56 protein-coding genes (1 of these 56 running past the window's edge) are annotated in these 57,017 nt (G+C 66.4%); 44 read left to right on the top strand and 12 right to left on the bottom strand.

Annotated features, from left to right (window positions below; genetic code table 11):
- The 23 genes from AO501_RS15260 to AO501_RS15150 form a co-directional block, all read left to right on the top strand.
- Positions 1–736 carry the 3' portion of a hypothetical protein gene (locus AO501_RS15260; RefSeq protein WP_055578518.1) on the top strand. 173 nt of this gene lie to the left of the window's left edge, so 736 of the gene's 909 nt are visible here — the last part of the coding sequence; its start codon lies beyond the left edge, outside the window; its stop codon occupies positions 734–736.
- Positions 733–1,467, top strand: a complete 735-nt coding sequence (locus AO501_RS15255) for a hypothetical protein (RefSeq protein ID WP_055578517.1) — start codon at positions 733–735, stop codon at positions 1,465–1,467. The genes AO501_RS15260 and AO501_RS15255 overlap by 4 nt, the downstream gene beginning before the upstream one ends.
- A 169-nt stretch (positions 1,468–1,636) precedes the next feature.
- Positions 1,637–1,999, top strand: coding sequence for a hypothetical protein (locus AO501_RS38060; protein ID WP_055578516.1), 363 nt, complete (start codon positions 1,637–1,639; stop codon positions 1,997–1,999).
- A 650-nt stretch (positions 2,000–2,649) separates the two neighbouring features.
- Positions 2,650–3,321 carry a TetR/AcrR family transcriptional regulator gene (locus tag AO501_RS15245; protein WP_055578515.1) on the top strand — a complete coding sequence of 224 codons (672 nt, stop codon included), beginning with the start codon at positions 2,650–2,652 and terminating at the stop codon, positions 3,319–3,321.
- Between the two features lie 469 nt (positions 3,322–3,790).
- Entirely contained in the window at positions 3,791–4,585 is a 795-nt protein-coding gene (locus AO501_RS15240; RefSeq protein ID WP_055578530.1) for an MlaE family ABC transporter permease, read from the top strand.
- Between the two features lies 1 nt (position 4,586).
- Entirely contained in the window at positions 4,587–5,447 is an 861-nt protein-coding gene (locus AO501_RS15235; RefSeq protein WP_055578514.1) for an ABC transporter permease, read from the top strand.
- A 5-nt stretch (positions 5,448–5,452) separates the two neighbouring features.
- Positions 5,453–6,760, top strand: coding sequence for an MCE family protein (locus tag AO501_RS15230; protein ID WP_055578513.1), 1,308 nt, complete (start codon positions 5,453–5,455; stop codon positions 6,758–6,760).
- Positions 6,757–7,797: a virulence factor Mce family protein gene (locus tag AO501_RS15225; RefSeq protein ID WP_055578512.1), complete on the top strand. Its 1,041-nt coding sequence runs from the start codon at positions 6,757–6,759 to the stop codon at positions 7,795–7,797. The genes AO501_RS15230 and AO501_RS15225 overlap by 4 nt, the downstream gene beginning before the upstream one ends.
- Positions 7,794–9,215: a virulence factor Mce family protein gene (locus AO501_RS15220; RefSeq protein ID WP_082658641.1), complete on the top strand. Its 1,422-nt coding sequence runs from the start codon at positions 7,794–7,796 to the stop codon at positions 9,213–9,215. Before AO501_RS15225 ends, AO501_RS15220 begins: the two co-directional genes overlap by 4 nt.
- Positions 9,212–10,783 carry a virulence factor Mce family protein gene (locus AO501_RS15215; RefSeq protein ID WP_055578511.1) on the top strand — a complete coding sequence of 524 codons (1,572 nt, stop codon included), beginning with the start codon at positions 9,212–9,214 and terminating at the stop codon, positions 10,781–10,783. The genes AO501_RS15220 and AO501_RS15215 overlap by 4 nt, the downstream gene beginning before the upstream one ends.
- A complete protein-coding gene (locus AO501_RS15210) occupies positions 10,780–11,925 on the top strand; it encodes a virulence factor Mce family protein (RefSeq protein WP_055578510.1) in 1,146 nt (381 codons plus the stop codon). The genes AO501_RS15215 and AO501_RS15210 overlap by 4 nt, the downstream gene beginning before the upstream one ends.
- Entirely contained in the window at positions 11,919–13,466 is a 1,548-nt protein-coding gene (locus tag AO501_RS15205) for an MCE family protein (RefSeq protein WP_055578509.1), read from the top strand. Before AO501_RS15210 ends, AO501_RS15205 begins: the two co-directional genes overlap by 7 nt.
- A 76-nt stretch (positions 13,467–13,542) precedes the next feature.
- Positions 13,543–14,010, top strand: a complete 468-nt coding sequence (locus tag AO501_RS15200) for a type II toxin-antitoxin system prevent-host-death family antitoxin (RefSeq protein WP_055578508.1) — start codon at positions 13,543–13,545, stop codon at positions 14,008–14,010.
- Between the two features lie 152 nt (positions 14,011–14,162).
- The gene (locus AO501_RS15195) at positions 14,163–14,501 is read left to right on the top strand and encodes an MmpS family transport accessory protein (protein ID WP_055578507.1); all 339 of its coding nucleotides are present in this window, start codon (positions 14,163–14,165) and stop codon (positions 14,499–14,501) included.
- Between the two features lie 78 nt (positions 14,502–14,579).
- Positions 14,580–15,038 carry a MarR family winged helix-turn-helix transcriptional regulator gene (locus AO501_RS15190; protein WP_231752500.1) on the top strand — a complete coding sequence of 153 codons (459 nt, stop codon included), beginning with the start codon at positions 14,580–14,582 and terminating at the stop codon, positions 15,036–15,038.
- 95 nt (positions 15,039–15,133) lie between these two features.
- On the top strand, positions 15,134–16,285 hold the full coding sequence (locus AO501_RS15185; protein WP_055578506.1) for a sulfotransferase family protein: 1,152 nt from the start codon (positions 15,134–15,136) through the stop codon (positions 16,283–16,285).
- Positions 16,275–17,615, top strand: coding sequence for a hypothetical protein (locus tag AO501_RS15180; RefSeq protein WP_055578505.1), 1,341 nt, complete (start codon positions 16,275–16,277; stop codon positions 17,613–17,615). The genes AO501_RS15185 and AO501_RS15180 overlap by 11 nt, the downstream gene beginning before the upstream one ends.
- 47 nt (positions 17,616–17,662) lie before the next feature.
- Entirely contained in the window at positions 17,663–18,445 is a 783-nt protein-coding gene (locus AO501_RS15175) for a hypothetical protein (protein ID WP_055578504.1), read from the top strand.
- 81 nt (positions 18,446–18,526) lie between these two features.
- Positions 18,527–20,110 (top strand): esterase-like activity of phytase family protein, encoded by a 1,584-nt coding sequence (locus tag AO501_RS15170; RefSeq protein ID WP_055578528.1) that lies wholly within the window; start codon positions 18,527–18,529, stop codon positions 20,108–20,110.
- A gap of 36 nt (positions 20,111–20,146) precedes the next feature.
- Positions 20,147–20,902 (top strand): dienelactone hydrolase family protein, encoded by a 756-nt coding sequence (locus AO501_RS15165; RefSeq protein ID WP_055578527.1) that lies wholly within the window; start codon positions 20,147–20,149, stop codon positions 20,900–20,902.
- Positions 20,903–20,906: 4 nt separating this feature from the next.
- Entirely contained in the window at positions 20,907–21,182 is a 276-nt protein-coding gene (locus AO501_RS15160; RefSeq protein ID WP_055578503.1) for a DUF6295 family protein, read from the top strand.
- Entirely contained in the window at positions 21,179–21,949 is a 771-nt protein-coding gene (locus tag AO501_RS15155; RefSeq protein WP_055578502.1) for a DUF427 domain-containing protein, read from the top strand. The genes AO501_RS15160 and AO501_RS15155 overlap by 4 nt, the downstream gene beginning before the upstream one ends.
- 14 nt (positions 21,950–21,963) lie before the next feature.
- Positions 21,964–22,740, top strand: a complete 777-nt coding sequence (locus tag AO501_RS15150) for a hypothetical protein (protein WP_055578501.1) — start codon at positions 21,964–21,966, stop codon at positions 22,738–22,740.
- Here AO501_RS15150 and AO501_RS15145 read toward each other — a convergent pair.
- Entirely contained in the window at positions 22,735–24,663 is a 1,929-nt protein-coding gene (locus AO501_RS15145) for a heavy metal translocating P-type ATPase (RefSeq protein ID WP_055578500.1), read from the bottom strand. The two genes, AO501_RS15150 and AO501_RS15145, sit on opposite strands and share 6 nt — an antisense overlap.
- Before the next feature lie 90 nt (positions 24,664–24,753).
- Between AO501_RS15145 and AO501_RS15140 the strand changes: the two genes are divergently transcribed.
- The 8 genes from AO501_RS15140 (at position 24,754) to AO501_RS15105 (ending at position 32,379) form a co-directional block, all read left to right on the top strand.
- The gene (locus AO501_RS15140) at positions 24,754–25,104 is read left to right on the top strand and encodes an ArsR/SmtB family transcription factor (protein ID WP_055578499.1); all 351 of its coding nucleotides are present in this window, start codon (positions 24,754–24,756) and stop codon (positions 25,102–25,104) included.
- 280 nt (positions 25,105–25,384) lie between these two features.
- Positions 25,385–26,662 carry a YncE family protein gene (locus AO501_RS15135; RefSeq protein ID WP_156452576.1) on the top strand — a complete coding sequence of 426 codons (1,278 nt, stop codon included), beginning with the start codon at positions 25,385–25,387 and terminating at the stop codon, positions 26,660–26,662.
- 107 nt (positions 26,663–26,769) lie between these two features.
- The gene (locus tag AO501_RS15130; protein WP_055578498.1) at positions 26,770–28,401 is read left to right on the top strand and encodes a fatty acid--CoA ligase; all 1,632 of its coding nucleotides are present in this window, start codon (positions 26,770–26,772) and stop codon (positions 28,399–28,401) included.
- 88 nt (positions 28,402–28,489) lie between these two features.
- Complete coding sequence (locus AO501_RS15125) at positions 28,490–29,563, top strand: dihydrodipicolinate reductase (protein ID WP_055578497.1); 1,074 nt, start codon at positions 28,490–28,492, stop codon at positions 29,561–29,563.
- On the top strand, positions 29,563–30,039 hold the full coding sequence (locus tag AO501_RS15120) for an SRPBCC family protein (RefSeq protein WP_055578496.1): 477 nt from the start codon (positions 29,563–29,565) through the stop codon (positions 30,037–30,039). Before AO501_RS15125 ends, AO501_RS15120 begins: the two co-directional genes overlap by 1 nt.
- 2 nt (positions 30,040–30,041) lie before the next feature.
- Positions 30,042–30,923: a class II glutamine amidotransferase gene (locus tag AO501_RS15115; protein WP_055578495.1), complete on the top strand. Its 882-nt coding sequence runs from the start codon at positions 30,042–30,044 to the stop codon at positions 30,921–30,923.
- Positions 30,920–31,789 carry a patatin-like phospholipase family protein gene (locus AO501_RS15110; protein ID WP_055578494.1) on the top strand — a complete coding sequence of 290 codons (870 nt, stop codon included), beginning with the start codon at positions 30,920–30,922 and terminating at the stop codon, positions 31,787–31,789. The genes AO501_RS15115 and AO501_RS15110 overlap by 4 nt, the downstream gene beginning before the upstream one ends.
- Positions 31,790–31,989: 200 nt before the next feature.
- Positions 31,990–32,379, top strand: coding sequence for a hypothetical protein (locus AO501_RS15105; RefSeq protein WP_055578493.1), 390 nt, complete (start codon positions 31,990–31,992; stop codon positions 32,377–32,379).
- A gap of 77 nt (positions 32,380–32,456) precedes the next feature.
- Here AO501_RS15105 and AO501_RS15100 read toward each other — a convergent pair whose 3' ends face one another.
- The gene (locus AO501_RS15100; RefSeq protein WP_055578492.1) at positions 32,457–33,512 is read right to left on the bottom strand and encodes a patatin family protein; all 1,056 of its coding nucleotides are present in this window, start codon (positions 33,510–33,512) and stop codon (positions 32,457–32,459) included.
- A 91-nt stretch (positions 33,513–33,603) separates the two neighbouring features.
- A complete protein-coding gene (locus AO501_RS15095; RefSeq protein WP_371935000.1) occupies positions 33,604–34,038 on the bottom strand; it encodes a lipoprotein LpqV in 435 nt (144 codons plus the stop codon).
- A 109-nt stretch (positions 34,039–34,147) separates the two neighbouring features.
- Here AO501_RS15095 and AO501_RS15090 point away from each other — a divergent pair, with 109 nt between their 5' ends.
- Positions 34,148–34,711 carry a cysteine dioxygenase gene (locus AO501_RS15090; protein ID WP_055578491.1) on the top strand — a complete coding sequence of 188 codons (564 nt, stop codon included), beginning with the start codon at positions 34,148–34,150 and terminating at the stop codon, positions 34,709–34,711.
- Positions 34,711–35,112 carry a rhodanese-like domain-containing protein gene (locus AO501_RS15085; RefSeq protein ID WP_055578490.1) on the top strand — a complete coding sequence of 134 codons (402 nt, stop codon included), beginning with the start codon at positions 34,711–34,713 and terminating at the stop codon, positions 35,110–35,112. Before AO501_RS15090 ends, AO501_RS15085 begins: the two co-directional genes overlap by 1 nt.
- Positions 35,113–35,128: 16 nt before the next feature.
- On the opposite strand, the gene AO501_RS15080 is transcribed toward AO501_RS15085, so the two are convergent.
- Genes AO501_RS15080 through AO501_RS15070 form a run of 3 tightly spaced genes read right to left on the bottom strand, consistent with a single transcriptional unit; the run spans position 35,129 to position 38,714 of the window.
- Positions 35,129–36,871 (bottom strand): alpha/beta hydrolase, encoded by a 1,743-nt coding sequence (locus tag AO501_RS15080; RefSeq protein ID WP_055578489.1) that lies wholly within the window; start codon positions 36,869–36,871, stop codon positions 35,129–35,131.
- Positions 36,868–37,641, bottom strand: a complete 774-nt coding sequence (locus tag AO501_RS15075; RefSeq protein ID WP_055578488.1) for an enoyl-CoA hydratase — start codon at positions 37,639–37,641, stop codon at positions 36,868–36,870. Before AO501_RS15075 ends, AO501_RS15080 begins: the two co-directional genes overlap by 4 nt.
- An 11-nt stretch (positions 37,642–37,652) precedes the next feature.
- On the bottom strand, positions 37,653–38,714 hold the full coding sequence (locus tag AO501_RS15070) for an enoyl-CoA hydratase/isomerase family protein (protein ID WP_055578487.1): 1,062 nt from the start codon (positions 38,712–38,714) through the stop codon (positions 37,653–37,655).
- Between the two features lie 261 nt (positions 38,715–38,975).
- Between AO501_RS15070 and AO501_RS15065 the strand changes: the two genes are divergently transcribed.
- Positions 38,976–39,815, top strand: a complete 840-nt coding sequence (locus AO501_RS15065; protein WP_055578486.1) for a Bax inhibitor-1/YccA family membrane protein — start codon at positions 38,976–38,978, stop codon at positions 39,813–39,815.
- Between the two features lie 288 nt (positions 39,816–40,103).
- Here AO501_RS15065 and AO501_RS15060 read toward each other — a convergent pair whose 3' ends face one another.
- The 3 genes from AO501_RS15060 to AO501_RS15050 all read right to left on the bottom strand — a co-directional run bounded on the left by AO501_RS15060 (position 40,104) and on the right by AO501_RS15050 (position 43,348).
- A complete protein-coding gene (locus AO501_RS15060) occupies positions 40,104–40,958 on the bottom strand; it encodes an endonuclease domain-containing protein (RefSeq protein ID WP_055578485.1) in 855 nt (284 codons plus the stop codon).
- A 196-nt stretch (positions 40,959–41,154) separates the two neighbouring features.
- Complete coding sequence (locus AO501_RS15055; protein ID WP_055578484.1) at positions 41,155–42,372, bottom strand: acetyl-CoA C-acetyltransferase; 1,218 nt, start codon at positions 42,370–42,372, stop codon at positions 41,155–41,157.
- A 43-nt stretch (positions 42,373–42,415) separates the two neighbouring features.
- A complete protein-coding gene (locus AO501_RS15050; RefSeq protein WP_156452579.1) occupies positions 42,416–43,348 on the bottom strand; it encodes an SGNH/GDSL hydrolase family protein in 933 nt (310 codons plus the stop codon).
- Positions 43,349–43,571: 223 nt separating this feature from the next.
- Here AO501_RS15050 and AO501_RS15045 point away from each other — a divergent pair, with 223 nt between their 5' ends.
- The 4 genes from AO501_RS15045 (at position 43,572) to AO501_RS15030 (ending at position 48,146) form a co-directional block, all read left to right on the top strand.
- Positions 43,572–44,639, top strand: coding sequence for an alpha/beta hydrolase (locus AO501_RS15045; protein WP_055578483.1), 1,068 nt, complete (start codon positions 43,572–43,574; stop codon positions 44,637–44,639).
- 51 nt (positions 44,640–44,690) lie between these two features.
- Positions 44,691–46,085 carry a cystathionine beta-synthase gene (locus AO501_RS15040; RefSeq protein WP_055578482.1) on the top strand — a complete coding sequence of 465 codons (1,395 nt, stop codon included), beginning with the start codon at positions 44,691–44,693 and terminating at the stop codon, positions 46,083–46,085.
- 80 nt (positions 46,086–46,165) lie between these two features.
- Positions 46,166–46,894, top strand: a complete 729-nt coding sequence (locus AO501_RS15035; RefSeq protein ID WP_055578481.1) for an RDD family protein — start codon at positions 46,166–46,168, stop codon at positions 46,892–46,894.
- 97 nt (positions 46,895–46,991) lie between these two features.
- On the top strand, positions 46,992–48,146 hold the full coding sequence (locus tag AO501_RS15030; RefSeq protein ID WP_055578480.1) for a cystathionine gamma-synthase: 1,155 nt from the start codon (positions 46,992–46,994) through the stop codon (positions 48,144–48,146).
- A 74-nt stretch (positions 48,147–48,220) separates the two neighbouring features.
- Here AO501_RS15030 and greA read toward each other — a convergent pair whose 3' ends face one another.
- Together greA and AO501_RS15020 are read right to left on the bottom strand one after the other, a co-directional pair.
- Positions 48,221–48,715 carry a transcription elongation factor GreA gene (greA, locus tag AO501_RS15025; protein ID WP_055578479.1) on the bottom strand — a complete coding sequence of 165 codons (495 nt, stop codon included), beginning with the start codon at positions 48,713–48,715 and terminating at the stop codon, positions 48,221–48,223.
- Between the two features lie 214 nt (positions 48,716–48,929).
- Positions 48,930–49,364, bottom strand: coding sequence for a DUF4307 domain-containing protein (locus AO501_RS15020; protein WP_371935038.1), 435 nt, complete (start codon positions 49,362–49,364; stop codon positions 48,930–48,932).
- Positions 49,365–49,482: 118 nt separating this feature from the next.
- Here AO501_RS15020 and mca point away from each other — a divergent pair, with 118 nt between their 5' ends.
- The 4 genes from mca to AO501_RS15000 are packed head-to-tail and all read left to right on the top strand — an operon-like array spanning position 49,483 to position 53,029.
- Positions 49,483–50,352 (top strand): mycothiol conjugate amidase Mca, encoded by an 870-nt coding sequence (gene mca / locus AO501_RS15015; RefSeq protein WP_055578477.1) that lies wholly within the window; start codon positions 49,483–49,485, stop codon positions 50,350–50,352.
- On the top strand, positions 50,349–50,633 hold the full coding sequence (locus tag AO501_RS15010) for a hypothetical protein (RefSeq protein WP_055578476.1): 285 nt from the start codon (positions 50,349–50,351) through the stop codon (positions 50,631–50,633). The genes mca and AO501_RS15010 overlap by 4 nt, the downstream gene beginning before the upstream one ends.
- Complete coding sequence (locus tag AO501_RS15005; RefSeq protein ID WP_055578475.1) at positions 50,620–52,632, top strand: thioredoxin domain-containing protein; 2,013 nt, start codon at positions 50,620–50,622, stop codon at positions 52,630–52,632. The genes AO501_RS15010 and AO501_RS15005 overlap by 14 nt, the downstream gene beginning before the upstream one ends.
- 13 nt (positions 52,633–52,645) lie before the next feature.
- Positions 52,646–53,029 (top strand): nuclear transport factor 2 family protein, encoded by a 384-nt coding sequence (locus tag AO501_RS15000; RefSeq protein WP_055578474.1) that lies wholly within the window; start codon positions 52,646–52,648, stop codon positions 53,027–53,029.
- Between the two features lie 4 nt (positions 53,030–53,033).
- On the opposite strand, the gene trhA is transcribed toward AO501_RS15000, so the two are convergent.
- Positions 53,034–53,774 carry a PAQR family membrane homeostasis protein TrhA gene (gene trhA / locus AO501_RS14995; protein WP_055578473.1) on the bottom strand — a complete coding sequence of 247 codons (741 nt, stop codon included), beginning with the start codon at positions 53,772–53,774 and terminating at the stop codon, positions 53,034–53,036.
- 145 nt (positions 53,775–53,919) lie between these two features.
- Here trhA and AO501_RS14990 point away from each other — a divergent pair, with 145 nt between their 5' ends.
- Together AO501_RS14990 and AO501_RS14985 are read left to right on the top strand one after the other, a co-directional pair.
- Positions 53,920–54,708 (top strand): (2Z,6E)-farnesyl diphosphate synthase, encoded by a 789-nt coding sequence (locus AO501_RS14990; RefSeq protein WP_055578472.1) that lies wholly within the window; start codon positions 53,920–53,922, stop codon positions 54,706–54,708.
- 510 nt (positions 54,709–55,218) lie between these two features.
- On the top strand, positions 55,219–57,017 hold a 1,799-nt coding region (locus AO501_RS14985), incomplete at its 3' end, for a PE family protein (protein WP_156452575.1).

Genomic DNA, 57,017 nt, shown 5'->3' with positions numbered 1-57,017 from the left:
TGCCGCCCGCCCCGCACTGCACGACGACAGGACCCGCGCGGGAACAACGGCTTTGGCCGGCGAGAACCTCAATGTGTTTCTGCTCGTGGACCGGTCGGTGGATTCGGACGTGATGCCTGGCATGCGCGACGACATTGCGGCTTTCATCAAGCGGTACCCGGCGGCGCGATACGCGCTCATCGACTTCGCGGCACGGGCCACCCTGGATTGGCCGCTCTCCGAGGATGTCTGGAGTCTGCGGCCTACCATCGCCGCTTTGGATTCCTACCGCGGCGGCCCGAGTGCGGGACTCGACGTCGATGCCGTGGCAGCGAGCAACGTGCTGCGATATCAACTGATTCAGGCGACCCAGCAGTATCCGGGGACCCGAAATATCGTGCTGTACTTCGGCTCCGGCGCCCCCGGGACGCGCGCTCCGCAGGGCGACTTCAACAGCGGATCCGTCGACGGCGGAGCGGTGCTGGGCTACGGCCGCGCCGACGGGATCGACGAGGCCGAACTGCGCAAGGTGGCGGGGCAACTCGTCGTGCCGTATCAGCACCGGGAACCCGGTCAGCCGCTCCAGCCGGACCTGCCCGACCGGCCGAGCGCCGCCGGCACCCGCGCGGAGGCCGCTGACCTGCTTGAGTTGTACTGGCTGCCCGCGCTTCTCGCCGCGGTGCTGCTGCTGAGTGAGATCTACCTCTCGGTGCGCGAGTTCCGGCGCACCCGCCTCACCCGGCGGGACGCGGCATGACGCGGCGACCGGAACGGCTGCGACTGCGACGGCGGCTGCTGATCTACTCGGCTCCGCTGGTGCTGCTCGTGGTGTTGATCGTGGCGAAGCTGATATCGGTTGTGGTGGCCGGAGATTCAGCGGCGTCGGCGTTCGGGCGCGGCGACGGGGGTGCCGTGCGGGACGACGCGGCGCTGCTCGGCGTGGCCAACGTGATCGAACCGGCGAAGGCGCCCTTCGCCGCGGGCGCCGCCGCTGTCCTCGACGGACGGCTCGACGAGGCGGACACGGACTTCGTCGCCGCGCTCGCCCGCACCGGCACCGCTGACTCCTGCCCGGTGCGGGTTAACCTCGAGCTGGTCCGCGAAACCCAGGGCGACCGCGCCGCGGCGGCCGGAGACCGGTCACGCGCCGACGAACGTTATGCGAGCGCGTTGACCGTCGTGGGTGACGCACCGCCGGTCTGCTTTGCCGACAACAGCGACGCGGACACGCAGCGCCAGGCCCTGCGTCGTGACGCCGCAAAGCGGTTGACGGACAAGAGGAATGCTCTGAACTCCCCGCCGCCAGCCGCCGCTCAGCCCCCGCCGCCACCGCCGCCGCCGCTCCCGGTGGCGGTGCCGATCCCGGTGGCCGTGGCGCCCGACGGACGGGAGATTCCGCCACGCCGACTCGACCCGACCCAGGGCGATCCGCTGGACAAGTTGCAGCAGGTGCTGCAGGACGCGGCCGGCGCAGCGCCGCCGGGTTAGGCCGCGTTGGGCCTGCGGCGGTGGCGAATTTGTGCGAGTAGCCGCCGCCCTGGGAGCAGGATCGGCGCCTTGTGCAGTCAGTGACTGCGCGGCTGCAGAAGTGGGTAATCACGTTGCCAGCGCGGGCGTGCCGCGTCGTGAATCCGTCCACTATCAGGAAGGGCATCGAATGGGTCATCAAGAGGGCGGCCGTTGGGATGTCGGTATCGAACACAACGCGGTTTACCTGGAGCGCATCTCTGAGGACGACGATCGGCTGTTCGAAGATGCACTGGAACCTGAAGAGGCGCGTCAACTCGCCGGGCTGTTGAAGAAGTACGCAGACAAGCTGGACGAGGCCAGGGAGTCCGGGGACATCGGCGAAGACGACGAGGACGAAAAGGACGGCGAGGACGAGAAGGACGGCGAGGACGAAAAGGACGACGGCGAAGAAGACGATGACAACGAAGACGGTGACGATGATGACGACGAGGACGATGACGACGAGGACGACGACGAGGACGAGGACGACGAGGACGAGGACGATAAATAGGTCGCGTCAGACGTCGTGATCATCCTGTGCCGATGTAGCAACCAACGACCCCTTGACAGGGGCCTTAATGCCCTGGTAGCGGCCGGTATTGCGGGGTAATGTCCGACACACCGCCAGGTCGGGATTTGTGGCAGTGCCCCGGCGTGACGGAGACAACCTCGCTAAGGGAGCACAGAGATGTTGAACAGCGTACCGATGCACAATAACGGGGTCTCTCAGCGGCGCACGCAGGATGCGGAGCTACTCAAGAAGTCTGGCGCGCACAAGCTCGTGGTCGCAGATCGCGACGGCAACTGCTTGGCGTTCCTGTTGGCTTGGGACAGCTTCGACTACGACCCTGAGACCGACACCTATGTGTGCATCGCCGACAGCGATGGCCGCGAACTCATGACGATGTACACCGCCGGGAGATCAAGGCGGCTCCCGGTGCGAACATGTACGTTGTCACCGCTCCGGACACGACCAGCCGCAGCAGGCCGTTGCAGGCTTTGTAAATCCCGAGTTCCGACCCGGAACTCGTCGCGGCCGGCGTGTGGGTGTGCGCCGGCTGGTGCTTGCGCCGAGGATGACGCGGATGTCGTGGGGGGATGTTCAGGCGGCGATGGTTATGATAGACCGTTCGTACGGTTAGTCTACGCCGAAGGTGTCAAATGCCCAGATCACCTGGCAGACGTAGCGAGATTCTCGACGCGTTTGTCCGCTACGTCGCCGAACGTGGTTATGAGAGAACAAATATCGGTGATATTGCCGATGAGTTGGGAATGTCCAAGGGCACCATCGTTCACCACTTCGGCACCAAGGCGCAGATGCTCCGGGAGCTGACCGAAGCCCATCTGGCAAACCAGCTCGACGTGTTGCGGATGGTGTGGGATCGGGTGGCTGCCCCGCACGAGCGCATCGCCGCCATCATTTTCACGTCCGCACTGCTGCAGGTGATGGCGCGCGACGCGACGGTGGCGAGCCAGCGGGAAGTGGTGCAGTTGGCGGACGATCCGGCAATGCAGCAGGTGCGCAAATTGCGCCACCAATTGCAGGCACTCACCATCGATGAGATCCGCAACGGGGTGGAGTGCGGCGTATTCCGAAGTGTCGACGTCGATCTCGCGGCACTACAGCTCTGGGGATCGCTCGAGTGGATGTGGGTGTGGTTCGACCCCAACGACTCCCGGACCCCCGAACGAGTGGGCGCCGCATTCGTGGACGTATTCCTCGGCGGACTGCTGTTGGACCGGCTGGGGCTGAACAAATGGGCCAGTCCATCGTCGGACGTCATCTCGGTGGTGCGCGAGTGTCTCAGCGCGGTCACCGCCGGCTCGCACTGACCGGAAACAAACCGAATCCTGCTCGCCGCGTGGAGAATTGGTCGCGACCAGCCGTTCAAATGGATGCTGACTGTACGTATAGTCTGACGCGCCGTACCGAAGACCGCACCGCCGCGACGTCACTGCACCCGGTGAACATCGAAGTAGCGTAAATTCCCAGCTCAGAGCCGGTAAACGCCAGCGGTGGGAGGTCCGCGCCGAAGCAAGCAGCATCCGGCGCAGCATCGAGATTTTGCAATCTGTTGACTGCACGTACGGTCTAATGCCATAGTTGCGCCGTGGCGCAATCGCGGGCGGCATGGAGCCGAAGGGTGGGGACCGGGACTGCCGGTCAACCCGACCATGTACTGCGCCCGAACGGTGCAACCGCTGCTATGCACCGCCCTACCGGGAGTCGAGAAATGCTGTCCCGCAACCGAATTAGGTATCACGACGCCAACCCGCCGGTCGCCGCCTGGAGTCCATGCCGATGACCGCCTCACACACCATCGCCGGCCGGGTGGGCAACAAGATCCGGCCGGGCACCGAAGTGGCCGGCGGGTTCTTCCGGATGTGCGTGCTGACCGCCAAAGCCCTGAAACGGCCGTTCGAGTGGCGCGAGTTCATCTGGATCGGCTGGTTCCTGATGCGGGTGTCACTGCTACCCACCATCGCGGTGTCGATCCCCGAAACCGTGCTGCTCATCTTCACCCTCAATGTCCTGCTGGCCGAGTTCGGTGCGGCCGACGTCTCCGGGGCCGGCGCGGGGATCGGCGCGGTCACTCAACTGGGGCCGATCGTGACGGTGCTGGTGGTCGCGGGCGCCGGGGGCACGGCCATCTGCGCCGACCTCGGCGCGCGCACCATCCGTGAGGAGATCGACGCGCTCGAGGTGCTCGGCATCGACCCCATCCACCGACTGGTGCTCCCCCGCGTCGTCGCATCGACGATCGTCGCCGTGCTGCTCAACGGCTTGGTGATCGCCGTCGGACTGGGCGGCGGCTACCTGTTCAGCGTGTACCTGCAGAACGTCTCCAGCGGTGCTTATCTGTCCACCCTGACCGCCCTCACCGGCCTGCCCGAAGTGGTGATCGCGAACATCAAGGCCGCGACCTTCGGGCTGATCGCGGGGTTGGTCGGCTGCTACCGCGGCCTGATCGTCCGCGGCGGGTCCAAGGGCCTGGGCACGGCCGTCAACGAGACGGTCGTGTTGTGTTTCATCGCGCTGTTCGCGGTCAACGCGGCACTGACCACGATCGGCGTCCGATTCGGAACGGGGCGCTGATATGGCCACCGCCGCAACATATCTCAGGAGGCCCCGAGCAAACCTCGGTCGCTACGGGGAAGTGCCGGCCAAGGTGCTGCTGGAGCTCGGCCAGATGGTCTGGTTCGCGGTGACCGCCGTCGCCCAGATCCCGTTCGCCCTGCGCCGCTACCCCAAGGAGCTGGTGCGGATGGTCGCCCAGATGGGGATGGGCACCGGCGCGATGGCCGTGGCCGGCGGCACGGCCGCCATCGTCGGGTTCATCACCCTCTCCGCGGGTTCGTTGGTCGCCATCCAGGGCTACGCGTCGCTGGGGAATATCGGTGTCGAGGCCTTCACCGGTTTCCTGGCCGCGATGGTCAATGTCCGGTTCGTGGCGCCGGTGGCCGCGGGTCAGGCACTGGCAGCCACCGTTGGCGCCGGCGCCACCGCCGAACTGGGCGCCATGCGCATCAGCGAAGAGATCGACGCGCTGGAAGTGATGAGTGTCAGGTCGGTCGCTTACCTGGCGTCCACCCGGGTGGTGGCGGGCCTGATCGTGATCGTGCCGCTGTACGCGTTGGGCATCACCATGGCCTTCGTGTCCACGCAGGTCACCACCGTTTTCTTGTACGGGCAGTCCGCTGGCACCTACAACCATTACTTCCACACCTTCCTGCGCCTCAACGACGTGGGTTGGTCGTTCGCCGAGGTGATCCTGGTCGCGGTGGTCGTGATGACGACTCACTCCTACTACGGCTACACCGCCCACGGCGGGCCGGTCGGCGTCGGTGAGGCGGTGGGCCGGTCGATGCGGCTGTCGCTGATCACGATCGTCGTCGTGGTGGTGCTGACCGCGATGGCGGTCTACGGCAAAAACCCGAACTTCAACCTCACGGTGTAGCCGATATGACCATGCCGGTGAAGGAGAATCCGCCACGCATCCCGCCCTATAAGACGGCGGCGGTGGCGTTCCTGGTGGTCTTCTCGGTGGTGCTGGGGTTCGTCTGGTTCCAGTTCCGGGGCAAGCTGACGCCGAAGACTCCCTTGACGATGGTGGCCCCTCGGGCCGGCCTGGTGATGGACCCGGGATCGAAGGTCACCTACAACGGCGTGGAAATCGGTCGTGTCACCAACATTTCGGAGATCCAGCGCGACGGCGTGCCGGTGGCCAAGTTCTCTATGGAAGTCAATCCGGAGTCCATCAGGCTGATCCCGGCCAACGTGGAGGCCAACATCAAGGCCACCACCGTCTTCGGCAATAAATTCGTCTCCCTCACGTCGCCGAAAAATCCGACATCGCAGCGGATTTCATCAACGCAGGAAATCGATGCGCGGTCGGTGACGACCGAGTTCAATACACTGTTCGAGACTCTCACCGCGATCGCGGAGAAGGTCGACCCGGTCAAGCTGAACCTCACGCTGTCCGCGGCCGCACAGGCCCTGACCGGGTTGGGGGACAAGGTCGGGCAGTCGATCATCAACGCCAACGCCATCCTTGACGACATCAACCCTCGAATGCCGCAGGTGCGTCACGACATTCAACAGCTCGCCGCCCTGGCCGACACCTACAACAACGCCGCGCCGGATCTGTTGGACGCGCTGAATCACGCGGTGGTCACCGCGCGCACGCTACACGGGCAGGAAGCCGAACTGGATTCCGCGCTGTTGGCTGCCGCCGGCATGGGGAACACCGGTGCAGAGATCTTCGAGCGCGGTGGGCCCTACCTGCAGCGCGGCATCTCGGACCTGCTCCCCACCGCCCAGCTGTTCGACACATACAGTCCCGAAATCTTCTGCACGATAAGGAATTACCACGACGCCGAGCCGGCGGCGTATGAGACGACAGGCGGCGGCAACGGGTACGCACTGAAGACGATGACCGAATTGACGTCCGGTTTGGGCGGCATCCTGACCCTGCCGGGGCTGACCGGCGCAGTGCTCTCGCAGGGACTGCTGGGTGTGGCCGGGTTGGTCGGTGGCGCGCCGAATCCCTACACCTATCCGGAGAATCTTCCGCGGGTGAACGCCCGTGGTGGGCCGGGTGGCGCGCCGGGCTGCTGGCAGCCGATCAACCATGACTTCTGGCCGGCGCCGAGCCTGGTGGTTGACACCGGCGCCAGTCTCGCACCGTACAACCACGTGGACACCGGTTCGCCATACGCACTCGAGTACGTATGGGGCCGCCAAGTCGGGGACAACACGATCAACCCATGAAAATCACCGGTAGCGCAATCAAACTCGGCATCGTCTCGCTGGTGCTCTTCCTGATCGTCGTGTCGATCGTCGTGGTGTTCGCACAGATGCGTTTCACCAGCACCAACACCTACTCCGCGGAGTTCGCCAACGGCAGCGGCCTGAAGGACGGCCAGTTCGTGCGCGCCTCCGGAGTGGAGATCGGCAAGGTCAAATCGGTAAACCTGATCGACGGTGGCAACCGGGTGCGGGTCGACTTCGCCATCGACCGCTCGATCCAGCTGTACCAGTCGACCACCGCGCAGATCCGCTACCTCGACCTGCTCGGGAATCGTTTCGTCGAGCTCAAACGAGGCATGGGTGACGGCGCAGACCAGATACTGCCGGCGGGCGGATTGATCCCGCTGTCCCGGACTTCACCGGCCCTGGACCTCGACGCCCTGATCGGTGGATTCAAGCCGCTGTTCAAGGCTCTGGAACCGGACAAAGTCAACACCATCGCCTCGGCCATCGTCACCGTCTTTCAGGGTCAAGGCGGAACCATCAACGACATCCTCGACCAGACGGCACAGCTGACCTCGCACATCGCCGAACGCGACCAGGCGATTGGTGAGGTGGTCAAGAACCTCAACATCGTCCTGGACACCACCGTCCGGCACCGCCAGGAGTTCGACGAAACGGTGGACAACTTCGAAAGGTTGATCACCGGTCTGAGCAACCACGCCGACCCGCTGGCCGCGGGCCTGGCCAACATCAGCAACGTCGCCGGCACCGTGTCCGAGTTGCTCGCGGACAATCGCGCGTTGTTGCACAAGGAGATCAACTACCTGCAGGCCTTCCAACAGCCGCTCATCGATCAGCGCGACCAGCTCAGCGACCTCATCCACAAGACCCCCACCGCGCTCAACCTGATCGGACGCAGCATCGGTCTCTACGGCGACTGGGTGAACTTCTATGTCTGCGACCTCTCGATCCGGTGGAACGGCTTGCAGGGCGGCGGCCCGGTTCGCACGGTGCGGATCTGGAAGCAGCCCACCGGCAGGTGCACGCCCCAATGAGGACACTCACCGAGTTCAACCGCAACCGGGTAGGGCTGATGGGCATCACGGTGCTGGTGCTCGTCGTCCTGGTCGGCCAGAGTTTCACCAGCGTCCCAATGATGTTCGCCGCCCCGGCCTACTACGGGCAATTCACCGAATCGGGTCAGTTGAACAAGAACGACAAGGTGCGCATCACCGGTGTCAATGTCGGCAAAGTGGAGAGCATCGACGTCGAGGGCGACCACGTCCTGATCAAGTTCTCCATCGGCGCCAACACCATCGGCACCGAAAGCCGGTTGGCAATCAAGACCGACACCATCCTGGGTAAGAAGGTGCTCGAGATCGAGCCCCGGGGGACGAAAGTCCTGCGGCCCGGGGGCGTGCTCCCGCTGGGCCAGAGCACCACGCCCTACCAGCTTTACGACGCGAACTTCGACATCGTCAGGGCTGCAACGGGATGGGACATCGACACCGTCAAGCAATCGCTGAATGTGCTGTCTGAGACCATCGATCAGACCTACCCGCACATCAGCGCCGCGCTCGACGGCGTGGCCAGGTTCTCCGACACCATCGGCAAGCGCGATGACGAGATCAAACATCTGCTCGCGCAGGCCAACAAGGTGGCCAGCGTTCTCGGGGACCGCAGCGAGCAGATCAACCGGTTGCTGGTCAACGCCAAGGCGCTGCTCGTCGCGTTCAACGAACGCGGCCGGGCCATCGACGCTCTGCTGCGGAACATTTCGGGTGTTGCGGCTCAGATCAAGGGGTTCATCAACGACAACCCGAACTTGAATGTGGCGCTGGAGCAGTTGCACACCCTCACCGACGTGCTGGTCCAGCGTAAAGACGACCTGGCTCAAACTCTGACTTTCGTAAGCTCATTCGCGGCATCGCTGGGCGAGTCCGTCGCGTCGGGGCCGTATTTCAAGATCGTCCTGTCCAACCTGCTTCCGTACTGGATGCTGCAGCCGTTCGTCGATGCCGCGTTCAAGGAGCGCGGTCTGGACCCGGAAGAGTTCTGGCGCAGTACCGGACTGCCCGCCTTCCGCTTCCCCGATCCCAACGGCACCCGGTTCCCCAATGGCGCACCACCACCCGCGCCGCAGGTGCTCGAAGGTACCCCGGAGCATCCGGGTCCGGCCGTCCCGCCGGGATCGGCGTGCTCGTACACGCCGGCACCGGACGCGCTGCCGCGCCCGTGGAATCCATTGCCCTGCGCCAGCGTTGACGTCGGCCCGTTCGGCGGCAGTTTCCCGGCCCCGCTCGACGTGCAGGCCTCGCCGCCGAACCCGAACGGGCTGCCCCCGACACCGGGAATCCCGATCGCCGGGCGGCCGGGCGAGGCCCCGCCGGACGTGCCCGGCACTCCGGTGCCGCTGCCGCCCAACGCGCCGCCCGGGGCGCGCACCGAAGGCACGACGGGAGGCCAGAGTTGAGCAACGGTTTCACTTTTCGCAAGCCGCGGCCGCGGAACGTCATCGCCACGCTGGCCGTGATCGTAGGCTTGGTCGCCGCGTTCGTCGGGTGGCAGTTCTACCAGAAGATGAGCAACAACACCGTGGTCGCCTACCTGCCCGCGGCGATCGCGTTGTACTCCGGCGACAAGGTCCAGATCATGGGCGTCCGTGTCGGTTCCATCGACTCCATCGAGCCGGCCGGCGACAAGATGAAGGTGACGTTTCACTACGCCAACAAGTACAAGGTGCCCGCCAACGCGTCCGCGGTCATCGTGAACCCGACACTGGTGGCATCCCGCAGTATTCAGCTCGAGCCGCCCTACAAGGGCGGCCCGGTGATGGCCGATCACGCGGTGATTCCCATCGAGCGCACACAGGTGCCGACCGAGTGGGATGAGCTGCGCGCCAGCGTCGCCAACATCATCGACAAGCTGGGTCCGACACCCGAGCAGCCCAAGGGTCCGTTCGGTGACCTGATCGAGTCCTTCGCCGATGGATTGGCCGGTAAGGGCAAGCAGTTCAACACGACACTGGACAGCCTGTCTCGGGCGCTCACCGCCCTCAACGAAGGTCGTGGTGACTTCTTCGCGGTGGTGCACAGCCTGGCGCGGTTCGTCAACGCCCTGCATAAGGACGACAAGCAGTTCGTCGCGCTGAACACCAACCTGGCCCAATTCACCGACAAACTAACCAGTTCCGACCGCGCGCTGGCCGACGCCATTCAGCAGTTCGACGGCCTGCTCGCCACGCTGCGCCCGTTCCTGACCGAGAACCGTGAGGTGCTCGCCCAGGACGTCGGAAACCTGGCCACCCTGACCACCACGCTGGTTCAACCCGAGCCGCTGAACGGATTGGAAACCGCGTTGCACGTGCTGCCGACGCTGGAAACCAACCTCAGCCAGATCTACCACCCGTCACACGGAGCGGTCATGTCGATCCCGGCTATCCCGAACTTCGCCAACCCGATGCAGTTCATGTGCAGCATGATTCAGGCCGGCAGCCGACTGGGCTACCAGGACTCGGCCGAACTGTGCGCGCAGTACCTGGCGCCGGTGCTCGACGCGATCAAGTTCAACTATCTCCCGGTGGGGCTGAACCTGTTCAGCACGGCCGAGACGCTGCCCAAGGAGGTCGCCTACTCCGAGCCGCGTCTGCAGCCGCCGAACGGTTACAAAGACACCACGGTGCCCGGGATCTGGGTGCCCGACACCCCGCTGTCGCACCGCAACACCCACCCCGGCTGGGTGGTCGCGCCGGGCATGCAGGGTGCCCAGGTGGGGCCGATCACGGCGGGCCTGCTGACCCCGGAGTCGCTGGCGGAACTGATGGGCGGCACCGACATCGCACCCCCGCAGTCCGGGCTGCAGACCCCGCCGGGTCCGCCGAACGCCTACGACGAGTACCCGGTGCTGCCGCCGATCGGCCTGCAGGCGCAGGTGCCGATCCCGCCGCCGCCACCGGGGCCGGGGGTGGTGCCCGGACCGGTCACGCTTCCCGGTCCGCCGCTGCCCGCGGAGGCGGCCGTAGCGGGCGGGGCGGGCTCGTGAAAGTCCGCATCCGCCAGGGGCTGGTCCTGTTCCTGACGACGCTGGCGCTGGTGTCGTGCGCGGATTGGCGTGGGGTGGCCAATATTCCGATGCCCGGGGGTCCGGGATCGGGGTCGGGCTCCTACACCGTCTACGTGCAGATGGCCGACACGCTGGCGCTCAACACCAACAGCCGGATCCGGGTCGCCGATGTGTTCGTCGGCACGGTTCGCTCGATCCAATTGAAGAACTGGGTCGCCACCCTGACGCTCCGCCTGGACAAGGGCGTCAAACTACCCCGGAACGCCACCGCCAAGATCGGGCAGACCAGCCTGCTGGGCTCACAGCACATCGAGCTGGCCGCGCCACCGGATCCATCTCCCGAGCCGCTGCGCCCGGGAGACACTATCCCACTGAAGAATTCGTCGACCTATCCGACCACCGAGCAGACGCTGGCAAGTCTCGCGATGATCTTGCGCGGGGGCGGCGTGCCGAACGTGGAGGTGTTGCAGAACGAGGTCTACGACATCTTGCATGGCCGGGCCAACGAGATCAGGGCCTTCCTGGGCAAGCTCGACACCTTCACCGCCCGACTCAATGAGCAACGCGACGACATCACCAGGGCGATCGACTCCAGCGACCGGCTGTTGACCTACGTCGGTCATCGCTCGGACGTGCTGGACCGAGTGTTCACTGAATTCCCGCCGCTGCTCCAGCATTTCGCGGACAAGCAGAACCTGCTGATCAATGCGGTGGACTCAGTGGGGCGGCTCGGCGAGGTTGCCGACCAGTACCTGTCTCCGTCGCGGGGCGATCTGCACCAGGATCTGGTGGCACTGCAGTGTCCGTTGCGGGAGTTCGGCCGTGCCGCACCGTATCTGATCAAGGCGCTCAAGCTGATGCTGGTCCGGCCGTTCGACGTCGACTCCGTGCCCAAGGCGTTCCGCGGTGATTACTACAATCTGTCGCTCACCCTCGACCTCACCATGAGCGCCGTCGACAACGCGGTCCTCACCGGGACGGGTTTCTCCGGAGCGCTGCGCGCACTCGAGCAATCCTGGGGCCGTGACCCGGAGACGATGATCCCCGACGTCCGGTACACGCCGAACCCCAATGACGCTCCGGGCGGCCCGCTGGTCGAAAGGGCGGACCGGCAATGCTGACCCGCTTCATCTGGCGCCAGATATTCTTGTTCACCCTGTTGAGTCTGGTGACCGCAGTTGCGTTGGGCTGGTACTACTTACGGATCCCCACCGCGGCAGGCATCGGCCAGTACACGCTGAACGCCACCCTGCCCACCTCCGGTGGTCTGTACAAGACGGCCAATGTGACCTATCGCGGGGAGACCATCGGCACGGTCACCTCCGTCGAGCCCACCGAGAACGGCGCGCTGGTGAGGATGAGTGTCGCCGACCGCTTCAAGATTCCCGTCGACGCGTCGGCGAACGTACGTTCCATGTCGGCGGTCGGCGAGCAGTATCTGGACCTGGTGTCGTCGGGTAATCCGGGCAGATATTTTTCACCGGGGCAGACCATCACCAAAGGCACCGTGCCCTCTGAGATCGGGCCGGCTCTGGATGCGGCCAACCGCGGGCTGGCCGCCCTTCCCGCCGGCAAGATCCCGGCGATACTCGACGAAACAGCGCAAGCCGTAGGTGGATTGGGCCCCGCGCTACAGCGACTCGTCGATGCGACCCAGGCCATCGCGGGCGATTTCAAAGCCAATCTCACCGAGATCGACGACATCATCCAGAACTCCGGCCCCGTGATCGACAGCCAGGTCGAGTCGGGTGACGCGATCGGGCGCTGGTCCCACAACCTGGACACGCTGGCCGCGCAGGCGGCGGAAAACGACCCGCACGTGCGAAGCATCCTGAACCAGGCAACACCGACCACCGATCTGGTCAACGCGGTGTTCAACGACGTGCGCGAATCACTGCCGCAGACACTGGCGAATCTCGAGATCGTGCTGGAAATGCTCAAGCGTTACCACAAGGGGGTGGAGCAGCTACTGGTCGCCTACCCGCAGGGCGCGTCCGAGGGGCAGACGGTGACGTCGGCATTTCCCGGCTTCGCCTCTCTCGGAACGCATTTGACCATCAATCAGCCGCCGCCCTGTCTGACGGGATTCCTGCCCGCGCCGCAGTGGCGGTCACCGGCGGACACCAGCCTGGCGCCGATGCCGTCCGGAACGTATTGCAAAATCCCGCAGGACACCCCCGCCAACGCCGTGCGCGGGGCGCGCAACCTGCCCTGTGTCGATGTGCCGGGTAAACGCGCCGCTACACCGCGCGAGTGCCGCGACTCGAAACCCTATGAGCCGATGGGCACCAACCCCTGGTACGGCGACCCGAACCAGATCCTGACGTGCCCGGCAGCCGCGGCCCGCTGCGACCAGCCGGTCAAGCCCGGACAGGTGGTACCCGCGCCGTCGATCAACAACGGTATGAACCCGGCCCCAGCCGACCGGGTGCCCGGAACCCCCCCGCCGGTCAGCGACCCGCTGTCACGGCCGAATTCGGGAACCGTGGTGTGCAACGGTCAGCAGCCCAACCCCTGCGTCTACACCGGGAACGAACCGCCGGTGGCCGTCTACAGCCCACAGCGGGGTGAACTGGTCGGGCCCGACGGGGTCAGGTACGCCGTCGAGAACTCCACCAGGACCGGGGACGACGGCTGGCAGGGCATGTTGTCGCCGCGTTGACACTGACCGCACGTACAGTCATATAATGGATGGGTGACCTACGGCCGTGTCGGTCGCGCGCGAAGATCGGAGCGAGATGCCGGAAGTGATTGGCCTGGGCCAACTCCGGAGTGACGCCTGCACATACCTCGAGCGGGTCGCCGGGGGCGAGGCGCTCGACGTCGTCCGGCGCGGCAAGCTGGTGGCGCGGATCGAACCGGTGGGCGACTGGCGGGTGGCGCCGATTCCGGCGCGGTCGGTCGACCCCGCGGAACCGGGTTGGGTCGGACTGGACGAACTGCGGACGCGTGCCGGACGGTGCTTCGACCGGGTAGCCGCGGGGGAGACGCTGTACGTGGTCCGCGGCGGTCGGATACTGGCGCGGATAGTGGCGGCCGGCGAATTGGCTGTAGCGGCAGGGGTTCCGGCGGATGCGGGCCGCCCGATCGAACTCGACGAACTGCGAAACCGCGCTGGACGCTACATCGACCGGGTCGCGGCAGGACAGACCATCGAGGTCAGTCGCGGCGGCAAGGTCGTCGCCCGCATCGTGTCGGTGGCGTAGACCCTTCGCATACTGGCTTCCCGCCAGAGGTTTGAATTTGCGTCACCTCGGGTAACGATGAACCCATCGAAAAGGGAACGCCAGCTCGTAACGCGTGGGGTCGGTGACAGGTGGCGGACTATTACCCATGCGAATCTGAGGGGTCTGAGCAAATGAAGCGTGTCACCCGAGCCGCTTTCTCGGCACTGGCAGTCACCGCACTGTCCGGACTGGTCGCTCCGCCGGCGTACGCCGACTCGAGCACCGTGATCTTCGAGGCGCTGGGGACGGGCACCGCCACCACGATCGACACCGATCCGGCGATCGACCGCGTCTACAACGCGCCCTTGCCCTGGAGCCGGACCATCCAGGCCGGCCCTGACGTCACCCTCTTCCAGGTGGTGGTTGTCGGGTCGGGCACGACCAGTCCCGGCTGCCGCATCACGATCGGCGGCCACGTGGTGGCCGAGCAGCCGGTCGGCGGCTCGGCGCACTGCATCTACTCGCGGTAGCGGGTCGCTTTTCAAAAGCCCGTGGGCGCAGCGGCCTTCGGGATGATCATGCTTGACTATGTCAAGTAAAGTGGCCGGGTGGCCACCAAACGCGACACGCTGGATTCGATCAGTGCGACGATGTCGAGGATCATGCGCCTGAGCGGTAGCCGGGCGATGTTCAAGCGCCAGGCCGCCGCCGCGGCGGTAGAGCTGTCGCAGCCGTCGTATGTCCTGCTACGGGTGGTGGCCGACGAGGGTCCGCTGCCGATGGGTCAACTCGCCCGCCTGGCACACATGGATCTCGGTATGGCCGCCCGCCGGGTGCAGAGCCTGCAGGACGACGGGATGGTCGCCCGGCAGTCGGACCTGGCAGATGCGCGCAAGACGATGGTGGAGGCCACCGCCGCCGGAGAGCGGGCCGCGCGCGCCCTGCAGGAGGTGCGCCGTGCACACCTGCAGCGAGCTCTCGCGCAGTGGTCGGCCGCCGACCTCCGCGAGTTCGACCGGCTGCTGGCCCGCTTTCTTGCCGATACCACGGTGACGCCGATCGACTGACCCTTCCGCGGTGAACTCCACTGCGAAACTATTTGACAATGTCAAATACCCGGGCATACGCTCCCCGCTAAAGGTGATGCGGGTGAGGGAATTTCATGTATGGATCGCGCTTCTACTTCGACTGGTCCAATTTCGCCACCATGCTGCGGCTACTGCGTGATGATCCCGCCACCCCCCGCAAGCGGTATCTGGCCTTCATGGTCGCCATGCCGACGATCGCGGCATTGCACGCGCTCTGCTTCGCGCTCGACCCGGTCCTGTTCCCGTCGCTACGGCGCGTGGAGGTTCGGGCTCCCACGTTCAGCGTCGGCCACGCGCGCAGCGGCACCACCTACCTGCACCGGTTGATGGCCGCCGACCCGCAATTCAGCTACGCGTTGATGTACGAGCTGTTCTTCCCGTCGCTGCTGCAGAAACGGTTGCTGCGCCTGATCCTGCGCATCGATGCCAGGCTCGGTAAACCGCTGCGCCGCCGGCTTGACGCCGCGGAGGAAAAGCTGTTCTCCGAGACCGACGATATGCACAAAACGGGTTTCTTCGTCCCGGAGGAAGATGACTTCTTCCTGACCTGGTCGCTGAATTCCGGTTTCTGGATCGTGATGTTCCCCTACATGGGCGAGCTGGACTTCTACCACCTGGATCGATGGCCCGCGCGCAAGCGCCGCCGCCTCATGGCGTTCTACCGCGAATGTGTGCGCCGCCAACTCGTGCTGAACGGTGGCGGTACGCACCTGAGCAAGAATCCCACCTTCTGCGGTCGGGTTGAGGCCCTGATCGAAGCATTTCCCGACGCGAGATTCGTTGTCCCGATGCGCAATCCGTACGAGACCATTCCCAGCCTGTTGAAGATGATGCAGACCGAGTGGCGCCTGCGTGGCCGCGATGAACGGCTCATCGAGCAGTCACTACGGGTGCTCGCCGACCAGTCCATCCACTCCTACACCCATCCGCTGGACGTGCTGGCCAGGCATCCCGAGGTGCGCTCGGCCGTAGTGGACTACCGCGAACTGGTAGCGGCTCCCACCGCGACGATGCGGCGCGTCTACGACGAACTGGGGCTGCATCTGGGGCCCGAGGCCGCCGCCGAATTCGAGGCCGCCGGGCGCCGGCGCGGCCACGAGACGGCACACCGCTACAGTCTGGGCGAATTCGGTCTGGACGCAGCCGGCATCAGGACGCGCCTGGCCCCGCTCTTCGACGAATTCGGCTGGGAAGCAGAGGAAGAAGGCAGGGCACATGTCAACTGAGCAGACCGGGCACACGCTGCGCGCGGCCTGGACGGACCTGATCGACGCGCTCAACCGCGCCCGCGACTACATCGATTCGCCGGCGTTGCATGCGCCACCACCGACCGAGCAGGGGTTGGCCGAAGGTCATCGATACCTCCTCGGTTTCCTGTTCAGCTCGATTGAGCGCGCCTGTCTCGAAGACCCGGACTTCCCATATTTCCGGCGCGCCATCCAGCCGCAGGACAAGGCCACCATCGACAACGCCGACGCGTTGTACCTGTCGGCGCGGATCGACGGCGCCGCGAGCTACCGGATAACCGGCCGCGTCGCCGACCACCGGCACTGGGGCGGCGGCAGCCGGGCGAACGGCCCAGTGGCGCCGCAGTACGTCGTCTTCGAAGCACACAGCAGCTACGCGGGGGACACCGGCAGCCTGATGGAACTCGCGCCCGGCGGACGGGTGGTGACCGGCCTGCTGGACAGCACCGACCTGGCGGTGGATCCGGACGGGCGCTTCGAAATCCTTTGCGCGCCAGAGCGCCCCGCCGATCACACCGGCAATTTCATCGCCACGGCCAAGGACGGTAAGGACACGGCCCAGTATCTGATCGTGCGGTCACTGTTCGGTGATTGGGCCAACGAAGTGTCACCCGAGCTGCGCATCGTGCAGATCGGATTGCGCGGTAGACAACCGTCGCCCGTCGACCCCGCGGGCACGGCCGCCGCGGTGCAGCGGGTCGGCGAACTCGTCGAGCACCAGATGCGGTTCTGGAACGAGTTCTACGACATCGTGCTGGAGTCCAACGGTGACAAGAACGGCGACGGCCTCACCTTCATGCCGCACAACGCACTCAACGAACCCGCAGCGGCCAATCTCGCGTCCGGCGGCGGCCAGAGCACCAACGTCTACTCGGGGGGTGTCTTCGAGCTCGACGAGGACGAAGCCCTGCTGATCGAGGTCAGCGTGCCCGTCGAACCTGCCTATCTGGGCTTTCACCTGTCCAATGTCTGGGGCGAGTCACTGGACTACGCCAACCACGTGAGCAGCCTCAACGGCTTCCAGACTGTGGTGGACCCCGACGGCGTGCGGCGCTACGTGGTCGCGCACCGCGATCCGGGGGTGCCGAACTGGCTGGACACCGTGGGTCACCGCACGGGGTTCCTCACGGTGCGCTGGACCTACCCCAGGCCACCGGAGCGGATGCCGACGACAGCGGTGCACAAGGTTGCGCTGACCGGCCTGCGGGGCCGGCTGCCGTCGGGCACCGCAACGGTGAGCGCCGAGCAACGCGCCGCGCAGATCGAGATCCGGCAGGAGCACGTGGCCCGCCGCTACCGGCAGTACTGAGCGCCCGCGCCACGGCGCTACAGCACACGGCCATACACTGACCCTTCGTGGGCATGCTTTTTGGCTTTGCGCCGTGGATTGTGTACTGGGTGCTGGTCGGTAACGTCCCGTTCGCCACGGCCGTATCGATCGCGCTGCTGATGGCCATCGCGGTGTTCGCCGTCGGCCGCACCACCGACAAACCCGGGCACACCCTCGAAATCGGGGCTGTCGCAACGTTTGTGCTGCTGGCCGTGCTGACCTTCGCGCTGTCCGACGAGTTCATGGCGCGCTGGATTCAGCCGCTGAGCAACCTGGGGATTTTCCTGGTGGCGCTGGTCGGTGTGCTGATCGGCAAGCCGTTCGTGCGTGAGTTCGCCGCGGCCGAGCAACCCCCCGACATCGTCAACACGGAGTTGTTCAGACGGATCACCACGGTGCTGACCTGGATCTGGGTGGGCGCCTTCGCCGGGATGACCATCTCGTCGGCGATTCCGCCGATCGTGCAGGGTAACGCGACGATCCTGGACACCAAGACCCCGCTGTCGTTCGTCTGCTACTGGGTCGTCCCGTTCTCGCTGCTCGGCGCCGCGGCCCTGGCGTCGCGATTCCTGCCGGACCGGATGCTGGCCGGGATCGACGACGTGGCGCGAGAGACCTCGTTCGTGGCCTACGACGAGGCCACCATCGACGAGCTGTACTACCTGGCTCAGGAGCATGCCAACCGGGAGGTCGGACCGGGCAAGGAGGCCTACAACGTGAAGGTCGGTGGCATGGGAACCCCGTTGACCGGCGACGAGTCGCGAAAATCGTGGCCGTCGACGTACAAGGTCAGGGACAAGAAGCATTAACGGCGCTCGGCGGGTGTACACCGGCACGTCAACTTGGCTTGCTAAACAATGCAAATGGCACACACGCGGATGAAACACACGATGAGAACGCTCGCCGTGTTCGCCACGGTGCTGGTCACCGTCGCGGGCTGCGCGTCGAGCGCCAAGCCTTCCCTGCCGACGGCCTCGGGCAAGGCCGAGTTCAGCGCGGCGGCCGGTAAGCCACTCAACATCACCCCGGACCGGATGCTGGCCGCCACCGGCGGCATCACTCCGGTCGCGTTCGGCAAGCCCGCGCACGGCAAGATCAGCTACGGAATCAACGGGACGGTCGTCTACACCCCCGACGCCGGCTTCAAGGGCAACGACGAACTGCCCGTCACCGTCAGTCGGGCCGTCAAGCTCTATTCGGAGAACCAACTGCCCCTGGCCACCATGGGTGGCATCGACATCCAAGCCAGCGCCCACGGATCCGGCATCGCCCCGGTGCCCGGCAGCAGCGACGAGATCTACGGGCTCACCGACCGCGGCCCCAACGTCGAAGGGCGCACACCGAACGAGATCGTTTTTCCGGTTCCCGAATATCACCCGCACATCGCGAAACTCAAACTCGCCGACGGGGTGGCCACGGTGCAGCGGACCATCATGCTGCAGGGGCCGGACGGTCATCCGCTGGAAGGGCTGCTGGACCCGCACGCCGTTCCCGGTGAAACGATGGTGGACCTCAACGGTGCGCCACTGCCGCCCGCGGACTACGGCATAGACCCCGAGGGACTGGTCGCGACGCTCGACGGGAACTTCTGGGTGTCCGACGAGTACGGCCCCTACATCGTCCATTTCGATTCCAACGGCAAAGAGCTGGAACGTCTTTCGCCCTATGACGACACGCTGCCGCGGGAGCTTTCGCTGCGTGCCCCGAACCAGGGCCTGGAGGGTCTGACGATCACCCCGGACGGCAACACGCTGGTGGCCGTCATGCAGTCGGCGCTGCAGACCCCGGGACTACCGGGCCCGGCAAAGGCGGTCCCGATCACCCGCATCGTCACCATCAACCTGGTGAACCGCAACATCATGCACGAGTACATTTACCCGCTTGCCAACCCGCAGGAGTCGAAGGTCGGGATCTCCGAGATCACCGCGCTCAGCGCGACGACTTTCCTGGTGGACGAGCGCAACAGCAAGAACCCGCCGGACGGCAACGCGAAGATCTACGTGGCCGACATCTCCGCGGCCACGGACGTGGGGCCGAACTCGACCGTGCCGGGCGCGACTTACGACGCGGCCGCGGGCGGCCTGCTGATCAACAAGATGCCGATCGAGAACCTGGTGGGCGTCGGTACCGATGCCGAAGCGCTGGCCAGGCTCAAGGGCGCCGGAATCACCGCAGCCACAAAGACTTTGCAGCTGGATGTCTCCGCGATGCTTCGCTCGCTGTCGCCCAAGGGCGACTTCTTCGGGCACGACAAGATCGAGGGTGTAGCCACCCGCGATGGTGGAAAGACGCTGCTGCTGGCCAACGACAGCGACTTCGGGCTGAGTGGGCTGGCGTCGGACACTCCGCCGTTTCGGCTGAAGCCCAAGACGCTGCCCAACGGAACCCAGGACAGCGGCGAGATCCTGGCGGTCGACACCGACCAGTTGCCCGCCAAAACCGAGAAGGTGACGGTGGCCGTCAAAGTCGGCTGAGTGCGTCCCTTCCCGCGACAGTGGCAAGCTGAAGCCGTGAACGCTCACAGCCCAGACGCAATTCAGGCCGAAACCATCAGTATCACCGGTCACGGTGGTGACGAGATCGAGGCATACCGGGCGACACCACTCGCCGCAGGCTCGCGCGGTTCGGTGGTATGGATCCACCATATGCCCGGATATGACCGTGAGACAAAGGAATTCGTGCGGCGCCTGGCGGTCGCCGGTTTTAGCACGGTGGCGCCGAACCTGTACTCCCGCGAAGCGCCCGGGGCCGCACCCGACGACGCCGCAGCAGCCGCCCGGGCCGCCGGCGGGGTGCCCGATGAGCGGTTGGTGGGCGACGTCGCCGGGGCGGTCGAGCACCTCCGCTCGCTGCCGGGCGCCAACGGCAAATTCGGCGTGATCGGGCACTGCTCGGGCGGACGGCACGCCTTCCTGGCAGCCTGCTCGTTGAAGTTCGACGCCGCCGTGAACTGTTATGGAGCGTTCATCGTCGAGGACGCGCCGGAAGGAATGCCCAAGACCATGCAGCCGATCCTCGGCTTGGCCGGGGGGCTGAGCTGCCCGATGCTGGGCCTGTTCGGCGCTGAGGACCGCTTCCCGGCGCCGGACGGAGTGGCGACGCTGGACGCCGAGTTGACCCGGCTGGGCAAGCCGCACGAATTCCACTCGTATGCCGGTGCGGGGCACAGCTTCTTCTCCGTCGACCGGCCGGCCTACCGTCCGGATGCCGCAATGGACGGCTGGCGCCGCATCGACGCTTTCTTCTCCACTCACCTGAAAGGCTAGATCTGTGTGCACTTATCTCACCGAACACGTCGAGATCGACGGCAGCGGCAAGGGTGCGACGGGATGGTTCGGAGCCAGCCGCGCAACGGTGTACGTCGATCACCCCGTGCACGCGCAGTACGGGCACACCGTCAACGTCGACGTCATCAATCCGGAGCTGGGCCCCTCGGCGCGGGTGGCGCTGGAACTCACCGAGGAGAGCGCGCTGGCCCTGGCCGACGCGATCCGCGCGGCCATCGCGCATGCGCCGGCGGGCCTGGCGTCCAGGAACCAGTCATGAGCGCCGAATACGACTTCCCGCAAATGGCCGCCGCGCGAGGGCGGATCGAGCCCGCACCGCGCCGGGTACGCGGCTACCTCGGCGCAGAACTGGTATTCGACACCATCGCGGCGCGCTACGTGTGGGAATTCCCTTACTACCCGGCGTATTACATCCCGCTGGCTGACGTGCGCACCGAATTCCTCAGCGATGAGAACCATCCGCAGCGGGTGCAACTCGGACCGTCGCGGCTGCATTCCCTGGTGGGCGCGGGACAGACGCACCCCTCGGCCGCGCGGGTGTTCGATGCCGACAGCGACAGCCCCGTCGCGGGGTTCGTGCGGTTCGAGTGGGATCCGTTGCGTTGGTTGGAGGAGGACGAGCAGATCTACGGTCACCCGCGCAATCCGTACGCGCGCGTCGATGCGCTGCGTTCCCACCGGCACGTCCGGGTGGAGCTGGACGGCGTCCTGCTCGCCGACACCCGGTCGCCGGTGCTGCTCTTCGAAACGGGTTTGCCGACAAGGTATTACATCGATCCGGCCGATGTCGCCTTCGAGCACCTCGAATCCACCTCGACCCAGTCGCTGTGCCCGTACAAGGGCGTGACATCGGGTTACTGGTCCGTGCGGGTGGGCGAGGCGCTACATCCGGACCTGGCGTGGACCTACCACTACCCGCTGCCGGCCGTCGCTCCGATCGCCGGGCTGGTGGCCTTCTACAACGAGAAGCTCGACATCATCGTCGACGGTGTTGCGCTGTCCCGGCCACGCACGCAATTCAGCTGAGGCCTTAGAGCGAAATGTTCTGGCAATACCTCAAGGCCCAGCTCTGGGTTCTGTTGTGCGGCGGGGTGGCCGGGCCGATCTTCCTGGGCGTCTACCTGTCGGTCGGTGAGCCGGGCGTGCCGGCCTGGATGTGGTGGGCAGGGCTGTTGATCACGGTCGCGAGCGTGCTTCTCGCGTTGGCGCTGACCGCCCGCGGCATGAAGCTCGTTGCGGGGCAGGAGGAGCTCCGGCGGACCGGGGTGCTGGCCCTGGCCGACATCACCGGCATCGCCGAGACCGGTGTCAGCATCGGCGACGAGCCCGTCGTCAAAGTGTCGTTACACGTTGCGGCACCAGAATTCACGGCCTTCGACTCCGAGCTCCGGGTCAATGCCAGCGTGCTGCGTTTGTCCAACATCACCTCCCGCAAGCTTGTCGTCCTGGTCGACCCGAGCACTAGAGAGCACGAAATCGACTGGGAGCGTAGCAGTCTGGTCAACGGGCTGGTGCCGGCCCATTTCTCACTTCCGGGTGACGACCGGACCTACGACCTGTCGGGACAAGCCGGGCCGCTGATGGAGATCTTCGGCATATTGCGGGATCACGGCATTCCCCTGAGTCAGATGGTCGACGTCCGTTCCAACCCGGTTGCGGGCCAACAGCTTCAGGCGGTGGTGCGTCGCGCGACGTCCGGAGAGTACAAAGCGTCGGTAGCCGAAAGACTTCGGGAGCTTGAAAGGTTGCGAGACCGTGGAACGGTGACCGTTGAGGAGTACACGGCGCTGCGCAGCCAGATCCTGTCCGATCTATAGCCGGGCTTGGTGGCGTCCGGGCCAGGCGCGATCGCGCAGCAGTCGCAGACCGTTGAGGCCGACGAGCACCGTCGACCCTTCGTGCCCCGCGACGCCCAGGGGCAGCGGAAGGTGTCCCAGCAGGTCCCAGGTGACCAGGACGGCGATGAAGGTCGCGGCGATCACCAGATTGGCGGCGACCACTCGGCGGGCCCGGCGGGCCAGTGCGACGACGGCCGGCAACGCTGCCAGGTCGTCGCGGGTGATCACCGCGTCCGACGTTTCCAGGGCAAGGTCGGATCCGGAACGGCCCATGGCGACGCCCACGTGGGCGGCGGCCATCGCCGGCGCGTCGTTGACCCCGTCCCCGACGAACAAGACCCTGGCGCCGTCTGCCGCCAGGCCGCGCACGACGCCGACCTTGTCGTCGGGCAGCAGGCCGGCGCGGACATCGGTGATCCCCACTTCGCCGGCCAGCCGGCCGGCGGCCCGCTGGTTGTCTCCGGTCACCAGTAAAGGTGTTGTGCCGGTGAGGAATTGAAGGCTTGTCACAGCCCCGGCGGCCTCGTCACGAGCATGATCGGTAAGCCCGAGGGCGCCGGCGGGGGCGCCGTCGACCAGCACGACGACCGCGGTGTACCCGGCCTGCTCGAACTGCGTGGCCGCTCGGTATTCGCCGAGCGCCATCGGGCTGCCCACCTCGACCGTGTGGTCGCCGATGCGGGCGCGGACACCCCGTCCCGGCGCGGAGACGAACTCTCCCGCCGGCCGCACGGCTAGGCCCGCTTCGCGGGCAGCGGCGACGATGGCGCGACCCAGCGGATGTTCGGAAGGATTCTCCGCCGACGCGGCCAGCGTCAGCAGCGCGGTCTCGGTGTATCCGGCCTCCGGGTGAACCGCGGCGAGTCGCGGCGTTCCCCTGGTCAGAGTGCCGGTCTTGTCGAACGCGACGTGGCTGACGCCGGCCAGTTTCTCCAGCACCACTGCCGACTTGACCAGCACACCGTGGCGACCGGCGTTGGCGATCGACGCCAGCAGCGGGGGCATGGTGGACAACACCAGCGCGCAGGGTGAGGCCACGATCATGAACGTCATCGCGCGCAGCAGCGACGATCGCAGATCGTCGCCGGCGAGCAGGGGAAGCACCAGCAACGCAAGGGTCGCGACGACCATGAGCACCGAGTAGCGCTGCTCGACTTTCTCGATGAACAGCTGGGTACGCGCTTTGGTCGCGCTGGCTTCGGCGACCATCGCCGCGATGCGGCTGACGACGGTGTCGGCGCTCGGGCGCACCACCCGGATCCGCAGCGTGCCGGTGCCGTTGACGGTCCCGGCGAAAACCTCGTCACCGGGCGCCTTGTCAGCCGGTAGGGGCTCCCCGGTGATGCCGGCCTGGTCGACCGCGCTGGTGCCCTCGAGCACCACGCCGTCACCGCCGATGCGCTCGCCGGGGCGGATCAGCAGCACATCGTCGACCTCCAACTCGGCGGTACCCACCTGTTCCTCGACGTCGAAACCGGTTATCCGAGTTACGGTTTCGGGAGTCATGCCAAGCAGTCCCCGTACCGAGTCTTCGGTGCGCCGGGTCGCTACGGCTTCCAGCGCGCCGGAGGTGGCGAAGATGACGATCAGCAGTGCGCCGTCGAATACCTGACCGATGGCGGCGGCTCCGAGCGCCGCCAGCACCATGAGCAGGTCGACATCCAGGGCCCGGTTCCGCAGCGCCTGCAGGCCGGCCAGCCCCGGTTGCCAACCCCCGGCCGCGTAACAGAGCAGGTACAACGCCCAGAACACCCAGCCGGGTGCGCCGGCGAGCTGGGCGATCAGGCCCGAGGCGAAGAGCCCGGTCGCGACCAGCGCCCACCGGACTTCGGAGAGCGCCGCGGGACCCGTCCGTGCCCGCTCCGGCGCACTGGGGCCATCGCGGACTGCGGTTGTGGGCACGTCGCCACTATAGCTGCGTATATGTGAAGGTATGCAACTGCGATTACAGATGGATGCGCAATTGCACTGGTCAGCGGTACGATCGGTGCCGTGCACACGTCGATTGCCGGCTTCTCCATGCCTTCCGAGGAGCAGGTGACCCGTGCCGCAGAGACATTCCGGATGCTCAGCGACCCCACCCGGGTCAAGGTGCTGTGGGCGTTACTGCAGGGTGAGACGTCGGTGGCCTGCCTCGCGGAGCTGGCGCAGGTTGCGCCCACCGTCGTCAGCCAGCATCTGGCGAAATTGCGGCTGGCCGGGTTGGTGAAAACCCGCCGAGAAGGGGCCTTCGTCTATTACTCCCCGGCCGACCAGGACATTCTGCGCGTGCTCAGCCAGGCGCTGACGGGTGCCGACACCGTCGGAAGCGACAGCACACCCGGTGTCCAGCATCCGGCGTAATTCTGAACGACACGCGAAGTCGGCCGATGTGATATTCGCCTCGTTCGGCGATTAATTATAAGAATTTCTTATTTACGAAGTGTCCCGGAGTGCTCGAAATCCTTCGCTGTCGGCCAGTAGGAACAGCTCAGAGCGGCCAAACTGTTTGCCGGGCATGCTTTGTCGAATTACTGCCCACCGTCATCCTGAGCGTAGACTGAGCTGTCCGCGTGATGTAGGTAACAACCGCGAAATTGAATTCTTTTTACCTGAAATTCGGCCGGTAGAATCGTCGTTATCCATGACGAAGCAGCCCTTTTCGGTGCTGATATGCGCTTTATCGGATGACGGGTCGCACATAGCCGCGCGTTTCGCTCATCCGTCCGGAGAGTTCGACGAACAGAGCAAAGGCGGTGCCAGCGTGAGCTTCGAGAGCAAGGTGAGTGGCCGGGAGGTCATCGAGTTCGGGGCGAACAGCCCGGTTGCCGTCCAGATCCCGGTGCGCAAAGGCCCCATCAGTGACGTGGCGGTCAGCCCGGACGGCAAGCGCCTGATGGTGACCAACTACGGCAGCGACAACCTCTCGGTGATCGACATCGACTCCTGCCGTGTGGTGGAAACCGTCGACGGCCTCGCCGAACCGTTCGCGATCGCGCTCGGTGGCGCCGACCGTGCCTACGTGAGCACCGTTTCCCCGGCCTATGACGCGATCCAGGTCATCGACCTCGCAACCAACAGCGTCGTCGCGTCGCACCGGGTTGCGCTCAGTGTCAGCGACCTGGCGGTGAGCGCGGACGGCGCGCACGTCTACATCAGCCGTAACGGCGCGCGTGGTGCTGACGTCGCGGCCCTGGACGTCGCCACCGGGCGGATCCAGGTCGTCGACATCGCCACGGCTGCCGGCACCACCACCGAATCCCTGCAGGTCAGCCCGGACGGGAGCCGGTTGTACGTCGGTGTCAACGGGCCCGCCGGGGGTCAGGTGGTCGTCATCGACACCGGCCTGAATTCCGAGGAGCCCGCAGGACGTGCCCGTTGGCGCCGCAAGAGCACCAAGAGCAGCAAGAGCACCAAATCGGCGCGGCAGCCCGCGGGCCCGTCGGTGATCGCCACCATCGAGATCGGCTTGCCGGTCCGCGACGTCGCCATCGGCCCCAAGGGCGCTCTGGTCTATGTCGCCAGCAGTGGCCCCGAGGCCGCGGTGATCGACATGGTGGACACACGCACCAACAAGATCAGCGGGACTCGCAAGATTGCCGAGGTCACCGGTCTGATCACCCGCCTCACGCTCAGCGGTGACGGCGACCGCGCGTATTTGGTGAGCGACGACAGTGTCACCATGCTGTGCACACTCACCCAGGACGTCATCGACACCGTCGGTCTGGCGGGCCAGCCGTCCTGCGTGGCCGAGAGTCCCGACGGCAGGATCCTCTACATCGCCGATTACTCCGGTGACGTCACCGTGGTACCGGTCGCGGCGAACACCGAGGCTCAATTCGAGCAGGCCGCACTGGAAAGCAAGCGGTCGGTGGACCTCTTCGTGCCCGACTTGCTGCAGTACGACGCAGCTCTGGTCTGACGCGGGTCTCATTGGCCCGGCGTTCGATATCCCGCGGCGCGGAGATAGCATTCGCCCACGGGAAACGACAGGCGGTGCTGCGCCGAGACGCGTGAGGCGGTACATCGATGTACAGCACGATGCAGGAATTTCCGCTGACGATCACCGCGATCATGCGGCACGGCTGCGGCGTCCACGGTTTGCGCGAGGCCATCACCGCGACCGGTGACGGCTACCGGCGCATCACGTATCGGGAACTGGGTCAACAGGCTGCCCAACTGGCGAATGCGTTGCGCAGCCTCGGTGTGACCGGCGATCAACGCGTCGCCACCTTCATGTGGAACAACGCCGAGCATCTGGCGACCTACCTGGCGGTCCCCTCCATGGGTGCCGTGCTGCACACCCTCAACATCCGGTTGTTCCCGCACCTGATCGCCTATGTGGCCAACGAAGCCGAGGACCAGGTGGTCCTGGTCGACATGTCCCTGGTCAAGCTGCTCGCGCCGGTGCTGCCCGAACTCGAGACCGTGCACACGGTGGTCGCGGTCGGCGAGGGCGACATCGCGGCGCTGCAGGAATCCGGCAAGACGGTGGTGCGCTACCACGAGCTGATCGAAGGCGAGTCGACCGAATTCGACTGGCCGACGATCGAGGAGAACTCGGCGGCGGCCATGTGCTACACCAGCGGCACCACGGGGAATCCCAAAGGCGTTGTCTACAGCCATCGTTCGAGCTTCCTGCACTCCATGGCAGCCTGCACCGTCAACGGTATCGGGGTGGGTTCCAGCGATCGGGTGCTGCCGATCGTGCCGATGTTCCACGCCAACGCCTGGGGTCTGCCGTACGCGGCCCTGATGGCCGGCGCCGATCTGGTGCTGCCCGACCGTCATCTGGACGCCCGGTCGCTGATCGACATGGTGGAGACGCTGCGTCCCACGCGGGCCGGCGCGGTGCCCACCATCTGGAACGACGTCATGCACCACCTGGAAAAGGAACCGGGGCACGACATGTCGTCACTGAAGATGGTCGCTTGCGGCGGCTCGGCGGTTCCGGAATCGCTGATGCGGACCTTCGAGGACAAACACGATGTCCAGATCCGGCAGCTGTGGGGGATGACGGAGACTTCGCCGCTGGCCACCATGGCGTGGCCGCCGCCGGGCACCCCGGACGACCAGCACTGGGCCTACCGGGTGACGCAGGGCCAGCCGGTGTGTGGCGTGGAGACCAGGATCGTCGACGACGACGGCAAGGTGCTGCCCAATGACGGGAAGGCTGTGGGTGAGGTGGAGGTCCGGGGTCCGTGGATCACCGGCGCCTACTACAAGGGGTACGACGAGTCCAAGTTCGATTCCGGCTGGCTGCGCACCGGCGACGTGGGCCGCATCGACGAACAGGGTTTCATCACGCTGACCGACCGCGCGAAGGACGTGATCAAGTCCGGTGGGGAATGGATTTCCTCGGTGGAGTTGGAGAACTGCCTGATCGGCCATCCCGACGTGGTCGAGGCCGCCGTTGTCGGGGTGCCCGACGAACGCTGGGACGAACGGCCGCTGGCGGTTGTCGTCGCCCGGGAGGGTGCCGACGTCAAACCGTCCGAGCTACGAAAATTCCTGAGCGACAAGGTGGTTCGTTGGTGGTTGCCCGAGCGGTGGGCATTCACAGACGAGGTTCCGCGGACCAGCGTGGGTAAGTACGACAAGAAGACCATCCGGTCGCGCTACACCGACGGGGACTACGAGGTCTTCGAAATACACGACTGACCGACTAGGCGCGAGCAGACGCAAACTCGCACTTTCGGCGCCCGAAACACGCGATTTTGTGTCTGCTCGCGAGAGAGAGGGGACCACCATGAGCCTGCGGGTCGTGCAGTGGGCGACCGGGTCGGTCGGGGTGGCCGCGATCAAAGGCGTGCTCGAACATCCCGAACTCGAACTCACCGGCTGCTGGGTACATTCAGAAGCCAAGAACGGCAAGGACGTCGGCGAGATCATCGGCGGCCCCGCGCTGGGTGTCACCGCGACCAACGACATCGACGACATCCTGCGACTCGATGCCGACGCCGTGATCTACGCGCCGTTGCTGCCCAGCGTCGACGAAGTGGCGGCGCTGCTGCGCTCCGGCAAGAACGTCGTCAGCCCGCTCGGCTGGTTCTATCCGACCGAAAAAGAAGCCGCCCCACTGGAAGTCGCCGCCCAGGCCGGCAACACCACATTGCACGGCGCCGGAATCGGGCCGGGGGCAGCCACCGAATTGTTCCCGTTACTGCTGTCGGTGATGTCCACCGGTGTGACTTTCGTTCGCGCCGAGGAGTTTTCCGATCTTCGGACCTACGGCGCACCGGACGTGCTGCGCTACGTGATGGGATTCGGCGGCACCCCGGACAGCGCGCTGACCGGGCCGATGCAGAAGCTGCTCAATGGCGGCTTCTTCCAATCGGTGCGGTTGTGCGTCGACAAACTGGGCTTCGCCGCCAGCCCCGAGATCCGTCCCTCGCAGGAAGTGGCCGTCGCGACAGCGCCTATCGACTCACCGATCGGGCTGATCGAGCCCGGGCAGGTGGCGGGCCGCCGCTTCCACTGGGAGGCGCTGGTCGGCGACACCCCGGTCGTCCAGATCACCGTGAACTGGTTGATGGGTGAGGAAAATCTCGATCCGCCATGGTCTTTCGGGCCCCCGGGGGAGCGTTACGAGGTCGAGGTGCGGGGCAACCCGGACACCTTCGTCACGATCAAGGGGTGGCAGCCGGAAAGCGTGCAGGCCGGGCTGGTCAGCAACCCGGGCATCGTCGCCACCGCCGCGCACTGCGTCAACGCGGTCCCGGCAACCTGCGCCGCGCCGGCGGGAATCCAGAGCTTCTTCGATCTGCCGCTCATCACCGGCCGGGCCGCGCCACGGCTGTCACGAGAAAGCAAAGAGGTCTGATGGCAAAGTCGGTTGTGGTCCAGCAGTCACGCGCGATACCGATCTCGGTCGAGGATGCCTTCGCCCAGACGCTGCCCATATCGCTGCCGGTCATCTGCGCGCAGTGGTACGGAATCATCCCGCCCATCAAAGAGGTGCGCGACCAGGTCGGCGACTGGGACGCGGCCGGCCAGACCCGAACCATCCTGATGGTGGGTGGCGGCCGGGTGCACGAACAGCTGACCAGCGTCGACCCGCCGCGCTCGTTCGGCTACACGCTCTCCGACATCAGCGGACCGCTGGCCACGCTGGTGCACACGGTGGACGGCGTGTGGTCGTTTGCGCCGGCCGGCACCGGCACCCGGGTGACCTGGCAGTGGACGCTGCATCCGAAGTCGTCGGCCGCGGCGCCGCTGCTGCCGGTATTCGGCAAGATGTGGAAGGGCTACGCGCGCGTGGTGCTCGAGAAGTTGTCCGCGCAACTGGTGACCGACTGAGCATGTGTCGACTCTTCGGCCTGCATGCCGGCACCGAAGTCGTGACCGCGACATTCTGGTTGCTGGAAGCACCGGACAGCCTTGCCCAACAGAGCCTGAAGAACCCCGACGGCACAGGGCTGGGAGTGTTCGACGAGCGCGGCCTTCCGCGGCTGTACAAGGAGCCGATCGCGGCCTGGCGGGACGCGACGTTCGCCACCGAGGCCCATCAACTCGACGGCACCACCTTCATCGCCCATGTCCGTTATGCGACAACGGGATCACTCGATGTGCGCAACACCCACCCGTTCCTGCAGGACGGCCGGATCTTCGCGCACAACGGGATGATCGAGGGTCTCGGCGCGGTCGAAGAGCGGCTTCGTGAACTCGGCACGTTCGAACTGGTGCAGGGCCAGACCGATTCCGAGCGAGTCTTCGCACTGATCACCGCGGCCATTCGCGCGCACGACGGCGACGTGTCGGCCGGGATTCTGGACGCCGTCAGCTGGCTTGCCGACAATGTGCCGGTCTACGCCGTCAACATCCTGCTGTGCATGGGAACTCAGATGTGGGCACTGCGGTACCCGGACACCCATCAGCTGTTCATGCTGGACAGGCGGGTCGACGGGGTACCCGATTTCGACATGAGCACCAGCAGGATTCACGCGCAGAGCCAGACACTGACCGAAAGATCGTCGGTGGTGTTCGCGACCGAGCCGATGGACGACGACCACCGGTGGTGTCTGCTCGAGCCCGGCGAGCTGGTCTATGTCGATGCGGCGCTGAACATCAGCCGAAGTGTGGTGTTGCCCGATCCGCCCCGGCATCTGGTGCGCCGGGATGATCTGAGTCAGCCGGTCTTCCGTGCGCAGCACGCGCTTCCCGGAACGCGGCACCGGCCATGACGTCCCGGCGGGCGCTGGTGCTGGCCGGTGGTGGGGTAGCCGGAATCGCCTGGGAGACAGGGATTCTGCGCGGTATCGCCGACGAGTCCCCGCCGGCCGCGCAACGGTTGCTGGAATCCGACGTGCTGGTCGGCACATCCGCGGGTTCGACCGTCGCGGCGCAGATCACCAGCGGCTGTTCGTTGCAGACGCTGTTCGATCGGCAGGTCGCCGAGACTTCTGCTGAGATGGACCCCGGCGTCGACATCGAGGCGATCACCGAGCTGTTTCTGGACGCGCTGCGCGAACCGCGCGCTCCCGGCGGGGACAGAACTACAGGGCGACTGAAGCGGATCGGCGGGGTGGCACTCGCCGTCGACACCGTCCCGGAATCCGTCCGGCGCGAGGTGATCGCTGCCCGCCTGCCCTCGCACGAGTGGCCGGAGCGTGCCGTGCGGCTCGTCGCAGTCGACACGGGGACAGGAGAATTGGTCGTCTTCGACCGCGACAGCGGGGTCGGGTTGGTCGATGCGGTGGCGGCCAGTTGCGCGGTGCCCGGGGCGTGGCCGCCGGTGACGATCGCAGGCCGGCGGTACATGGACGGTGGTGTGCACAGCACGGTCAACGTCGGGGTGGCCGACGACTGTGACGTGGCCGTCGTGCTGGTGCCGGCGGGCGCCGACGCGCCGTCGCCCTTCGGTCCCGGGCCCGCCGCCGAGATCGCGGCCTTCGCCGGGAAGACTTTCAGCGTTTTCGCCGACGACGGCTCGCTCGCGGCGTTCGGTGCCAATCCGCTGGATCCGCGCTGCCGGATCGGCTCGGCCCAGGCCGGACGTGTGCAGGGTCGCCGCGAAGCCGCCGCCGTCGCGCGCTTCTTGGGGGTCTGATCACGCCGTGCCGTTCAGTGCCTGCGAACCGGACGTTGAAGAATTGTTGAATCGGTATGTAATCAGCGTTTTTCGGGCTTTTCGTCGGTTGTTGCGCCAATCGTCAGCGTGTTATACCTAGCTGGTCGCAGCGTCATAACTCTTGAAATGCCGGAGCGCTGCGTTAATTGCTTCCTCCACAACTTCGAAAGGGAAACACCATGACTTATGGCGTAACCGCACGAAATGGCACGGCGCAGCGCAATGCAGTTCCGGTGGGGCACTACCGCGGGCGTCCCGCGCCGATTCCGCAGCCGCCGCTGCGGCCTGCCGCCCCGCCGCAGGCGGGCGCGCCCTCGTCGCCGGTGCGGCCGGCGGGGCCGACGCAGCTGACCAAGGTCTCGATCTATCTCGACGAACCGACTGATGCTTTTCTCGAAACCATCCGTACCGCAGCGCGTTTCGCGAAGCCTCGGGTGGACGCCACGCGTAGTGCCGTGGTGCGGTTGGCGCTCAACAGGCTGGCTCAGCAACTCCACCCGTCGGACCTGGTCGCCGAGTTGCAGCGCAAAGCGGCCGCCCACACTGGGCCGGGGCGCAAACGCGCCTAGTCGATCGGAGTTATTGCGACGACCTATGCGATTTAACCCCGGGTATTTACCGGATATGACGGGCCGTAAACGATATATCAACCCTCGATTGCGGGCGCTTGCGTGTCGTCGTCATCGGCATTCTCAAAAGCGTCCAATGCGCGAGCGGCCAGCGCCCTGCCGACGGCGATCACCTCGACCGCGCGATGGAATTCAAGGCTGCGGCAGGTGGTGCGCGGCACCTCGATGAGCAGGTCCGGCGGGTAGGCCGCCAGCGTGTGTCGGGCCAGTGCGGACTGGGCGATGTCGATCGTCCGGTTCATCACCTCAAAGCTGCCGAGCTTGGGCACTTCGGGTGTGTCGTCGTCCGGACTCTCGGAAGAGTCCGACCAGTCGTCGGACTCCGTCTCCGGCGGCGTCGCCCCGAACCGGCTCAGGACCGCCCGCGCCGTCGGCCGGTCGAGCAGCGATTTGGCGGCGTTGGTGTCAAGCAGCGCGGTGGTGCTGCGCACCATGCGGTTCAGCCACTCAGCGGTCACGCCCGGTTCGGCGTCCCGGGTGGCGCCCGGTTCGCTGCCGTTGAGGCTGACCGCGATGGTCAGGTCGGCATTGACGGCCGCGACCGGCGCCATCGGAAGCGGGTCCAGGATTCCTCCGTCGGCCAGTAGCCGTCCACCGACCTCGTGCGGGGCGATCACACCCGGAATGGCGATGGAAGCGCGGATCGCCTCGTCCAGGGGGCCACGCTGGAACCACACGGACTTGCCGGTCAGCAGATCGGTGGCCACGGCGGTGTACGGGACCGACAGTTCTTCGATGGTGACCGGGCCGAGGATGTCGCGGACCGCGTCCAGGATCTTTTCCGCCCGCAACACTCCCGCCGCGGTGAGTGAGGGGTCCAGCAGGCGAAGAATCGTGCGTTGCGTGAGCGACGTGGCCCAGTCGGCAAGCTCGTTGAGGCGTCCGGCGGCCTGCACACCGCCCACCAGGGCGCCCATCGACGAGCCGGCGATGCCGACGATTTCATAACCCCGCTCCTGCAGCTCCTGGATCACGCCGATGTGGGCGTATCCACGGGCGCCGCCGCTGCCCAGGGCCAGCGCGACGCGACTTGCAGAGGTCCCGTGCGGGCGAAGCGGTATTGGTCCGGACATGCCCACATTGTGCTTGGCGAGCGGTTGCCTGCTGGAACCGGCTGACAGTTTTGCGCAGGCGTGATTTCAATTCAGCAGGCGCTGTGATTGGTCAACCGCATTCACCTCTGCCGGCGGCTTGCGCCGCCACGATCACCGCGGCCTGACGCTCCGGGCCAAGTTCCGCCCAGCGCTTGTTCCAGCTGCCCGCAGTGCCGGGCGCGGACGTCTGCACCATTGCCAGATAGGGCTCGATCTGCGTTTCGCCGGTGCCGCCCTGAGCGTCCATCCACACCTTCGCGGCATGGCAGGCCTGGAAATACTCTTCCTCGGTCGACTCCGCGGGGGCATCGACCCGGGTGGTCACGCCGCCGGGGGAGATGCCGATCGCGCCCGGCGGGAGCGAACCGGCCGTGGTCGACGATCGGGCCGGCGACGATGTGGTCCTGCCCCCGTCATCGCTGTGCGAGCAGGCCGCGACTGCCGGCAGGCACGCCAGCGCGCCGAGCAGCGCTGCCCATCGTCGGTGTCCGCGCACGGGTCTCAATCTATGCAAGACTGTCGGCGTGATGGAGCGGTTCGGATTTTGTTGCGAGTGTTGTCGGCCCTGACGCGCCGCCGCTTGCCCAATCCGTTTCACACTCCGGAGTTTTTCCATGGCTATCGCCCTCGCTCGTCCGTACCCCGGCGTCAACAACCCAAGTTCAGGCCCTACCCGGCTGCGGGTACCCGATCTGCTGCACGCCACCGATCTGGCCGCCGATGACGTCCTCAGCGGACGGTGCGACCACCTGCTGCCCGACGGTGGTGTGCCGGAGACCGAACGCTGGTTCACCCGCATTTACGGCGACGACGAGCTCGACATCTGGCTGATCAGTTGGGTCCCCGGGCACGCCACCGAACTGCACGACCATGGCGGCTCGCTGGGGGCGCTGACCGTGCTTTCCGGTTCCCTCAGCGAATATCGTTGGGACGGAAGCCGATTGCGCCGACGTCGGCTCGACGCCGGTGACCAGGCCGGCTTCCCGCTGGGTTGGGTGCACGACGTGGTGTGGGCGCCTCGCCCCGCAGCGATCACCACCCCGGCGCCGGTGGCGCCGACGCTGAGTGTGCACGCCTACTCCCCGCCGCTGACCGCCATGTCCTACTACGACGTCACCGAGCGCAACACGCTGCGCCGCCAGCGCACCGTATTGACCGATCAACCCGAAGGGCCCTGATGAGCAGGATCGACCGGATTCTTCAGGACGCCCGCGAGCGCTACCAGCGATTGCCGGCCGATCAGGTGCCCGAGGCCCTGCGCCGGGGAGCGGTGCTGGTCGACATCAGGCCGGCCGCTCAGCGCGCCCGCGAAGGTGAGGTGCCCGGCGCGTTGGTGATCGAGCGCAACGTTCTGGAATGGCGGTGTGACCCGACCAGTGACGCGCGGCTGCCGCAGGCCGCCGGCGACGACGTCGAGTGGGTCATCTTGTGTTCGGAGGGTTACACCTCGAGCCTGGCCGCCGCGGCGCTGCTGGACCTCGGTCTGCACCGCGCGACGGACGTCGTGGGTGGATATCACGCGCTGGTCGCCGCGGGCGTGCTGGCGGAGGTCGGTTCAGGCCAGCCCGTCCTGACCTGACACGCCGTCGGCTCCGCTAGCCGGAGGTTCCCGCCGTCGAGTCGGCGTGCAACAGGGGCCGCAACTTCGCGGTCTTGTCCGGCGTCCACCCCGGCGGCGACAGCACCGCGGCCCAGCCGTCGGCGCAGTTGGCGACGTAGCGGTGGCCGTGGCCGTCGGGGACGTCGACGGCGACCGCCATGTCGGCCGACACCTGCAGGAACGTCACCAACGGGAACCAGCGCATCTCGGGCACCACGTCGTAGCCCCGCTTCTCGCGCAGCCAGTCCGGTTTGCTGAACATCAGGTCGGGCGTCCACCAGGCGATCGGGTCGGATGCGTGCTGCAGATAGACCACCCGCGGATGATTCCAGGCTGCTTTGGGGCGGTCCAGGTTCTCCGGCCGGGCGACGAACCGCACGTTGCGGCCGTCGTCGTAGATCGGCAACCATTCCGGTGAGCCGTTGTCGCGGTTCGCGGTCAGCTGGGTCCAGATGGTGTTGTTGAATGTCGGCCCGCTGAACAGGGCGCCGTCGGTACGGGCCAGCACGTTGTTGATGCTCATGAACGGCGCCTCACCGCCGAACGACCCCAGGCTCTCGCCGAAGACGACCAGCTTGGGCCGCTTGAACTCCGGCATCTGCCGGATCAGCTTGTCGACGGCCTCGAACAGCGCCTGCCCGGCGTGCCGGGCGTTCTCCTTGTCCACCAGAAACGACAGCCAGCTGGGCAGGAAGGAGTACTGCATGCTCACGATCGCGGTGTTGCCGTTGTACATGTACTCCAGCGCCGAGGCTTCGGCCTCGTTGATCCAGCCGGTACCGGTGGTGGTCCCCACCGCGACCACGGCGCGTTGTAATCCGCCGGTGCGCAACAACTCCCGGGCCGCGAGGTCGGCGGTCGCGTCGATGTCTTCGGCGGATTTCAACCCGGCGTACGCCCGGATCGGTTCAATGGCCGGGGTGCCGTTGAATGCGCTCAGTTTGCTGACCGCAGGCCCACCCTCGACGAAGATGCGGCCCTGGTGTCCCAGGGACTCCCAGGACACCAGTGACTCCGGGCCGCCCGAGCGCAGCTTGGACTTGGGCGGGCTGAAGCCGGGGTCCATTTCGTTGTTGACCGCGGCGAAACTGCCGTTCATCGAACGCATTGCGAACTTGAGGACGACGCCGTTGAGCAAGGTGATCGTCAACACGATCAGTCCGATCACCACGATGGTCGCGGACACCCGGAACGGTGCGATCCGGTCTACTTGTCCCACAAGCACAATGACCAGCCGGCGGATGAGCTGGCCGATCTCGACCAGCGAGAACAGCACGATCACTCCGAGTACCGCGGTGAGCGGATAGTCGTACCATTTCAGGTGCTCGACGCCCATCATGTCGCGCACGTGGTCCTGCCAGACATGGAACCGGACGGCCATGACGACGACGCCGATCGCGCCGACCCCGATCAGTGGCGGCCAAACCCACGGCGGCGCAGGGGGACTGGTGTTCTGCGACCGCATGTAGCGGACCAGCCAGACGGCGAATACGCCCAGGCCGTAACCGATGGCGCCCGAGCAACCGCTGACCACGCCCTGGAACAGCGGACCGCGCGGCAGCAACGACGGTGTGAGCGACAACCAGATGAAGATCAGGCCGAAAAGGGTCCCGGTGTAGGTGTAGTGGCGGACCCACCAGCGGCCGCGGTAGCGGTGCCACCAGGGGGCCGTTGCCGCGGCGTCTGTGTGCTCCGCCGGGTCCTGCTCGGTGGTTGCGGCGGCCGGGGATTCGCTCATCGGTGGTTGAAGTCGGGCGGGCGCTTTTCGATGAAGGCCGTCATGCCCTCGGACTGGTCGTCGGTGGCGAAGGTGGAGTGAAAGAGCCGGCGCTCGTAGAGAAGTCCTTCGGTCAGTGTCGATTCGAAGGCCCGGTTGACGGCCTCCTTGGCCATCTGAGCGGACGGCAGCGACATCTGCGAGATGGTCGTGGCGACGGCCTTGGCCTCGGTGAGCAGGTCGTCGGCGGGCACGATTCGCGAAACCAGGCCGCTGCGTTCGGCTTCCGCGGCGTCGATGGTCCGACCGGTCAGGATGAGGTCCATCGCCTTGGCCTTGCCGATGGCCCGGGTCAGCCGCTGGGAGCCGCCCATCCCGGGAATGACGCCGAGCTTGATCTCCGGCTGGCCGAATTTCGCTGTGTCGGCGGCGATCAGGAGATCGCACATCATCGCCAGCTCGCACCCACCGCCGAGCGCATACCCGGCGACCGCCGCGATCGTCGGGGTCCGCACGGCGGCCAGCTTGCCCCAGGGTGCGAAGAAATCAGCTCCGAAGGCGTCCGCGAATGTCAGCCCGGCCATCTCCTTGATGTCGGCGCCGGCGGCGAACGCCTTGGCCGAGCCGGTGATGATGATCGCCCCGATGGCCGGGTCATTGTCCAATTCTGTTGCCGCGCTGGTCACTTCGTTCATCACCTGGCTGTTGAGCGCGTTGAGCGCCTTCGGCCGGTTCAGTGTGATGATGCCGACCCGCTCTTCACGTTCGACCAGGATGGTTTCGTACGCCATGTGCTGCCTTTCTAGAACTGAAGGTCGTCGTCGACGGGCGCGAAGTATGCCGCGACGTCGGCCACGGTGACCTCGTCCAACGATGCCGGCGACCACTTCGGATTGCGGTCCTTGTCGACCAGTTGCGCGCGAATGCCCTCCACCAGGTCGTGTGAGCGCAGCGAGGCCGACGACACCCGATAGTCCTGCACGAGAACGTCTTCGAGGGTTTCGAGTTGAGCGGCGCGACGTACCGCCTCGAAGGTCACCGACAAGGCGATGGGGGAGCGGGTGCTGATGAGATCGGCGGCCTCGTTGGCCGGCTTGGCGTCATGGTCTCGCAACGCGGCGACGATATCGATCACGCTGTCCGCGGCGTAGCACTCGTCGATCCACTCTCGTTGTGCGGCAAGCTCACTCGGTGGAGGTTCGACGGCGTGTCTGGCCAGTGCGCCTTCGACGCCGTTGGTCGCGACCGCCGCGGTGAACGCGTCGAGGTCGCTGTGCGGCACGTAGTGGTCGGCGAATCCCAGTGCGATGGCGTCGGGTCCGTTGAACGGTGCTCCGGTCAGCGCGGCATGCAGGCCGAGCTTGCCGGGGGCGCGGGACAACAGGTACATCCCGCCGACGTCCGGGATGAACCCGATGCCCACCTCGGGCATCGCGACCTTCGAAGTGTCGGTCACCACCCGGGTGTTGGCGTGCGCGCTCACCCCGACGCCGCCGCCCATCACGATCCCGTCCATCACGGCCACATAGGGCTTCGCGAACCGGCCGATCAGACCGTTCATCAGATATTCGTCGCGCCAGAACCGGCGCGCGTCGACTCCGTCCTTGCGCGCGCTGTGATAGATGGCCACGACGTCGCCGCCGGCGCACAGTCCGCGCTCACCGGCGCCGGTGAGCACCACCGCGCGCACCGCGTCGTCGCGTCCCCATCTGATGAGCACGGTGCTGAGCAGGTCCACCATCGTCTGGTTCAGCGAATTGATGGCCTTGGGCCGGTTGAGGGTGACGTATCCGACGCCGTCGACGACGCGGGTCAGGATTTCGTCGGTTTCCCCCGTAACGGCCCCCTCAGCGACCCCAGTCATGCGCTCGTCTCCCCTCGCCGCAATCCGGTCGGACCTGCCTACTCCACCTGGCCGTGCCTGACCATGAGTTTGACGAGCAATCTAGATCGTGACTCGCCCGGCATTGACCGCGGGGCTAAGGTTTAGGTTGACCTGGTCGAGCTATACGGGTCCAGGACTGACGATAAAACAGCAGCTCCGCCGGGAACTCGGGCGGACGACCACTCGTTGAGCGATTGTTCGCACGCTCGAAGCCACAGCCATTTGAGAGAGGATCCGACGGTGCGGGAGACAAGTAACCCGGTATTTCGTTCGCTGCCGAAGCAGGCGGGCGGATACGCGCAATTCGGCCCCGGCGTGCAGTCGGGCTACCCGGCCGACCCCTACGCTCCCTACCAACAGGGTCGTGAGGCGCGCGCTTCGCGTCCGCTGACCATCGATGACGTCGTCACCAAGACCGGCCTGACGCTGGCGATGCTGTCGACCACCGCCATCGTTTCCTACTTCCTGGTCGCGACCAATCTGAAGCTGGCGATGCCGCTGACCATGGTCGGTGCGTTCGGCGGTTTGGCGCTGGTGTTGATCGCGACGTTCGGTCGCAAGCAGGACAACCCGGCGATCGTGCTCAGCTACGCCGCGCTCGAGGGCTTGTTCCTGGGCGCCATCTCGTTCCTGCTCGCTAACTTCTCAGTGGGCTCGGCCAATGCCGGGGTGCTGATCGGTGAGGCGGTACTGGGCACTCTCGGGGTGTTCTTCGGCATGCTGGTCGTCTACAAGACCGGCGCGATCCGCGTCACGCCCAAGTTCACTCGCATGCTGGTCGCGGCGATGTTCGGTGTGCTGGTGCTGATGCTCGGCAACTTCGTGCTGGCGATGTTCCACGTCGGTGGCGGCGAGGGCCTGGGTCTGCGCAGCGCCGGTCCAATCGGGATCATCTTCTCGCTGGTGTGCATCGGTATCGCAGCCTTCAGCTTCCTCATCGACTTCGACGCCGCCGACCAGATGATCCGCGCCGGTGCGCCGGAGAAGGCCGCCTGGGGCATCGCCCTCGGCCTGACCGTGACTTTGGTGTGGCTGTACCTGGAGATCCTGCGTCTGCTGAGTTATCTGCAGAACGACTAGCCCCTCGACGGGCAAAGCCGGCACACCATTTCGGTGTGCCGGCTTTTCCTTTGGGGGTTGTGCGCCCTTGCGGCGGGGGGTGCGCGGCCTGCGCGGCTGGCGCGGCTGCGCGGGCTGCGCGACACCACTTCGGGCGTTGAGTCTGCGTAGGGGGTGGCGGCCTCTCGCAGTTTGCCGCCGTACGCGCAGAGTCAACGACGCGTTCTCGGGGTGTGGTGCCGTCTGCTTCGGCTTTGGTTCTGCGTAGGCGGCGGCGGCCTCTCGCAGTTTGTCGCCGTACGCGCAGAATCAACAGCGCGTCAGGGTGTCCCAAGCGCACCGAACCCGTCGAATGACATCGCTTGGCCGGTGCCGGCCGACCACCCGAATCACGGTCCAACCCATGCGGTTCAGGTACTCCAGGCGGTCAACGTCCGAGGCGTGCTGGTCGGGGTTGGTCCAATGCTGATCCCCGTCGTACTCGACGGCCAACAAGATGTCCTCCCAGCCCATGTCGAGGAAGTAGCGGGGGAAGCCGTCGCGGCCCAGCACCGGAATCTGAGTCCGGGGCGTCGGAAAACCCGCCTCGATCAACAGCAAGCGCAGCCAAGTCTCTTTCGGCGATTGCGCGCCTGCGTCGACGAGTTCCAACGCGGCCTCCAATTTGCGCAAACCCCGCGCGTGCCGATGCTTGGCAGCCAGCTCAACGACGTCGCTGACCTTGAAGTCCGTCGCGGCAGCGAGTGCATCGAGATCGGCGACGGCGCGACCCAACGCCCCGCGGCGGCCGATGTCGAATGCCGTGCGCTCGGGTGTCGTCACCGAAAGGCCTTTCAGGACTTGGGTTTCGCCTTCCAACAGCAGATCGGCACGGGTGATGACGCGCTGCGGCGCCCTGGCATTGCGCCAGATCAGTTCGATCGGCGCCGCCGGGTCGATCCACCTCGAGCCGTGCAGTGCCGACGCGGCGGCGCCGGCGATCACCGCCTGCTGCCGCGACCACAGCCACGCCGCTGTTGTTCGCTGTTGCAAGGACGGCTCAATCCGCTTGTCCAGGTAGACATTCGGCATGATCGCGCGGTAATAGGTGCGTAATTGATGGCGGTTCAAGATGCCGGCGGCCAGCGCCTCACTGCCGATGAATGGTTGCCGCGGGCTGTTCATGCCGACATCGTGGCCGCGGGTACCGACATCCCCTGTTGGTTCTGCGTCCAGGGCGACAAACGTCGAGTGGCCGCCGCCCTCAACGCAGAGTCAACGCCACAGCCGCCGACAGCGCTGTTGGTTCTGCGTGCAGGGAGACAAATGTCGAGTGGCCGCCGCCCTCAACGCAGAGTCAACGCCACAGCCGCCAAAGCCGCTAGCTCAGCCGCTCGATCACCATCGCCATGCCCTGCCCGCCGCCAACACACATTGTCTCCAGGCCGAATGTCTTGTCGTGCGTGGTCAGGTTGTTGAGCAGCGTGGCGGTGATCCGGGCGCCGGTCATACCGAACGGGTGGCCCAAAGCGATGGCGCCGCCCGAGACGTTCAGCTTGTCCTCGTCGATACCCAACTCGCGCGCCGACCCCAGCACCTGAACTGCGAAGGCCTCGTTGATTTCGAACAGGTCGATGTCGCCCACCGACATACCGGCCCGCTGCAGAGCCTGCTTGGACGCCTCGATCGGGCCCAGCCCCATGATCTCGGGGGACAACCCGCTGACGCCGGTCGACACGATGCGCGCCAACGGCTTCAGGCCCAGCTCCTTGGCCTTGACATCACTGGTGATCACCACCGCCGCGGCACCGTCGTTCAGCGGGCAGGCGTTGCCCGCCGTCACCGTGCCGTTGGGCCGGAACACCGGCTTGAGCTGGCTGATCTTCTCGTACGTGGTGCCCGCCCGCGGCCCGTCATCGGTGCTGACCGTCGAACCGTCCGGCAGCGTGACCGGCGAGATCTCGCGCTCGAAGAACCCGCTCTTGATGGCATCCTCGGCCCGGTTCTGACTGCGTACACCCCAGTGGTCCTGGTCCTCGCGAGAAATGCCGGTCAGCAGCGCGACATTTTCGGCGGTCTGTCCCATCGCGATGTAGATGTCGGGAACGTTGCCGTCGGCGCGCGGGTCGTGCCACTCGTCGGCTCCCGCGGCCGCGGCGGTCGTCCGCTCCTGAGCAGCGTCATATAACGGGTTCTTGGTGTCGGGCCAACCGTCGGCATTGCCCTTCCCGAACCGGGACACCGTCTCGACACCGGCGGAGACGAAGACGTCGCCCTCACCGGCCTTGATCGCGTGGAACGCCATCCGAGTCGTCTGCAGCGACGACGAGCAGTACCGGTTGACCGTGGTACCCGGCAGGAAGTCGTAGCCGAGCGCCACCGCCACCACGCGCGCGATGTTGAAGCCGGACTCACCGCCGGGCTGGCCGCAACCCATGATCAGGTCGTCGATCTGGTGCGGGTTGAGCGCGGGCACCTTGTCGAGCGCGGCGCGCACCATCTGCGCAGCCAGATCGTCGGGCCGGATGCTGATCAGCGACCCTTTCATGGCGCGGCCGATCGGCGAGCGGGCGGTTGAAACGATGACGGCTTCCGGCATGACGGCTCCTCGATTGGGGTTGCGAAGCCGAGCCTAACGCGCCCTACCCGGAGGCAACCGCGGCGGTCGCACGCACCGGTGACGGGCGCGGCCACCACCGGGACACGATGGTTCGGCGGGCAGCCACGACCGGCAGCGCAATGGGCCGCGCCAACGCAGGAATCCTCTCGCTCAGTGCTTCACACAGTGCCACCAGCAACTGTTCGGCCGCTTCGGCGTAGCCGGCCGCCGACGGGTGGTAGCGGTCGGAGGAGAACATCAACTCGGGCATCTCCCGGAACTTGGGGGCCAGCAGATGCGCCAGCGGAACCGGCACTCCACCGGCCGCCCGGACGGCCGCGGCCTGGGCACGGGCGAGTTGCAAACCTCGGGTGCGCGCCAGTGACCGCAGCGGCTGCGGGATGGCGGTGATGAGCCCGAAGTCCGGGCAGGTACCGACCACTACGACGGCGCCCCGGTTGCGCAATTTGCGCACCGACGTGCCGAGCCGCTGGGCGGACGGTCCGACACCGTTGAGTGCGGTGATGTCGTTCGCGCCGATGATGATCACCGCGACGTCCGGCGGGGGCCCTGCCACGAACATCGCGTCGACCTGACCGAGAACTCCCTTGGACGTGGCTCCGACGATGGCTTTAGTGCTCAGCCTGATTCGTAGACCGGACTGCTCGGCCAGCCGCCGGGCGATGACCACGCCGGGTACTTCTTCCGCGGTGGCGCACCCGTATCCGGTCGCGGTCGAGTCGCCGAAGATCATCAGGTGCAGATCGAACGGCGTTCCGTACCGCCACCGCTGCACCGGGCCACCGCCGGGGGCATAGACGCCGTCGGCACGCGGCGGTGGATCCCAGTTCTTCGGGATCACGGTGCGCACATGCGTCGCCTGACCAACCAGCAGGTTGCGTGCGCCCAGATAGGCCGAGCCTGTCGAGGCGAGTGCACCCGCTGTGGCCAGAGCGATCGTCGAACGCCGCGGCACATGCACGCCCACGGGCATCAGTTTAGGACGGTTGTGCTCATTTCGGGGGTAGCTGACAAACAAACCGGTTACGGTGTGACACAGATGTGGTATCGAAAGCGATTACTAGGAAGTTGAGTGGGTAGAGGACTGTCAAGCTAAGTCTGCGAGGTTGGCTGAACGAATTGCTCAGCTTCTTCGTCGCATGCTGTATCGGACTACAACGGCGTAGGAAGTGTTGAGCATGACCGCACCCAGTAAGGTCTCTGGCGCACCTAGAGTCGCCATTCGCCCGCGCGACGCGCTGAAGGCTCGTAGACTCGAAGCACGCAGATTCGCGATCAGCGACGGGGCTCCCGTCGAGGTTGTCGAGTCTGGGCCAAGTGTTGCCGCCCGGTTCGCTACGCTTGCGTCTCGCGTGACGATCCGACCGGTTTTGGCGGCCGGTAGCTACGTACCGCACCTGCCCTGGCCATGGGGACTCATCGACCATGCGGCACGCGTGCTGCTACCTGCCACCAGTACCGTCAGGGCCGAGGTGACCTTGCCTAATGCGTCGGCCCAGCTGGTTCGCGCGACGGGCGTGCTGCCGGCGGACGGGACCCGGCGAGTCGTGCTCTACCTGCACGGCGGTGCATTCTTAACCTGCGGAGCAAACTCTCACGGCCGACTGGTCGAATCGCTGTCGAAGTTCGCTGACGCACCCGTTCTCGTCGTCAACTACCGGTTGATGCCCAAGCATTCGATCGGGATGGCGCTCGACGATTGCCACGACGGTTACCGATGGCTCCGGTTGCTGGGCTACGAACCGGATCAGATTGTGCTGGGCGGCGACTCCGCCGGCGGGTACCTCGCGCTGTCTCTCGCGCAGCGCCTACTGCGCGAAGGTGAAGAGCCCGCAGCCCTCGTTGCGATCTCGCCACTGCTGCAGCTGGCAAAGGAAGCCAAGCAGTCTCATCCCAACATCAAAACGGATGCGATGTTCCCCGCGAGGGCCTTCGATGCGCTCGGCGCTTTGGTTGCTAGCTGCGCCGCGAAGAACACCGTGAACGGTCAGCCGGAAGAGATTTACGAGCCGCTGGACCACATCGCGCCGGGCCTGCCGCGGACATTGATCCATGTGTCCGGATCCGAGGTGCTGTTGCACGACGCGCAGTTGGCGGCGAGCAGACTGGCGGCCGCCGGCGTGCCGGCCGAGGTGCGCGTGTGGCCGGGCCAGGTTCACGACTTCCAGGTCGCCGGGCCGCTGTTGCCCGAAGCCGTGCGCTCGCTGCGCCAGATCGGCGAGTACATCCGCGAGGCGACCGGCTGACACCCGCCGAGCGGTTGTGCGGCCTGCGAGAGGGCCTGCGACGATAGGCGCATGCGGATCGCGCAGCACCTCAGTGACCTCATCGGTGGCACGCCCCTGGTTCGGCTGAACTCCGTCGTCCCCGAAGGCGCGGGCATCGTGGCCGCGAAGGTGGAGTACCTCAACCCCGGTGGCAGCTCGAAGGACCGGATCGCCGAGCGGATGATCGACGCCGCCGAGGCCAGCGGGGAGCTGCGGCCAGGCGGCACGATCGTCGAGCCGACGTCGGGCAACACCGGGGTCGGACTGGCCCTGGTGGCCCAGCGGCGCGGCTACAAATGCGTGTTCGTCTGCCCTGACAAGGTCGGTGAGGACAAGCGAAACGTGTTGCGCGCGTACGGCGCCGAGGTGGTCGTCTGCCCGACAGCGGTGCCGCCGGAGGACCCGGACAGCTACTACAGCGTCTCCGACCGGTTGGTCCGGGAAATAGAGGGCGCGTGGAAACCGGACCAGTACTCCAACCCCGAAGGGCCGGCCAGTCACTACGCGACCACCGGCCCCGAGATCTGGGCGGACACCGACGGCAAGGTCACTCACTTCGTCGCCGGCATCGGAACCGGCGGCACGATCACCGGCGCCGGACGCTACCTCAAGGAGGTATCGGACGGGCGGGTGCGCGTCATCGGCGCCGACCCGGAGGGATCGGTGTACTCCGGTGGCACCGGGCGGCCCTATCTGGTCGAGGGTGTCGGTGAGGATTTCTGGCCGGCGGCCTACGACCCGTCGGTGCCCGACGAGATCATCGCCGTCTCGGACTCCGACTCCTTCGAGATGACCAGACGGCTGGCCCGCGAGGAGGCCATGCTCGTCGGCGGATCGTGCGGGATGGCCGTCGTCGCCGCCCTGAAGGTGGCCGAGCACGCCGGGCCCGACGCGGTGATCGTGGTGCTGCTGCCGGACGGCGGCCGCGGCTACATGGCGAAGATCTTCAATGACGCCTGGATGTCGTCGTACGGATTCCTGCGCAGCCGGCTCGACGGCTCGGCCGCCGAGTCGACGGTTGGCGACGTGTTGCGCCGCAAGTCCGGCGCGCTGCCCGACCTGGTGCACACCCATCCCTCGGAGACCGTGCGCGACGCCATCGGGATCCTGCGGGAGTACGGGGTGTCGCAGATGCCGGTGGTGGGGGCTGAGCCGCCGGTGATGGCCGGGGAGGTCGCCGGCAGTGTCTCAGAACGCGAACTGCTGTCGGCGGTGTTCGAGGGTCGGGCCAAGCTGGCCGACGCGGTCAAGCAGCACATGAGCCCGCCGCTGCGGCTGATCGGCGCCGGGGAAATGGTCAGCGTCGCCGGCAAGGCGTTACGCGATCAGGACGCCCTGATGGTCGTCGAGGAGGGCAAACCGGTCGGCGTGATCACCCGCTACGACCTGCTGGGCTTCCTCTCCGAAGGAACGCGACGGCGCTAGTGGGGCTGTGACGCAGCTCTCGGTGCTGCGGTACTGTATCCGGCTGAGTTCAGCAAAGTCCGCTCTTGGAAGGGTTGCCCATGACCGATCAGCCCGGCGGGTCCTACCCGCCACCGCCGCCGCCCCCTGGCTCCTCGGGCGCCGCGCCCTCGGGTGGGCACCTTCCGCCGTCCGCGCCGCCCCCTCCCGGCAGCAGTGGTGACTTCTCGCAGTCCGTCGGGGGATCAGCACCTCCTCCTCCGCCGCCGCCACCGCCCGCGGGCGGCTATCCGCCGCCTCCGCCAGCGGCCGGGGGGTACGCGCCGCCGCCGCCCGGACCTGCGGTCAAGGGGTTGTCGACGGATGCCTACACGCCGTGGATCACCCGTTTCCTGGCCTTTCTGATCGACTACGCCCCGGTCATCGTCGTCCTGGGTATCGCGCAGGTTATCGACATGCTCACGCAAGAGGAGTCATGCGTCACCAGCGTCAACCAGTACGACGTCGCGCAGTACTGCTACACCCAGGGGTCGATCATCGGGACTTTGGCGCAGGGCCTGGCGTCGCTGCTGATCCTGGCGTACGTGGTCTGGAACTACGGATACCGGCAGGGCACGACCGGCTCGAGCATCGGCAAGTCCATCCTGAAGTTCAAGGTGGTCAGCGAGGTCACCGGAGAGCCGCTCGGTTTCGGGATGTCACTGGTGCGGCAACTCGCGCACTTCGTCGACGCGATCATCTGCTACGTCGGGTTTTTGTTCCCGCTGTGGGACAGCAAGCGCCAGACCCTGGCGGACAAGATCATGACAACGGTGTGCTTGCCGCTCTGATGGCGTTGACTCTGCGCTGAGGGCGGGGGCCGCTCACACTTCCTCGCCCTCACCGCAGCGTCAACGGCGCGCGGTTGCGCGATTAGGCTGGCGGTCGATGAGCGACGACCACGCATTCAACGGACTTGCCACCAAAGCCATCCACGCCGGCTACCGCCCCGACCCGGCGACCGGCGCCGTCAACACACCTATCTATGCCAGCAGCACCTTCGCCCAGGACGGGGTCGGCGGTCTGCGTGGCGGGTTCGAATACGCGCGCACCGGCAACCCGACCCGCTCGGCGCTGGAGGCCTCGCTGGCCGCGGTGGAGGACGGCACTTACGGGCGGGCGTTCAGTTCCGGCATGGCTGCCACCGACTGTGCGCTACGGGCGCTCCTGCGCCCCGGCGACCACGTCGTCATCCCCGACGACGCCTATGGCGGCACGTTCCGGCTGATCGACAAGGTGTTTACGCAATGGGGCATCGCGTACACCCCGGTGGCGCTGTCGGACCTGGACGCCGTGCGGGCCGCGATCAACCCGCAGACGCGACTGATCTGGGTTGAGACGCCCACCAACCCGCTGCTGTCGATCGCCGATATCAGCGGAATCGCTCAGATCGGCACCGACAGCTCAGCAAAAGTGTTGGTGGACAACACCTTTGCTTCCCCTGCGCTGCAGCAGCCGCTGACGCTCGGTGCGGACGTGGTGTTGCATTCGACCACCAAGTACATCGGCGGCCACTCCGACGTCGTCGGGGGCGCCCTGGTGACCAACGACGAGGAACTGGACCGGGCGTTCGCGTTTCTGCAGAACGGGGCCGGCGCCGTGCCCGGGCCGTTCGACGCCTACCTCACCCTGCGCGGCCTGAAGACGCTGGTGCTGCGGATGCAGCGGCACAGCGAAAACGCCGCCGCGGTTGCGGATTTCCTGGCGGGCCATCCCGCGGTGAGCGGCGTGCTGTATCCCGGTCTGCCCGGTCACCCCGGGCATGAGGTTGCCGCCCGGCAGATGCGCGGTTTCGGTGGCATGGTCTCGGTGCGGATGCGCGGCGGGCGTGCGGCCGCCGAGAAATTGTGCGCTCAGACCCGCGTGTTCATCCTGGCCGAATCGCTGGGTGGGGTGGAGTCGCTTATCGAGCACCCCAGTGCCATGACGCACGCATCCACGGCCGGATCCCAGCTGGAGGTTCCCGACGATCTCGTCCGGCTTTCGGTGGGAATCGAGGATGTTGCGGATCTGCTGGCCGACCTGGACCAGGCGCTCGGTTAGTTACCGCGAGCAGACGCGAAATCGCACGGCGCGGACCCCGCGTGTGCGATTTCGCGTCTGCTCGCGCAGGGAAATCAGGAGTGGTAAGGCTCCGCGCTGACCAGCGTCACTTCGACGGTGTTGCCGCTGGGCACCTTGTAGCTGCGGGTCTCGCCCACCTTGGCGTCGATCAGCGCACCGCCCAACGGTGAGTTCGGCGAATAGACCTCGAGCTTGCCGTCGTTGACGCCTTCCTGGCGGGTTGCGATCAAAAAGGTCTCGCTGTCGTCCTTGTCGCCGTTGTAGTAGACCTTCACCACCGAACCCGGCAGCGCTACGCCGGACTGCTTGGGCGCCTCACCGACCTTGGCGTTGTTGAGTAGGTCCTGCAGCTGGCGGATACGGGCCTCCTGCTGGCCCTGCTCCTCGCGGGCGGCGTGATATCCGCCGTTCTCGCGTAGGTCGCCCTCTTCGCGGCGGTCGTTGATCTCGGCGGCGATGATCGGGCGATTCGCGATCAACTGGTCGAGCTCGGCCTTGAGTCGGTCATGTGACTCCTGGGTCAACCAGGTCACCTGAGTGTCCGTCATCTCGTGGCGCTCCTTGTACTTGTTGTTCCGCGCAAGCTGTGGTCCCGATGTTGGGCGTGTGCGGGTCCCCACCCCGGGTGCTGCAACTCCGCTCTGCTCACGGCCTCTAATGCAGCAATACACGGTCCCAAGCAGGACCGTGCATTCATCCATGTTACCACCGCGCAAACGGTAGATGACTGACATATCCGCAGTTCGGCGTTTTGCTATCCGCTCACTGAGGCCGCAGATAGCCGGGCACGTCCGCGCCGCAGCCGTACACGTCCGCCATCGCCGGCGGCTTGCTCGATTTGAGCGTTGTGGTCACCTGCACGGTGTTCTGGCCGGCCGGGGGCACCAGCACTTCGCGGCGGCCCGTCTCGCTGCCGTCTTTAGACCTGATCCGCACGATGCAGTCGACCGGCCGCGACGGGTCGCTGCGGTACACGCTGATGGTCACCGACGCCGTCTGGTCATCGATCACCTCGTAGCCGGCCAAGGTGCCTTTGACCGGTCCGGAGCCGATTTGCCGGTAAGCCACGATCGCGATGCCCACTCCCGCCGCCAGGACCAGTACGGTCAGGCCGATGACGACGCGGCGCCGCGTTTTCCGCGACAGCCGGTCACGTCCATAGCGTGCCTCGGGCCGGGCGAAGGAATCCTCGGTCAAGTGCTCAGTCATGCCCTCGGGAGTTGTGGGGTACAGGAGAACTGGAAGTATAGGGGGCACTCACACGGTCGGTGGGCGGCCAATGGACGGACTCGGAAGAACAGATGCAAGGGAGCTCGTGAGCAAACTGCGATTGATGGCGGTGCACGCCCACCCCGACGACGAATCCAGCAAGGGGGCCGCAACGCTGGCGCGCTACGCCGATGAGGGCCACCGGGTCATGGTGGTGACGCTGACCGGCGGCGAACGCGGTGAGATCCTGAACCCGGCGATGGACCTTCCGGACGTGCACGGCCACATACACGAAATTCGCCGGGACGAGATGGCCAAGGCCGCCGAGATCCTGGGCGTCGAACACCACTGGCTGGGCTTCATCGACTCCGGCCTGCCCAAGGGCGACCCGCCGCCGCCCCTACCTGAGGGCTGCTTCGCCCTGGTGCCGTTGGAAGAGTCCACCGAAGCGCTGGTGCGGGTGGTCAGAGAGTTTCAGCCGCACGTGATGATCACCTACGACGAGAACGGCGGCTACCCGCACCCCGATCACATCCGCTGCCACGAGGTATCCGTCGGCGCCTACGAAGCGGCCGGCGATTATCGACGGTTCCCCGACGCCGGGGAGCCGTGGTCGGTGTCCAAGCTGTATTACGTGCACGGTTTCCTGCGGGCGCGGATGCAGCTGCTGCAGGACGAGTTCGCCAAGAACGGCCAGGAGGGTCCGTTCGAGAAGTGGCTGACGCACTGGCTGCCGGAGAACGATCACTTCGAGAAGCGGGTGACCACCCGCGTGGAGTGCTCGGCGTACTTCGGTCAACGCGACGATGCACTCATCGCCCATGCCACCCAGATCGATCCGAACGCAGAGTTCTTCGCCGCGCCGATCGAGTGGCAGGAGCGGCTGTGGCCGACTGAAGAGTTCGAGCTGGCCCGCTCGCGGGTGCCGGCCCGCATACCGGAGACCGATCTGTTCGAGGGGATCTTCGAGCCGTGAACCACTTTCTGCTCACCGTGATCGCTGCCGGCCCGAAGAACAACGGACCGGATTTCGGCAAGGCCAGTCCCCTGGGGCTGGTGGTGGTCGTGCTGCTCATCGTCGCCACCGTGTTCCTGGTCCGTTCGATGAACAGGCAGTTGAAGAAGGTCCCGGAGTCCTTCGATCGCCAGCACCCCGAGCCGGATCAGGCCGCCGATGAGGGCACCGACACGGTCGAGCCTCCGGCCACCGACGCTGACAGAAACCGGCCTCCGGGCTCGGCCCATGAGCCCGGCTGACCTGCCCGGGACTAACACACTCGGCGAGGCCACCAGCCCGTACCTGCGCCAGCACGCCGACAACCCTGTGCACTGGCAGCAGTGGGGTCCGCAAGCACTCGCCGAGGCCGCTGCGCGTGACGTGCCGGTGCTGCTGTCCATCGGTTACGCCGCCTGCCACTGGTGCCACGTGATGGCCCACGAATCGTTCGAGGACTACGAGGTGGCCGCGGCCATGAACGCCGGGTTCGTCTGCATCAAGGTGGACCGCGAAGAGCGCCCGGACATCGACTCCGTCTACATGAACGCCACCGTCGCGCTCACCGGGCAGGGTGGCTGGCCGATGACGTGCTTCCTCACCCCGGACGGACGGCCCTTCTTCTGCGGCACCTACTACCCCAAAGATGCGTTTCTGCAACTGCTTTCGGCGATCAACGAGACATGGACACAACGGCGCGCCGAAGTGGAGGAGGCCTCCGACCACATCGCCGGCGAATTGCGCTCGATGGCGTCAGGGCTGCCGGGCGGTGGGCCGGCGATCGTGCCCGGCTTGTGTGACGACGCCGTCGCCGCCGTGCTGCGGGATCAGGACGTCGTGCACGGCGGATTCGGCACTGCCCCGAAGTTTCCGCCGTCGGCGCTGCTCGAGGGTCTGCTCCGCAACTACGAACGCACCGGGTCATCCGAAGTCTCGGAGGCGGTGTCGCGGGCGGGTGCAGCCATGGCCCGCGGCGGCATCTACGACCAACTTGCCGGCGGCTTCGCCCGGTACAGCGTCGACCACGCCTGGGTGGTGCCGCATTTCGAGAAGATGCTGTACGACAATGCGCTGCTGCTGCGGTTCTACTCCCATTGGGCCCGGCGGACCGGGGATCCGCTGGCCCGCCGGGTCGCCGCGCAGACCGCGCGCTTTCTGCTCGACGACCTGGCCGACGGTGACATGTTCACCTCGTCGCTGGACGCCGATGCCGACGGGCGCGAGGGATCGACCTACGTGTGGACGCCGCCGCAGCTGACCGAGGTGCTGGGACCCGACGACGGGCGCTGGGCGGCGAGGGTTTTCGGGGTATCCCGAGTGGGCACCTTCGAGCACGGGGCATCGGTGCTGCAATTGCCCGTCGATCCCGAAGACCCACAACGTCTGGGACGGGTGCGCGCCGCATTACTCGCCGCCCGGCTCACCCGCTCGCAGCCGGGACGCGACGACAAAGTGGTCACTTCCTGGAACGGGCTGGCGATCACCGCCCTGGCCGAAGCCAGTGTCGCTCTGGATGACCCGAGTTTGGCGCACGCGGCAGTGCGTTGCGCGACGGCGCTGCTAAACGTGCATGTCGTCGACGGCCGACTGCGGCGTGCCAGTCTCGCCGGGGTGGTGGGGGACAGCGCGGCCATCCTGGAGGACTACGCGATGCTGGCCACCGGATTGCTGGCGCTGTACCAGTTGAGTCCCGACGACACCTGGTTGGCTGCGGCCACCGCGCTGCTGGACACCGCAGTGGAGCATTTCAGCGACCCGCAACGTCCGGGCCGCTGGTTCGACACCGCCGACGACGCCGAGCAACTCGTGCTGAGACCCGCCGATCCCCTGGACGGGGCGACGCCGTCGGGGGCCTCGTCCATCGCGGAGGCGCTGCTCGCTGCCGCACACCTGGCTTCGGGGGACCTGGCCGAGCGGTATCTACATATCGTGGGCGAAACCCTGGACGCGCATTCGGTGCTGATGGCGCGCGCCCCACGTTCGGCCGGGCACTGGCTGGCGGTTGCCGAGGCCGCCGTGCGCGGGCCGCTGCAGATCGCGGTCGCGTGTGCCGGCCCGGCGTCGCCGTTGCTCACCGCTGCCCGCCGGCTGGCGCCCGGCGGGACGATCGTCGTCGGAGGCGCGCCGGACTCGTCGCCGCTGCTGGCCGGACGCGACCGGGTGGCCGGGGCCGACGCCGCGTACGTGTGCCGGGGCCGGCTCTGCGACTTGCCGGTGACCGGCGCGGACCAACTCGCCGCCGCCCTGGGAATCCCCGGGTAGTAGCGTGCGTCACATGCCGAACACCGCTGACAGGACGCAAGCGATCACCGACACGGTCAACCGCTACATCGCCACGGTGACCAGCGGCAGCGCCGATGACTTGGCAGCCTTCTACGCCGATGACGCCACGCTCGAGGATCCCGTCGGCGGCGAGGTGCACATCGGCAGCGGCGCCATCCAGGGCTTCTATTCGTCGGTCACGGGCGTCGAGCGTGAGTGCGAGCTGGTGACGCTGCGCGTCTCGGGCAACGAGGCGGCCTTCCACTTCCGGCTGACGATCACCGCCGGCGACCACAAGATGCGGATCGAACCGATCGAGACGATGGTCTTCGACGCCGACGGGAAAGTCACCGCGATGAAGGCGTACTGGTCACCGGCCGACGTGACTCAACTCTGAAACCTCAGAAGACGACGAACCACATAGCGATGTAGTGGCAGATCGCCGCGACCGCGGTGCAGGCGTGGAAGAACTCGTGATAGCCGAACGTCGACGGCCACGGGTCAGGCCACTTCAGCGCATAGAGAATTCCGCCGATGCTGTACAGAGCGCCGCCGACGAACAGCAGCACCATCGCGGCGACCCCCGCGTTGTGCAGGATCGAGCCGGTGTACCAGACCGCTACCCAGCCCAGCAGGATGTACAGCGGCACGCCCACCCAGCGCGGCGCCGTCGGCCACAGCATCTTGAGCGTGACCCCGGCCAATGCACCGCCCCATACGATCGCCAGCACGACGTGTCCGTCATGCCCGGGCAGGGCAAGCAAGGCGAACGGCGTGTAGCTGCCGGCGATGAAGATGAAGATCATCGAGTGATCGGCCCGCTTCATCCAGATGCGGGCGGTGTCCGACTTCCAGTTGACGCGGTGGTAGGTGGCGCTGACGGTGAACATGATGATGGTGGCGAAGGTGTACAGCATCGTCGCCAGGCCGGCCTTGGTGGAGTCCAGCGCCCAGGACACCGCGACCAGCGATGCGCCGGCGAAAACGGCAGCACCCGCGGAATAGACGTGGATCCAGCCGCGGAACCGGGGCTTCTTGAGAACCTTGGCGACGCCCTCGGCGATCTGATGCGCGGCGTTGGCCGGCGAGGGACCTTCCCGATCCGGTTCTGTACTGGTGAGCGTGCTGGACTGGCTGCTCATCTGTGCTTCTGCCCTCGCCTCGTCGATCGTGAATGTCTCCGCTCAAGCCTAACGGGACTGCCTGAGAGAACCCCGTCAGACGTGGCGTGATATTGCCGTAAATGGCAGCCGAAGTTTGGTGTCGGTCACAGTAGTGTGGGATTCCGTGGAGATCATCCCGCCGCGGATCAAGGAGCCGTTGTACCGGCTTTACGAGCTGCGACTGCGGCAGGGTTTGGCCGCGTCGCGATCCGAGTTGCCACGCCACATCGCGGTGTTGTGCGACGGGAACCGGCGGTGGGCGCGCAGCCTGGGATACGACGACGTCAGTGTCGGCTACCGGATGGGCGCGATCAAGATCGCCGAGATGCTGCGGTGGTGCCAGGAAGCTGGCATCGAAATGACCACCGTTTACCTCCTCTCCACTGAGAACTTGCAACGCGACCCCGAAGAGCTCGCCGCGCTGATCGAGATCATCACCGACGTCGTCGAAGAAATCTGCGCCCCGGCCAACCATTGGAGCGTCCGGACCGTCGGCGACCTGGAGTTGCTGGGCGAGGCGCAGGCCCGCCGGTTACGCGACGCGGTGGACTCCACACCGCAGAACGCGTCGTTCCACGTCAATGTCGCGGTGGGCTACGGCGGCCGTCAGGAGATCGTCGACGCGGTGCGCGCGTTGTTGGGCAAGCGACTCGCCGACGGCGCCACTGCCGAGGAACTCATCGACGCCGTAACCGTTGAAGGAATTTCCGAAAATCTGTACACCTCGGGGCAGCCCGACCCCGACCTGGTGATCCGAACCTCAGGCGAGCAGCGGCTGTCCGGTTTTTTGCTGTGGCAGAGCGCCTACTCGGAGATGTGGTTCACCGAGGCGCACTGGCCGGCGTTCCGGCGGGTCGATTTTCTGCGCGCGCTGCGCGACTACAGCATGCGCAACCGTCGCTACGGCAAGTAGTCGAGCGCCAGGACTGAGCGGCGTCAGACCGCCCTTCGGCGTGTCGTTTTGGCCCAGTTTTGTCACATGGCGTGTGTCATTCCAGTCGTCCGGAGACCCCGTCGAAGGCGGCCTAGCAAACTTCGTTACTTCGTGTTCAGCTAACGATCAGTCAAAAATCTTCATAGACAACTCCCATATTAGCCAACCTATCGACACATTTATCAGAGGGTTACTCATCAGTAGGCCATGTCTAATAGCAGACTAAAACCGTTGTACTGCAACGAGATTCAGTGACCAGATAGGTGTCGGAAGGTGAACGCCGGGTCGGTCGGACGCTTACTAACATGAATTCAATAGTGGAATTGTGGATATTCAAGCTTCGGCTAACGGCGCCCAACAGTGGGCCCGCCGACACGCTCAGAGAAATCTGAAAAGACGTGTTGTCAGATCTGGTGTTTCGGTCTCGCGTGGATGTACATTCCCAATCGCGTGTCCAACCGTCGGCCATGAACCACAGGAGTTTCAGCAATGTCGTATTTGGTGGCTGCCCCTGACCTCTTCGCTGCTGCGGCAACGAATTTGCAGAGTCTGGGTGCGTCGATCAACGAGGCCAACGGGGTCTGGGCGAGACCCGTAGCTGCTTTGCTGCCGGCCGCGCAGGATGAGGTGTCGGCAGCCATCGCCGCGCTCTTCGGCTCGCATGCTCAGAGCTATCAAGCGCTGAGCTCTCAAGCGGAGGCCTTCCACCAACAGTTTGTGCAAACCCTCACATCTGCGAGTAACGCGTACTCGACCGCCGAGGCGGTGAACGCATCGCCGTTGCAGGGCGTGATGGACCTGATCAATGCGCCGACCCAGGCAGCGTTTGGGCGTCCGTTGATCGGGAACGGCACCGACGGGGCCGCAGGAACCGGCGCGAATGGCGGAGCGGGCGGATTGCTGTGGGGCAACGGTGGCGCGGGCGGATCCGGTGCGGCGGGCCAGGTCGGTGGTAACGGCGGCGCCGCCGGCCTCTTCGGCACCGGCGGCATCGGTGGTACGGGTGGAGCGGGCGCCGCCGGCGGAAACGGCGGCTCCGGCGGCATCTTGTTCGGAAACGGCGGTATCGGCGGAACGGGCGGCGTCGGTGCCGCCGCAGGCCTGACCGGGGGCGCGGGCGGTATCGGTGGAAACGCCGGCTTCTTCGGCGCGGGTGGCGCGGGCGGCGTGGGCGGTGCCGGTGGCGCCGGCGACCCGTTGTCCGGTGCCGCCGGCGGTAACGGCGGTGTCGGCGGCCTCGGCGGCAACGGCGGGACGGTGTTCAGCACGGCGGGCGCCGGTGGTGCGGGAGGCGCCGGTGGTGCCGGTGGCACCGGCTTCGACGCCGTCGGGGGTGGCGCGACGGGAGGCGTCGGCGGTGCCGGCGGTAATGGTGGTGCCGGCGGCGCTGCCGGCAGCACGGGCATGTTCGGTGCCGGCGGGGTGGGTGGTGCAGGTGGTGCCGCCGGACTCGGGGGTGCGGGCGGTGTCGGCGGCGACGGCGATATCGGAAACATTCACGGTGGCGCCGGCGGCCAGGGCGGTAACCCTGGCATCGGTGGTGTGGGCGGAGCGGGTTCGCTCGGCGCGGCGAACGGCGCCGCGGGCGCCGCGGCCACCAGTGGCGGCAACGGCGGTGCCGGTGGGTTGGGCCTTACTGCCGCCGGTGGGTCTAACGCGGCCGGCGGCAACGGCGGGGCCGGCGGCAATGCAGGGACGGCTGGTCACGGTGGTGTCGGTGGCGCCGGCGGTAACGGTGATGGCAGCGGAGCGGGTGGCAACGGCGGTACCGGCGGTATCGGCGTGGTCGGTGGTACTGGTGGTGCCGGCGGCGACGGCGGCGTAACGGGCAACGGCGGCAACGGTGGTGCGGGTGGTGCCGGTGTGGCCGGCGCCGCAGGGGCGAACGGTGCTACCCCGGGTGCCGGTGGCGGCACGGGCGCGGTCGGCGGAATCGGTGGCGTCGGCGGTGCCGGTGGTCACGGCGGTGCGGTGTCGGGCAACGGCGGTAACGGCGGCGCCGGCGGTGTGGGTGGTCTCGGTGGTGCCGGCGGCGCCGGAGCGACCGGGGCGGACGCAACCGTCGCCGGAGCCACCGGCGGGACCGGCGGCCTCGGCGGCAATGGCGGGGCCGGCGGCCACGGTGGTGCCGGGGGTGCTGGGGGTACCGCGCTAGGCAGCGGGACCGGTGGGGTAACCGGCGTCGGAGGCGCGGGCGGCCAAGGCGGTGCGGCAGGGATCGGCGGTGACGGTGGCGTCGGCGGCGCCGGCAGCCAGACTGTGCGCAATGGCGGTACCGGCGGCCAGGG

The sequence above is a fragment of the Mycobacterium gordonae genome (assembly GCF_001417955.2).
Classification (GTDB): Bacteria; Actinomycetota; Actinomycetes; order Mycobacteriales; family Mycobacteriaceae; genus Mycobacterium; species Mycobacterium gordonae_B.
This window is presented reverse-complemented; position numbering and strand designations above follow the sequence as displayed.

Excerpts from the sequence above, each read along its gene's own strand:
- AO501_RS15225 (WP_055578512.1), top strand. The coding sequence starts at position 6,757 with ATGAAAATCACCGGTAGCGCAATCAAACTCGGCATCGTCTCGCTGGTG.
- AO501_RS15220 (WP_082658641.1), top strand. The coding sequence starts at position 7,794 with ATGAGGACACTCACCGAGTTCAACCGCAACCGGGTAGGGCTGATGGGC.
- AO501_RS15045 (WP_055578483.1), top strand. The coding sequence starts at position 43,572 with ATGACCGCACCCAGTAAGGTCTCTGGCGCACCTAGAGTCGCCATTCGC.
- AO501_RS15170 (WP_055578528.1), top strand. The coding sequence starts at position 18,527 with ATGAGAACGCTCGCCGTGTTCGCCACGGTGCTGGTCACCGTCGCGGGC.
- AO501_RS15090 (WP_055578491.1), top strand. The coding sequence starts at position 34,148 with ATGGCTATCGCCCTCGCTCGTCCGTACCCCGGCGTCAACAACCCAAGT.
- AO501_RS15135 (WP_156452576.1), top strand. The coding sequence starts at position 25,385 with ATGACGAAGCAGCCCTTTTCGGTGCTGATATGCGCTTTATCGGATGAC.
- AO501_RS15100 (WP_055578492.1), bottom strand. The coding sequence starts at position 33,512 with ATGTCCGGACCAATACCGCTTCGCCCGCACGGGACCTCTGCAAGTCGC.
- AO501_RS15080 (WP_055578489.1), bottom strand. The coding sequence starts at position 36,871 with ATGAGCGAATCCCCGGCCGCCGCAACCACCGAGCAGGACCCGGCGGAG.
- greA (WP_055578479.1), bottom strand. The coding sequence starts at position 48,715 with ATGACGGACACTCAGGTGACCTGGTTGACCCAGGAGTCACATGACCGA.
- AO501_RS15085 (WP_055578490.1), top strand. The coding sequence starts at position 34,711 with ATGAGCAGGATCGACCGGATTCTTCAGGACGCCCGCGAGCGCTACCAG.
- AO501_RS15240 (WP_055578530.1), top strand. The coding sequence starts at position 3,791 with ATGACCGCCTCACACACCATCGCCGGCCGGGTGGGCAACAAGATCCGG.
- AO501_RS15255 (WP_055578517.1), top strand. The coding sequence starts at position 733 with ATGACGCGGCGACCGGAACGGCTGCGACTGCGACGGCGGCTGCTGATC.
- AO501_RS15035 (WP_055578481.1), top strand. The coding sequence starts at position 46,166 with ATGACCGATCAGCCCGGCGGGTCCTACCCGCCACCGCCGCCGCCCCCT.
- AO501_RS15120 (WP_055578496.1), top strand. The coding sequence starts at position 29,563 with ATGGCAAAGTCGGTTGTGGTCCAGCAGTCACGCGCGATACCGATCTCG.
- AO501_RS15195 (WP_055578507.1), top strand. The coding sequence starts at position 14,163 with ATGAAGCGTGTCACCCGAGCCGCTTTCTCGGCACTGGCAGTCACCGCA.
- AO501_RS15245 (WP_055578515.1), top strand. The coding sequence starts at position 2,650 with ATGCCCAGATCACCTGGCAGACGTAGCGAGATTCTCGACGCGTTTGTC.
- AO501_RS15235 (WP_055578514.1), top strand. The coding sequence starts at position 4,587 with ATGGCCACCGCCGCAACATATCTCAGGAGGCCCCGAGCAAACCTCGGT.
- trhA (WP_055578473.1), bottom strand. The coding sequence starts at position 53,774 with ATGAGCAGCCAGTCCAGCACGCTCACCAGTACAGAACCGGATCGGGAA.
- AO501_RS15200 (WP_055578508.1), top strand. The coding sequence starts at position 13,543 with ATGCCGGAAGTGATTGGCCTGGGCCAACTCCGGAGTGACGCCTGCACA.
- AO501_RS38060 (WP_055578516.1), top strand. The coding sequence starts at position 1,637 with ATGGGTCATCAAGAGGGCGGCCGTTGGGATGTCGGTATCGAACACAAC.
- AO501_RS15230 (WP_055578513.1), top strand. The coding sequence starts at position 5,453 with ATGACCATGCCGGTGAAGGAGAATCCGCCACGCATCCCGCCCTATAAG.
- AO501_RS15075 (WP_055578488.1), bottom strand. The coding sequence starts at position 37,641 with ATGGCGTACGAAACCATCCTGGTCGAACGTGAAGAGCGGGTCGGCATC.
- AO501_RS15115 (WP_055578495.1), top strand. The coding sequence starts at position 30,042 with ATGTGTCGACTCTTCGGCCTGCATGCCGGCACCGAAGTCGTGACCGCG.
- AO501_RS15070 (WP_055578487.1), bottom strand. The coding sequence starts at position 38,714 with ATGACTGGGGTCGCTGAGGGGGCCGTTACGGGGGAAACCGACGAAATC.
- AO501_RS15000 (WP_055578474.1), top strand. The coding sequence starts at position 52,646 with ATGCCGAACACCGCTGACAGGACGCAAGCGATCACCGACACGGTCAAC.
- AO501_RS15040 (WP_055578482.1), top strand. The coding sequence starts at position 44,691 with ATGCGGATCGCGCAGCACCTCAGTGACCTCATCGGTGGCACGCCCCTG.
- AO501_RS15185 (WP_055578506.1), top strand. The coding sequence starts at position 15,134 with ATGTATGGATCGCGCTTCTACTTCGACTGGTCCAATTTCGCCACCATG.
- AO501_RS15030 (WP_055578480.1), top strand. The coding sequence starts at position 46,992 with ATGAGCGACGACCACGCATTCAACGGACTTGCCACCAAAGCCATCCAC.
- AO501_RS15155 (WP_055578502.1), top strand. The coding sequence starts at position 21,179 with ATGAGCGCCGAATACGACTTCCCGCAAATGGCCGCCGCGCGAGGGCGG.
- AO501_RS15125 (WP_055578497.1), top strand. The coding sequence starts at position 28,490 with ATGAGCCTGCGGGTCGTGCAGTGGGCGACCGGGTCGGTCGGGGTGGCC.
- AO501_RS15130 (WP_055578498.1), top strand. The coding sequence starts at position 26,770 with ATGTACAGCACGATGCAGGAATTTCCGCTGACGATCACCGCGATCATG.
- AO501_RS15060 (WP_055578485.1), bottom strand. The coding sequence starts at position 40,958 with ATGAACAGCCCGCGGCAACCATTCATCGGCAGTGAGGCGCTGGCCGCC.
- AO501_RS15180 (WP_055578505.1), top strand. The coding sequence starts at position 16,275 with ATGTCAACTGAGCAGACCGGGCACACGCTGCGCGCGGCCTGGACGGAC.
- AO501_RS15110 (WP_055578494.1), top strand. The coding sequence starts at position 30,920 with ATGACGTCCCGGCGGGCGCTGGTGCTGGCCGGTGGTGGGGTAGCCGGA.
- AO501_RS15150 (WP_055578501.1), top strand. The coding sequence starts at position 21,964 with ATGTTCTGGCAATACCTCAAGGCCCAGCTCTGGGTTCTGTTGTGCGGC.
- AO501_RS15105 (WP_055578493.1), top strand. The coding sequence starts at position 31,990 with ATGACTTATGGCGTAACCGCACGAAATGGCACGGCGCAGCGCAATGCA.
- AO501_RS15005 (WP_055578475.1), top strand. The coding sequence starts at position 50,620 with ATGAGCCCGGCTGACCTGCCCGGGACTAACACACTCGGCGAGGCCACC.
- AO501_RS15055 (WP_055578484.1), bottom strand. The coding sequence starts at position 42,372 with ATGCCGGAAGCCGTCATCGTTTCAACCGCCCGCTCGCCGATCGGCCGC.
- AO501_RS15205 (WP_055578509.1), top strand. The coding sequence starts at position 11,919 with ATGCTGACCCGCTTCATCTGGCGCCAGATATTCTTGTTCACCCTGTTG.